Below are 57,671 nucleotides of genomic sequence, written 5' to 3' on the forward strand. Positions count from 1 at the left end.
CGACCGACTTAAACAACCAAGCACCCAGTACTAACGCAAGGGTAATCGCGTAAAGCACTAAAATTTCACCGTGACAAGCTTTATCTAAGATTTTGTACAGTAAAGGTCTTAGTAGTGGTAAAGCGAATAAACCAAGGGCATAGATTTCTGGCATTTTGCCACTAGAAATCGTAAGGAAGATAACGGCAAAGATATCCTGCATAACCAGAATACCGATAGACACAGTACCGTATTTGGCGTTTAGCTCGCCTTTTTCTTGTAATAGCTTGATAGCAAAAACAGTACTAGAAAAAGACAGCGCAAAACCAATAAGAATAAGTTGGCTAAAGTCCATGTCGCTAAACATGGTTAAGCCAAGTTGCTTTAATACTAATAAGCAAAGGGTGAATAAAGAAGTAGAAAGTAGGTTATGTAAGGTTGCACCGCCCCAGACTTCTTTTTTCAGTAGTGATTTAACATCTAATTTAAGGCCGATGGTAAACAGAAGTAGGGTGACACCTAAATCCGCGAGGGTGTCTAAAGCGGGTGTTGAGTTTAATCCAAAACTATTAAGGCTGAAACCTGCAACAAGAAATCCAACAAGAGGCGGAAGTTTGCAGCGTAATGCGATAAAACCAATGATAAAAGCCGTAATTATGTAGATAAATTCCATATCTTGTACAACATCCTTGCAAGATAGTGTGGTTGTCAATTGTCTATAGCCAATGACACAAAGGGGTGTATTAAACAATACACCCCTTTGTGTTGCTATGAACTTAATGTGGTGTTTAGTCTTCTAATAATCGCTGTAATAACACACCGTTAAGCATGGCACGCTTAATCATTGAAAACGCACCAATAGTTGGCTGGTTATAAAGCTCTGATGCCACAATTGGGAGCCCTTGGTTAAACTTAGATAATGATTGTGTTTCAACACAACGACGGATCGCAGGAAAAACAATGTCTTGCGCTTGAGTAATATTACCCGCCAGAATAATTTTCTGTGGGTTAAACAAGTTGATCGTCATTGCTAAGGCTTTACCAAGCTGATTACCCACTCTGATAAGTGCTTGAGTTGCCAGTGCATCCCCTTTAACAGCCGCATCGCAAATAGCTGGCATCGTTAGATCTTCTAACTCTTGTAGTGAGCTAGGGTAGCCTTGGTCAAGTAAGTGCTGTACGTGTTTAACCACTGCAGGATCAGCTGCGACGGTTTCTAAACAACCAAAGTTACCGCACTGGCATTTATCACCCAGTGGATCGATCTGAATATGACCTATTTCCCCAACGTTACGGTTGTATCCAAGGAATACTTGACCATTAACGATGATCCCAGCCCCTGTACCGTGATGCACACTGACTAAGATTGAATCTTTACAATCACGACTTGCGCCAAAGTAGTGCTCAGCCAATGCTAGACCACGAATGTCATTACCGACAAAACAAATAACACCAAACTGTTTGTTAATAATGTCTGCTAATGGGAAATCATGAACATCAATATGTGGCATATATTCAACAATACCATGCTCAGGGTTAACCAAACCTGGCAGCGCAATACCAAATGCAACTAATTCTTTCATTACATTTTGGTTATTGTTGATAAAGTTTTGGATATGTTCAATTAATCCATCAGTCAAAGCTTGTTGATCGGAATAAGAGAATGGGTGAGCAGTACCTGTGATATGGGTACCACTTAAATCATAAAGGGTGATTTCGATATAATTCCGACCAATTCGTACAGCAATAGAGTGGAATGCCGCTGATTCAGTCGTCAACGATATTGCTCGTCGTCCATCGGTTGATGCTTGTTGTGCGACTTCTTTGATTAGTCCACGTTCAAGTAACTGGCGGGTGATTTTCGTAACACTCGCAGGTGCAAGCTGACTAACATCTGCGACTTGAATACGTGAAATAGGGCCTTGTAAGTCGATCAATCGATATACAGCTGCACTATTGAGCTGTTTTACAAGATCAACATTACCAATTTGTCCGCCTGTCATAATTAGTTCTGCTCATTTTCACTGTTAATAATGTCGTTTGAATGAGGCAGTATACATCAGGTTCGTTACTACCTGATGTTCACTGCATTCAATACGTTCCCTAGTCATCAACACTGTCTCTATTCATTGTTATTAGTGTTGATGGGCTGTGTGTGTCTTTTTATGTATACAACAGCCTTCAAGGTAATATACCTGTGTTGTTGCAAAAAGAAAGTTATCGAGGATTACGCCTGCTTGAGCTGTGGCATTGGTCACTAAAACTAAGGGATTATGGTGTTAGTAGCGATTGGTCTTATAAATGTTCGGATTGTCAGTAGTTTTTAGTGCAGTTTATAAAAGAGTGAAGGTGATGGTTATCAAAATGGGCTTTTTTAGATAGAAATAAAAACGCCGTCAATATTGACGGCGTAATATTACCACTTTAATGGATGATTAAAGGTGGTTGATGTTCTCAGCTTCTAGCTCTTGGAAGTACTTAACTGTCTTCACTTTAAGCTCTTGCGTTGCTGGCTCATCACAAACAATCATTGATTTAGGGTGTAGCTGAAGTGCAGATACAGTCCATAGGTGGTTTACGCTACCTTCAACAGCTGCTTCTAGTGCTTGCGCTTTGTTGTGGACAGTGATCAGAATCATTACTTCTTCAGAATCAAGTAGTGTACCAACACCGATAGTTAGCGAGTACTTAGGTACTTGGTTGATATCGCCATCGAAGAAACGAGAGTTAGCAATACGCGTTTCGTGCGTTAGTGTTTTGATACGTGTACGAGAAGCAAGAGAAGATGCAGGCTCGTTAAATGCGATGTGACCGTCGTTACCTACGCCACCCATGAATAGGTTGATTTTACCGTAAGATTTGATCTTATCTTCGTAACGTTGGCACTCAGCAACGTGATCTTCTGCGTTACCGTCAAGAAGGTTGATGTTCTCTTCTTGGATGTCAACGTGGTTAAAGAAGTTGTTGTACATGAAGTTACGGTATGATTCTGGGTGATCTGCAGGCATGCCTACGTACTCATCCATGTTGAAAGTAACAACATGCTTAAAGCTTACTTCGCCAGCTTCGTATAGCTCAATAAGACGCTTGTAAGTTGCAAGTGGTGTACCACCAGTTGGCAGACCAAGAACGAATGGACGCTCAGCTGTAGGTTCAAACTTATTGATGCGATCTGCAATGTAGCGCGCTGACCATAAACCAACATCTTTAGCGTTATTAAGCGGGATTAGTCTCACGTTGATACCTCGTTGAAGAAAGTTAAAACAGGAAAAATCTTAGCGACATAGCGCCTTTGTTTCGAATGATAAAATAAGTTTTATGATCGAGCTAGCAAAATCACTCAGTTCTGACCTCCGTCGGTGATTGAGATCACAAATGGTGAGCTTTTAATTTGCGGGGCGAAATTAATTTCTTAAACTGCGAATAACTTAAACGGATAGCCATAAAACAGTTATTCAAATCGCATCTAAGAAAACCATAGGGGGAACTAAGGGTGAATATTCTTGGATATTTTCAAAAAGTAGGTAAGGCATTAATGGTGCCAGTTGCAGTACTTCCTGCAGCGGCAATCTTAATGGGTATCGGTTACTGGATTGACCCGAACGGCTGGGGTGCAAACTCTGCTCTAGCTGCGTTCTTAATCAAAGCAGGCGCCGCAATTATTGATAACATGTCTGTACTGTTTGCAGTAGGTGTTGCATACGGTATGTCTAAAGACAAAGATGGTGCAGCAGCACTTTCTGGTTTCGTTGGTTTCCTTGTGGTAACTACACTACTAGCACCGGGTGCTGTAGCGCAAATCCAAGGTATTGACCCAAGCGCAGTTCCAGCTGCATTTGGTAAAATCAATAACCAATTCGTAGGTATCCTAGTAGGTATCGTATCAGCTGAGTTGTACAACCGTTTCTCTAGCGTAGAACTACATAAAGCACTAGCTTTCTTTAGTGGTAAGCGTTTGGTACCAATTCTAACATCTGTTGCTGGTATTGTTATTGCTGGTATCTTGATGTTCATTTGGCCATCAATCTACGGCGGTCTAGTACATTTTGGTGAAAGCATCCAAGGTATGGGTTCTGTAGGTGCGGGTATCTACGCATTCTTCAACCGTCTACTAATTCCTGTGGGTCTACACCACGCACTAAACTCAGTATTCTGGTTTGACGTTGCAGGTATTAACGATATTCCTAACTTCCTAGGCGGTGCGAAATCTATTGCTGAAGGTACAGCAACTCCAGGTATCACTGGTATGTACCAAGCTGGTTTCTTCCCAATCATGATGTTTGGTCTACCAGGTGCAGCACTTGCGATGTACCACACAGCTAAAGCTAAGAACAAAGAGCGCGTAGCATCTCTACTACTAGCTGCTGGTTTCGCATCATTCTTCACAGGTGTTACTGAGCCGCTAGAATTCGCATTCATGTTCCTAGCACCAGTACTGTACGTGATTCACGCAGCACTAGCAGGTTTATCTGTATACATCGCAGCATCTATGCAGTGGATTGCAGGTTTCGGTTTCTCTGCAGGTCTAGTTGATATGTTCTTGTCATCACGCAACCCACTAGCTGTTCAGTGGTACATGCTGATTGTTCAAGGTATTGCATTCTTCTTCATCTACTACTTCGTATTCCGCTTCGCGATTGTTAAGTTCAACCTTAAAACGCCTGGCCGTGAAGACGACGAAGAAGAGACTTCTGCAGCTGCAGGTTCAGCAGAAACTGGTGAGCTAGCGAAACAGTACCTAAAAGCACTAGGTGGTCACGGTAACTTAGAAAACATCGATGCATGTATCACGCGCCTACGTTTAACGCTAAAAGACAGCAGTCTTGCTAACGAAAAAACGTTGAAAGCGCTAGGTGCAATGGGTGTAGTTAAACTAGGTTCAAATAACCTTCAGGTTATCCTAGGTCCTCTAGCTGAAATCGTTGCTGGCGAAATGAAGAAAATCCCAGCATCAGAAGACCTATCTTCTGTAAAACTTCCATAATTACCTGAACCCTCAAGTAATTAAGTAACACAGTAATACCTTTATAATTTAACCAGCCTTATTATTTTCACCAGTGAAAAAATAAGGCAAGCATTTTGAGTACCCAACGTTTGGGCTCGTATTGATTTTCTCTTCACTTTTTAGAAGAGATATCGGGAGAAAGGAATATATCATGACTATTAAACTTACGGCGTTAGCATCTTTTATTGCACTAGCGGTGACTGGTTGTGCAACTCAAGGAAATAATGATCAAACTGTTGTTAATAACCTAGCGTCAAACCTAGATGTTAACTACGAAGTGGCTATTCAGCATGGCGCTGAAGAAGGCTTACAATGTAAAACACTAGGTGCAGAATGGGCATCATGTGACCTAATTAATTTAACGTTGGAAAATAATGGTCCAGCGGTAACAAGCAAAGACTGGAAAATTTATTTCAGCAGCATTCGCCAGATCCTAGAAGTTCAAAACGATCAATTTAAAATTACTCACGTAACGGGCGATCTTCACACTATTGAACCAACGGATAAGTTCGACGGTTTTGCTGAAGGTGAGAAGGTTGTTATCCCTTACATCGGTGAATATTGGACGCTTTTTGAAAACGATTACATGCCACGTGCCTACGTAACAGCAGGTAACGCAGAGCCAAAAACAATCGTTAGCACAGACACAGCAAATCCAGCTGATTACCTAACACCATTAAAAGGTGATCAATTCAAGCGTGTTAAAGCTGACAACAACGTATTAGCAACTGCAGAAACACGTTTTGAGAAAAACAGTGACGTTAACCTAATCGCATCTGAAGAAGTGGCAGGTACAATTCTACCGACTCCACTAAGCACTAAGCTAACAGGCGACACGGTTTCGCTAGCGAACGGGATTAAGATCGACAACCTAACACTACCTGCTGACATGATGGCAGCAGTTGATGCGCGTTTAGCACAACTAGGTGTAAACGCGCAGGGTGAATACCCAGTGATAGTGACGATCCTACCGGGTTCATTTAAGAAAGATCAGCAAGTTGTTGGTGCTTACAAGCTAGACGTAACGAAGAAAGGCGCAACAGTTACTGGTTTTGATAACCAAGGTGCGTTCTACGGTATGCAGTCTCTTATCTCACTGATGTCGACAGGTGCAGAGAACAGCATTCCAACATTAAACGTATTGGATGCACCACGTTTTGATTACCGTGGTGTGATGGTCGATGTGGGTCGTAACTTCCACTCAAAAGAAGCGATCCTACGTACGCTAGATCAAATGGCAGCGTACAAGATGAACAAATTCCACTTCCACCTATCTGATGATGAAGGTTGGCGTATCGAAATTCCGGGTCTACCAGAATTAACAGAAATCGGTGGTAAGCGTTGTCACGATCTATCAGAAACAAGCTGTCTACTTCCTCAACTAGGTTCAGGCCCAACGTCTGATAACTTCGGTTCAGGTTTCTACAGCAAGCAAGATTACCTAGATATCTTAAAATATGCGAAAGCACGTGGTATCGAAGTGATCCCTGAAATTGATATGCCAGCTCACGCACGTGCAGCGGTTGTAGCAATGGAAGCGCGTTACAAGCGTCTTGCAGCTGAAGGTAAGATGGAAGAAGCGAACGAGTACCGCTTGATGGATCCACAAGATACATCAAACGTAACAACGGTTCAGTTCTACGACAAGCGTAGCTTCATCAACCCATGTATGGATTCATCAGTTAAGTTCGTTGATAAAGTGATTTCTGAAATCCAATCAATGCACAAAGAAGCAGGTATGCCGCTAAATACATGGCACTTCGGTGGTGATGAAGCGAAGAACATTAAGCTAAATGCAGGCTTCCAAGACATCAACGCGGCAGAGCAAACGGCGTGGACGGGTACGATTGATCAATCTAAGCAAGATAAGCCATATGCGAAATCACCAATGTGTCAGAAAGTGATTGCAGAAGGTAAGGTAAGTGATTTCGACCACCTACCAAGCTACTTTGCTGAGCGTGTAAGTGAAATCGTAAACGGTAAAGGCATTGAAAACTTCCAAGCATGGCAAGACGGCTTGAAGTACTCGAAAGATGCGAAAGCGTTTGACACTGATAACGTACGTGTAAACTTCTGGGACGTTCTATACTGGGGCGGTGGTGCATCAGCATACGAGTGGGCTAACAAGGGCTACGATGTTGTTGTTTCAAACCCTGACTACGTATACATGGACATGCCATACGAAGTAGATCCATCAGAGCGTGGTTACTACTGGGCAACACGTGCAACAGATACCCGTAAGATGTTTGGTTTCGCACCTGAAAACTTACCTCAAAATGCTGAAACATCACTAGATCGTGATGGCAATGGTTTTGCGAGTAAAGGTACTGTTGAATCAAAAGGCTTCCATGGTCTATCTGCGCAGCTTTGGAGTGAAACAGTAGGTAACGACGAGCAATACGAATACATGGTATTCCCTCGCGTACTAGCAGCTGCTGAGCGTGCATGGCACAAAGGTGAGTGGGAGAACGAGTACAAAGCAGGTGTTGAGTACTCACAAAAATCAGATCTAGTGAACAAGAAAGCCCTTCACAATGAGTGGGAGCGTTTCGCAAACGTTCTTGGTCAACGTGAATTAGCTAAACTAGATGCTGCTGGCGTTCAATACCGTGTACCAGTACCTGGTGCGAAAATTGAAAACGGTAAACTTGCAATGAACGTAAGTATGCCTGGCCTAACGCTACAATACTCAACAGATGCTGGTAAAACGTGGAACACTTACAATGCGAAAGCACAACCAAGTGTTTCGGGTAAAGTTGAAATCCGTGCAGTAAGCGCAGACGGTAAACGTTTCAGCCGTGTAACATCACTATAATTAATAGTATGTAATTACACTGTAAGCCTTTAAATATAAGTCGATGAGGGAGAGCCTCATACACTTTTTTCATTATGTTCGACCAAAATCATGGCTATCTTATTAATGGACATGTTTTTAATGCGCCAAATTAGTGCATTGATGTATAGTGTCGACATATAAACTCTGTGATAGCGGAGTTTTTTTATCCATATCGACAAACAATGCATACTATTTGTTGAGTCATGAGCCATATTTATGGATCATATACAGTTCTCAATCCTGTAAGCACACGAGGTGTAATTGATGAGTGAATCTGAAGCTCGTCCAACTAACTTTATCCGCCAAATCATTGATGCGGATTTAGCAAGTGGCAAACATACAAGCGTACATACCCGATTCCCGCCGGAGCCAAATGGTTACCTGCACATCGGTCATGCGAAATCTATTTGTTTGAACTTCGGTATTGCTCAGGACTATCAGGGCCAATGTAATCTTCGTTTTGATGATACAAACCCTGAGAAAGAAGACATCGAATACGTTGAGTCTATTAAGAACGATGTTAACTGGTTGGGCTTTGAGTGGAGCGGTGAGATTTGTTATTCATCAAACTACTTCGATAAGCTATACGGGTTCGCAATTGAATTAATTAATAAAGGCTTAGCGTATGTTGATGAGCTAAGTCCAGAGCAGATGCGTGAGTACCGTGGCACACTAACAGAGCCAGGTAAGCATAGCCCATACCGCGATCGTAGCGTTGAAGAAAACTTAGCCTTATTTGAAAAAATGAAGAATGGCGAAGTTGAAGAAGGCAAAATGTGTCTTCGTGCGAAGATCGACATGGCATCACCATTTATGGTTATGCGCGATCCAGTGATCTACCGTGTACGTTTTGCTACTCACCACCAAACAGGTGACAAGTGGTGCATTTACCCAATGTATGACTTCACGCACTGTATTTCTGATGCGTTAGAAGGCATTACGCACTCTATCTGTACACTTGAGTTCATGGACAACCGTCGTCTATACGATTGGGTTCTTGAAAACATCACTATCGATTGTACACCGCACCAGTACGAGTTTAGCCGTCTAAACCTTGAATACACTGTGATGTCTAAGCGTAAGCTAAACCAACTTGTAACTGAGAAATTGGTTGATGGTTGGGATGATCCACGTATGCCAACAATTTCTGGTTTACGTCGTCGTGGCTTTACACCAGCATCTATGCGTGAATTCTGTAAGCGTATCGGTGTGACTAAGCAAGATAACACTATCGAGATCAGCTCACTAGAATCTTGTATTCGTGATGATCTAAACGAAAACGCACCACGTGCAATGGCAGTGCTTGATCCTGTTAAAGTTGTGATTGAAAACTTTGACGGTGAGACAGAAATGCTAACTGTTGCAAATCACCCGAACAAACCAGAAATGGGTTCTCGTGAAGTGCCGTTTAGCCGTGAGCTATACATCGAGCGTGAAGATTTCCGTGAGGAAGGTAACAAGAAGTACAAGCGTCTAGTACTTGGTAAAGAAGTACGTCTACGCGGTGCTTACGTGATCAAAGCTGAACGTATCGAAAAAGATGCAGAAGGCAACATCACAACTATCTTCTGTACTTACGATAACGAAACGCTAGGTAAGAACCCAGCTGATGGCCGTAAAGTAAAAGGTGTTATCCACTGGGTATCAGCAGAAGCGGGTGTTGCTGCTGAAATTCGCCTATACGATCGCCTATTTACAGTGCCAAACCCAGGTGCAGCGGATGATTTCGTATCAGTAATCAACCCTGAATCACTAACAGTAGTGAACGGTTTTGTTGAGCCATCATTGGTTGCTGCTGAAGCTGAAAAAGCATTCCAGTTTGAGCGTATGGGTTACTTCTGTGCGGATAACAAAGACTCAAGCCCTGAGCATCTAGTCTTTAACCGTACTGTAGGTCTACGTGATACTTGGGCTAAAATTGGCGAATAATTATTATTGTTGATTTTATGCTAAGAAAAAGCCGCATCTTGTGATGCGGCTTTTTTATTGGTGTTTAGTGACTGGTTTCAGTATTAATACTACGACCGGAATCAATGACTTGCTGAGTAATATCTCCCATCAGATCTGAGCTGCTGATTTTAAAGAAGATCAGCTTATTTGATTGTTGGATCTGTTGAGTGTTGTACTTAAATTGTGTGTACACATCTCCCCACTGGTAGCGGATAAATGTCTCGCCAGATTGCAGATGGCGATTAACCGAGTATTCCGTTGCATAGCCTGCCATTTTGCCGTTTATAGGGCGGTTAGGGGCATCGTGAGGAATACGGAACATCGTAGAGTCTAGTTTCACAATGCCGTTAGTAATGCTGCTTGGTTCTGTTAAATGTTTCGAAAAGTAGGTGGCATGGATAAAGCGATCCTCTGGGTTGGTATTTCCCCCCGTCCCAAGATTGGTTTGGCTCCATTGCTCTTCTTGCTCACCCCAACCACGCGCAGAGCGTTCAACGTTAGCAAGATGCTGGGCATAACCTGGCTGATTGGTCATCACTGTGTATTGTTTACCATGCCAAATTTGTGGCTTACCATCACGCCATTCTAAAATAGCGCTATCACCAGAAGGATCTTGGAAAGAAATATGTAGGGCTATACGGATTGGGACCCCATCAATTAGCTCTTCATTGGGAGCCATAATCGCAGCCGCTTTTACGACTTCTTCAACCGTTTTATATTGAGAAAGTAGGTGGCGAAGGTAGGTAATTGCGCCATCAGTTTGCTTATTATTATCTTTGCCTAAATCCATATCAGCGTCGTATAGCACGTTACCAGAAAGTCCTTCTGAGTTAACGCCGTCAAGAATGACCCCATAAGCAGTAATACCTGTAACTGCGTACTTAGAGGCGACCATATTTTCGTGGCTTAAGTGCGTAGAATACTTTGTGCCTTGAGGAAAGCTTGCAAGATAAGGGTTTGTCGATTCAGACCAATCCATGGTGCGAGATACAAACGTACCATGATCTTTTGTTTCCCAAAGAACACGGGTACATGCATTAGCCGTTGAAATTAGACTTGATAAAGAAAAAGTGGTTATTAGTGCTAATGCGAGAGGTTTTACGTTCATCTATAACGTCCATATAAACAATGCGGACTGATAGATATAAGCGGAAAATAACAAAAGGGCTTGTTGTTAATTGTAACAATGTTTGAAAGGTGATTTATGTATCAATAAAAAAGCCAGTGAACAGTCACTGGCTTCTTCTAATTATTTATTTTGGATCGTGCAGCGTATCATCGGTATTACAATCGCCTTTCATACAGTGACCATATAGGTACAGGCTGTGGTTAGTTAGGCGAACATTAAAGCTTGCTGCAATCTGCTTTTGGCGTTCTTCAATGATGTCGTCTGAAAATTCGATCACTTTGCCACAATCTAAACAAACAAGGTGATCGTGGTGGTGTTGAGTTGCAAGTTCAAATACAGACTTACCACCTTCAAAGTGATGGCGCGTAACAATGCCAGCATCATCGAATTGGTTTAATACACGGTAAACTGTCGCAAGGCCAATTTCTTCGCCAATATCGATAAGTTTTTTGTACAAGTCTTCAGCACTGATATGTTGGCAATCAGGTTCTTGCAGTACTTCCAAAATTTTAAGGCGTGGAAGAGTAACTTTTAGGCCTGCTTGTTTTAGCGCATGATTATTATCTGACATCAAAATTTCCTATTGGCTATCCGCAAAAAAGTGTTGCAGTAGTCTTTCTCATTTCTATCCATTATAAGTGACGCAAGGATAACAATAAACCTTAAAAGTTCTGGAATCTAGGAGATATGTATAATTTCTAGTGTTTGAATATATGTAAAAAATATGTAAGCATAAACTCATCGTACCAGATGGGGGCTTTTACATTGTTTAACGTCTATAAGCCAAGTGTGGTCAAATATGCACTGAATTTATGGCCGCCGTTTTGGGGGGCTGGAATTAAAATTGTATCTATCAGTGATGATTTCCGAACTGTTAAAGTAAGGTTAAAATTACGCTGGTGGAATAAGAATGCTAACCGTACTCAATATGGCGGTAGTATCTTCTCGTTAACCGATCCGATGTACTCATTAATGCTAATGGGGATTTTAGGTCAGCAATATTTTATTTGGGATAAACAGGCGAGTATTAACTTTATTCAGCCTGGCGATAGCGATTTAACAGCCGACTTTGTGATTTCAGAACAATGCATTGAAGCGATTAAGCTGGCGACACAGCATGGCGATAAATATTTTCCTTCATTTACGGTCAATGTACTGAATAACAAAGGGGAGTTGGTATCACAAGTACAACGAACCTTGTATGTGAGAAAGAAACCAGAATATCGAAATCATCTGGATGTTGAAGAGCAAACAACAGAATAATGAGTGTTTATGAGATATAAAAAAACGCGCTAACAAGCGCGTTTTTTTGATGTATCTATGATTAGTCAGCAAGTTCTGCTAGACACATTTCATCATAAATTTGATCAACCCATTGCTTAACACGTTGTGCTGTTAGCTCTGGTTGGCGATCTTCATCAATACATAGACCTACGAAGTGGTTGTCATCAACAAGAGCTTTTGATGCTTCAAACTCAAAACCTTCTGTTGAGAAGTTACCAACGATAGTTGCACCGCGACCTTCAACGATATCACGTACAGTACCCATCGCATCACAGAAGTATTCTGCGTAATCTTCTTGGTCACCACAACCAAAGATAGCCACTAGCTTGGTTGAGAAATCAATTTGCTCAAGCTCTGGGAAGAAGTCATCCCAATCACATTGTGGTTCACCGTAGTACCAAGTAGGGATACCTAGTAGTAACAGATCAAAATTGTCGATATCTTCTTTGCTGCTTTTTGCGATATCTTTTACTTCAACTAGCTTGTCGCCAAGTTGTTTCTGGATCATTTTAGCGACAGCTTCGGTATTACCTGTGTCGCTACCAAAGAAGAGTCCAACGCTCGCCATAGTAGAGATTACCCGTATATAAAATAGTTAACTGCTGCGTTGCAGTTTACAGAAATCAGTAGAAACGGTGCAATGATAATTACTGTTTACTGACGTTTTGTCTGTTTTTTCGCCTAAACAGTTGCATTGTCCGCAAGAATCTAGTCTTAGGTGTTGAGATAAACAGCATAAATCACACAAAACTGCTGTGAGATCAAATACCCGTACCTTCCCAACTTAGCTGAATTATTCCTTTAGCAATAAAGCCAGCACAACCGAGAAATAATACAAGCCAGACAATCTTTTGTCCAAAAGGTGGAACATTACCTTGTTTTAAAACATCTTTTATTGCCATGCCAATAAAGAAAAAAATGGCGGCAAAAACAAGGTCTAACCCGATGGACTCAATTAAATCCATGTATTCATAAAGCATAACAAATCCTTTGCTATTGAGCTAAATGAGACTATAGCATAGTCGAAAAAGGGAATTAATAGATCAGAAGGGGAATATCCCATGGTTAGTGAGCAGGCTAACAATGGGATATAACATCGAAAAAGAGTTACTTTTCAAGGAAGTTGGTAATGATACGAGTCACGGCTTCTGGTTTTTCAGCATGCAACCAATGACCTGTATTTGCCACCATATGCGCTTTGGCTTGAGGGAATTGACGCATTATTTCATCACGGTATTCAGGAACAATATAGTCAGACTCTTGGCCTTTGATGAATAACGTTTTCCCCATAAACGGCTCTGCTGCTGGTTGCCAGCTCATAATGGTACTGTAGTTTGCAATAATTCCATCAACGTTAAAACGCCATTGATAAGCGTCATCTTGTTTCGCTAAAGACTTGAGTAAGAACAGTCTAACGCCAGCATCTTCGACATACTGAGCAAGGTAATGTTCTGCTTCACTACGTATACTAATGATATGCTTATTCACTTCTTGTAAGCCATTAAACACATTTTGATGACGATGGGCTTGATAACTCACTGGTGCCATATCAAGTACAACCAAATGTTCCATGCGATTTGGTGCTATTGCAGCCAATGCCATGGCTACTTTTCCACCCATTGAGTGACCAATCACTGAAAATTGATCAATATCTAAATGGTTGATCACATCCAGGACATCCTGTGCCATTTCTTGATATGTGAAATGATCCGAGTGTGGCGATAAACCGTGATTACGTAAATCGACACTAATCACTTTATATTTATTTTTCAATGATCTGGCGAGTAAGCCTAGATTTGCAGCGCTGCCGAATAAGCCATGGATCAAAATGATCGTTTTTCCATCGCCTTCGACCTGATAATGAAGATTCACTGACTATTTTCTCTATTTAGTTGTGGTATTTACCGTAGAGTATAACCTCGGATCAAGCTATAATCGTACCCAGATTTTTAAACGGAACGATAATGAATAATACGATGAAGACTATTGAGGTAGACGAAGAGCTATATCGTTATATTGCTAGCCAGACTCAGCATATTGGTGAAAGCGCTTCTGATATTTTGCGTCGGTTGCTTATGGTGCCTGAAGAGCAATTGCAGCAACCTGCTGTAGTAATGCCTGTTCGTCCTAAGGGAATTGTTGTGAGCAAAGATGCTGGCAACGAGCCAACAATGGATCGCGTGAAAGAGATGCGAACCGTGTTGATCTCTGATGAATTTGCGGCACAAGAAAAAGCAATTGGTCGTTTTATGATGATCTTGTCTTCTCTATACCGCATTGATGCAGAAAGCTTCTCTGAAGCTGCTGCGATTAAAGGTCGTACTCGCGTTTATTTTGCTCATGATGAAGATACATTGTTAGCAAGCGGTAAAACGACTAAGCCAAAGTCGATCCCTTCGACACCATTTTGGGTTATCACAAATACGAATACCGAGCGTAAGCGTCAGATGATTGACCAGTTAATGACAAAAATGGGATTTGGTTCTGACATCATCGATAAGGTATGTGGCGAGATCTAACCGCGACATATTGACGTCAAAATAACAAGGATAAAACTATGGCTATCCATCCTCGTGCTGGGCAACGTGCTCAGCAAGAAGATATGCATAATATTCCAGCGCTTATCGCCAATTACTTTTTAATTGAGCCAAGTGCTCAAGACGCATCACAACGCGTTGAGTTTGGTACTTCGGGTCACCGTGGAACGGCAGATAAAGGCACATTTAACCAGCACCACATTTGGGCTATTGCACAAGCAGTGGCTGAAGTGCGTGCAGCTAATGGAGTGACAGGGCCTCTTTTCCTTGGTAAAGATACCCATGCATTATCAGAGCCTGCTTTTACTTCTACATTGGAAGTGCTTGTTGCAAACAATGTAAAAGTCGTTATTCAAGAAGGTAAGGGATATACCCCAACACCTGGCATTTCTCATTCGATCCTTTGTTATAACAAAGCACACGAAGATAAAGCTGATGGTATTGTGATCACACCATCACATAATCCACCTCAAGATGGCGGTATTAAATATAACCCGGTTCATGGTGGTCCTGCTGAAAGTGAGTTAACGACAGCGATTGAGCGTCGTGCTAATGAAATCATTGCTAATGGTTTAGTCGATGTTAAGCGTGTTGCTATCACTGAAGCATTTGCATCAGATCTTGTGGTTGAGCAAGATCTGGTTGCACCATACGTTGCTGATCTTGTTAATGTTATTGACATGGAAGCAATTCAAAAAGCTGAGCTGAAATTAGGTGTTGATCCACTAGGTGGTTCGGGCATTGAATACTGGCGCCAAATCGCTGCTTATTATGCGCTTGATTTAACGTTAGTCGATGAATCTATCGATCCATCATTCCGCTTTATGTCATTAGATAAAGATGGCGTAGTACGTATGGACTGTTCATCACCCTACGCGATGGCTGGCTTATTAGCTTATAAAGACAATTACGATCTTGCGTTCGGTAATGACCCAGATTACGACCGTCACGGTATCGTAACGCCAGCGGGTTTAATGAATCCTAACCATTACTTAGCAGTATGTATTGATTATCTGTTCCGTCATCGTAGCGGTTGGTCAGATCAAGTTGCTGTAGGTAAAACATTAGTATCAAGTGCATTGATTGACCGTGTAGTTGCGTCACTTGGTCGCGAACTGGTTGAAGTGCCTGTTGGCTTCAAATGGTTTGTCGATGGTTTATACAGTGGTAAGTTGGGCTTTGGTGGTGAAGAAAGTGCAGGCGCATCTTTCTTACGTAAAGACGGTACACCATGGTCAACAGATAAAGACGGTATTTTACTGTGTTTGTTAGCTGCTGAAATTACAGCGGTAACAGGCAAAACACCGCAACAATACTACGATGAGTTGGCAGATAAGTTTGGTCATTCAGAGTATTCTCGTCTACAAGCGGTAGCGAACAAAGAGCAGAAAGCAGTATTAAGTAAGCTTTCGCCTGAGATGGTTTCTGCTGAAACCTTAGCTGGTGAGCCAATTACTGCACGTTTGACTCATGCACCAGGTAACGGTGCTTCTATTGGCGGCTTGAAAGTGACAACAGAGAACGGTTGGTTCGCTGCTCGTCCATCCGGTACTGAAGACATCTATAAGATTTACTGTGAAAGCTTCAAAGGTAGGGAACACCTAGCACTTATCGAACAAGAAGCACAGGAAATTGTAAGTAAAGTCTTTGCTGACGCTGGCTTATAATCACTTATAGTAAGAAAAACGCCCTATGTGGGCGTTTTTTTATATCTGATATTTATGGTTACAATTCACTGTTATGCTTAGGCCAGTGATTCGGCACAACAAACCACACCTTATTTTTGCTATCAATAGCTTGCGTTGGCACAGTTATTTGGCTTGGGTCGAGATATTCTTCAAGTTCAATAAATGCTGGTGGTGCTATCCATTGTTTTTTCGTCAACGTTTTTAAGAGCATATCTTCAGCTTCAGACTGATAACACCATAATCCAGTGTGAGCACTTGGATTGATATGAATGGTTGAACCTTGTTGTGGCTTTGGACAAGCATGAAATAATCGTCCTTGCATGATCAGTCGACGTTTAGCAGGTATAAAATCAAAAGTCTGTGTAAAGGCGCCATGTTCACTAAGTGTGAGTTGATGCTCAATCATTCTTGCCGTTTTCTTATCTAAATTATCTTTAGCATTAGGCCCAGGCCAGCGATTATCAAAAGCTAGATAAAATTTTATAGCGACTTCCCAGTGTTCAATTTCATCAGTTAGTAAGTTTTTAACTAGAAAATCAATCGAGCCTACGGTTTGTTTATTCCAATGGAGTTGGACTTCTTCTTCGATAAGCTCGTAATCTGGATGATGAATGATTAATTGTTGCCATAGCCATTGGTAATAGAAACCTAAACGGTGATTGCCTAAATATTCTCGTGGTGTAGGTAACTGGGCTTTTTTTCTAAATGTCTCTAACCAAGCATCATCGCATACATAATCATATGACGAGATCAAACTTGGCATATTGAGTACAGCGAGATAGTCCTTCGTTAATTGTATATCCATTTCTTTTTGTAACATTTCTACATAACTCGCTTGTATCGGAGGGTTTTACCCAATTTTGACGGAATTTCACCCGAAAATCTGTAGTAATATTTCATAAACTCAATTAGAGTAATAACAGATTTGATCAGAAAGAGGTTCTGCTATGTACACTCAGTATTCAAAGTTTAATATTACTTTTCGTCGTATTTTTGTGGTACTAGCAGGACTATTGTCGTTGCCTGTTTTATTGCTACTACCTGTCAATAAACGTACACGCTTAGGCAGTTTTTTACATCGTTACTGGACGCAAACCAGTGCTCAGCCAGTATGGCTTAAAAAAATAGAGCAAGGTTTTAAATAACGTTTTCTAACATTAAAAGCTGCATTGGCAGCTTTTTTTATATCATTTGTTTGCTGTTAATGCAGAGAAAACTTTTAATATACCCAAGCGACTTCAAGATGCCTGATTCAGAGCGAAGTCACTGAGTTGAATTCAAGGAAGACAACGAAGCGGAATAGCGAGCTCTTTCCAAGTTGTCTGATGCAAGAAGTCGGCTCAGTGATACGCTCCCAAAGGGCGAGCGTCCTTAGCTCTCAGACTTTGTTAACAATTCTCAATGTAGAACCACTATATCTACGAATCGTTGCCGCGCCTGAGAATTAAGGTCGTCTCGCTGAACACTGCATCTTGAGGTTGCTTGGGTATATAATGATAGCCTTAGTACACTAATGCCATAATATTAAAAAGACGTAAGTTAGAAGATTAAGGACAACATCAATGAATAATTTTGCCTTAGAAGCGGTACTGAATGAGTTGCTCTCTCCTCACTTGATCAAAGATTATTGTCCTAATGGGTTACAAGTTGAAGGTAAAACAGAAGTCAAAAAAATTATTACCGGAGTAACGGCTTGTCAGGCTCTCATCGATCGTGCAATTGAAGAAAAGGCTGATGCGTTATTAGTGCATCACGGCTTTTTCTGGAAAGGCGAGCCAGCTGAAATTCGCGGCATGAAATATCGTCGTATTAAGGCCTTAATTGAAAATGGTATTAATCTATATGCTTACCATTTACCGTTAGATGTGCATACTCAAGTGGGTAATAACGTCCAGTTAGCACAACGTTTAGGGTTAGACATTACTGGCGGTTTAGAGCTAGGTAACCCACGTTCAGTTGCGATTTATGGTGAGTTAGAACAAGCTATTTCAGGTGAAGATTTTGCTGCAAGAATTGCGATGGCGCTTCAGCGTGAGCCTTTACATATTGCACCAAATAGCCCAGATCTGATCAAGAAAGTCGGCTGGTGTACCGGTGGCGGTCAAGATTATATTGAGTTAGCGGCACAGCAAGGGTGTGACGCGTTTATTTCAGGTGAAGTTTCTGAAAGAACAACACATACCGCACGTGAATTAGGTATCCATTATTTTGCTGCAGGGCATCATGCAACAGAGCGTTATGGTGTTAAAGCATTAGGTGAGTGGTTAGCACAAGAACATGGATTTGATATCAACTTTATTGATATTGATAACCCAGTTTAATTTTTGATTATTAAACAAATGAAAAAGGTTGAGCGAAAGCTCAACCTTTTTGTTTATGAGTTTGTTCTAGCGATTATTCACGTTCGTGAAGAGGTTTAAATTCACGTTGTGATTCACCAGTGTATAGCTGGCGAGGACGACCAATACGGTTTGTTGGATCACTGTGCATCTCATTCCAGTGCGCAATCCAGCCGATAGTACGTGACATCGCAAAGATCACTGTAAACATAGATACAGGAATACCAATCGCTTTTAAGATGATACCGGAATAGAAGTCTACGTTCGGGTAAAGCTTCTTGCTAATAAAGTATTCATCAGAAAGTGCAATACGCTCAAGTTCCATTGCTACATCAAGTAGTGGATCTTTAATTTGTAGCTCTTCTAATACTTCATGGCACGCTTCACGCATAACGGTCGCACGAGGGTCATAGTTTTTGTAAACACGGTGACCAAAGCCCATTAAGCGGAATGGATCGTCTTTATCTTTTGCACGCTCAACGAATTCAGGAATGTTTTCAACACTACCGATTTCTTCAAGCATTTTCAGACAAGCTTCGTTTGCACCACCATGCGCAGGACCCCATAGCGAAGCAATACCTGCTGCAATACATGCAAATGGGTTAGCACCAGAAGAACCTGCAAGACGTACTGTTGACGTTGATGCATTTTGTTCATGATCAGCGTGCAGCGTGAAAATCTTATCCATTGCGCGAGCCACAACTGGGCTTACTTCATACTCTTCACAAGGTGTTGCGAACATCATATGAAGGAAGTTTTCAGCGTAATCAAGGTCGTTACGTGGATAGATAAACGGTTGACCAATGTTGTATTTATGGCACATCGCCGCAAGCGTTGGCATTTTAGACAAAAGTCTAAATGCTGCAATCTCACGGTGAGTATCATTGTTGATATCCAGAGAATCGTGATAGAACGCAGATAAAGCACCAACAACACCACACATTACAGCCATCGGGTGAGCATCTCGACGGAAACCGTGGAAGAAGCTTGCAATTTGCTCATGTACCATCGTATGACGTGTAACAGTTGTTCTAAACTGCTCATATTCAGCTCGGGTAGGGACCTCACCGTATAACAATACATAACAAACTTCTAAGTAGTCTGCGTGATTGGCTAATTGATCAATTGGGAAACCGCGATGAAGCAGAATTCCTTTCTCGCCATCAATGTATGTAATTTGAGATTCACACGAGGCTGTTGCGAGAAAACCTGGGTCAAATGTAAAAAAACCGTTTGCGCCAAGTTTACGCACATCAATTACATCTTGGCCTTCAGAGCCCCCGATAATCGGCAGTTCGATAGGTGCTTTCCCTTCAATATGAAGAGTAGCTTTCTTATCTGCCATAACAATCTCCTTTGCTATTTTTATAATCCTAATCCGATGCGGATGTGCATTTGTTGTACCGCTAGGCGCATCCTTTGTCAATTCTTGTGCTTCTTTGTGTGCGCTTGTTAATAAGTTTTATCGAAAAAGTGTTATTTTGTAAGAATCGTGTTTGACATCATGTTACTGGGTTTGTTTTTGAATGTTACGGGGCGTATAGTGATGCTAGGTCTCTGGTTATAGTACCGCCAGGATTTTTTAAGCAAGATGTCAGTCATTTATGAGAGTTAGGTAACGACGTGTACAAACGTTAGCTCAACATAATAATAACCTAATATTGAATTTTTGTTGCACTTGTTTACTGGCTTGTACGTATACCTCAGAGAATTTAATAAAAATAAATTGCTTCAATGGAGCTGAGTGGGCAAACCGTGAAAGTAAATAAGCCAAGACCTGTCAATCTCGATCTGCAAACGATACGCTTTCCGCTAACAGCGATAGCGTCAATCCTACACCGCGTTTCAGGCGTGATTACATTCGTATCCCTTGCCATCTTGCTATGGCTGCTAAACCTATCTTTATCTTCTCCTGACGGATTCGCAGCTGCTGCCAGTATTACTGATAGCTTTTTTGTGAAATTTGTTCTGTGGGGGGTGCTGACAGCATTGTTTTACCACATTGTATTAGGCGTCCGCCACTTGCTGATGGATTTAGGATATTTCGAAGAAATGGACACCAGCATTGCAAGTACCAAAGTGAGCTTTGCAATTGTCGCTGTACTAGCAGTATTTGCAGGAGGCTTAGTATGGTAACTAACGTATCTTCCGTCGGCCGTAATGGTATTCACGATTTTATACTGATCCGTGCAACAGCGATCATTCTTACCCTTTACACTGTATATATGGTCGGTTTCATTGCGTTTGGGCCTGAGTTAACGTTTGAAACCTGGAGTGCATTCTTTAGCCAAATCAGTACTAAAGTTTTTACCATGTTAGCGTTGGTTTCAATCCTCGTTCATGCATGGATTGGTTTATGGCAAGTGCTAACAGACTACATTAAACCTGCCGTTTTAAGAGTGGGATTGCAGTTTGTTGTTGTAGCCGTTCTTTTTGTCTACCTGTTTGCAGGTTTCTTTATTGTGTGGGGTGCGTAAGTGAGCATTGCAGTTCGTGAATTTGATGCCGTGGTTATCGGTGCTGGTGGTGCGGGTATGCGTGCCGCATTACAAATATCTGAGCAAGGTCTAAAGTGTGCTTTGTTATCAAAAGTCTTCCCTACGCGCTCACATACTGTATCTGCTCAAGGCGGTATTACTGTTGCACTAGGTAACTCTCATCCCGATAACTGGCAGTGGCATATGTACGATACAGTCAAAGGCTCTGATTACATTGGTGATCAGAATGCCATTGAATACATGTGTCAGAATGGCCCTAAGTCAGTTATTGAATTAGAAAAAATGGGCCTGCCGTTTTCGCGCTTTGACAACGGTACTATTTATCAACGCCCATTTGGTGGTCAGTCTAAAGAATTTGGTGGAGAGCAGGCTGCACGTACAGCGGCTGCTGCTGACCGAACTGGTCATGCCTTACTTCATACGCTTTACCAGCAAAATATTAAGCACCAAACAACGATTTTCTCAGAATGGTATGCGCTAGATTTAGTGAAAAACCAAGATGGTGCAATTTTAGGGTGTACTGCTCTGTGTATGGAAACAGGCGAGATTTGTTACTTCAAATCTAAAGCAACGATTCTTGCCACTGGTGGTGCAGGTCGTATTTACGCATCAACAACGAATGCACACATCAATACAGGTGATGGCGTTGGTATGGCACTTCGTGCTGGTGTACCAATGCAAGATATGGAAATGTGGCAGTTCCATCCAACAGGTATTGCTGGTGCAGGTGTACTGGTGACAGAAGGTTGTCGTGGTGAAGGTGGTTATCTTCTTAACAAAGATGGTGAACGCTTTATGGAGCGTTACGCGCCAAATGCTAAAGACTTAGCGGGTCGTGACGTTGTTGCACGTTCAATGATGGTTGAGATCCGCGAAGGACGTGGTTGTGATGGTCCATGGGGCCCACATATTAAGCTTAAACTTGATCACCTAGGTAAAGATGTTCTGGAATCACGTCTACCGGGTATTTGTGAGCTCTCTCGTACCTTTGCCCATATTGATCCAGTAAAAGAGCCAATCCCAGTTATTCCTACTTGTCACTACATGATGGGTGGTGTACCAACGCAGGTTTCAGGTCAAGCACTTAAACAAAATGCGTCTGGCGCTGATGAAGAAGTTCAAGGTCTATTTGCCTGTGGTGAGATTGCTTCTGTATCGGTGCATGGTGCAAACCGCTTAGGAGGTAACTCACTGCTTGATTTAGTGGTATTTGGTCGTGCTACGGGCTTACATCTAGGTGAAACTTTAGCGGCACAAGCTGAAGCACGTCCTGCAACGGACTCTGATATTGAAGCATCGCTTGCACGAGTAAACCGTTGGAATAGCACTCAGAAGGGTGAAGACCCAGTTCAAATTCGTAAAGATCTACAAACATGTATGCAAAACAACTTCTCGGTATTCCGTGAAGGTGATGCAATGGCTACAGGTTTGACAGAGCTGAAAGAAATTCGTGAGCGTTTGAAAACAGCACGTTTAGATGACACCTCTTCAGAATTTAATACCCAACGTATTGAATGTTTGGAGCTTGAAAACTTAATGGAAACAGCAATGGCAACGGCAGTCGCGGCAAATTACCGTACAGAAAGTCGTGGTGCTCATGCGCGTTTCGACTTCCCTGAGCGTGACGATGAAAATTGGCTATGTCACTCCATTTACAACCCTGAGACAGAAGCAATGTCAAAGCGTGATGTAAATATGACACCTGTTTATCGTGAAGCTTTCCCACCGAAAGCGCGTACATACTAAGGGGAGGTTATTAAGATGAAACTCAATTTCTCTATTTATCGCTATAACCCGGATGTGGACAATGCACCACATATGAAAGGTTATACGCTTGAAGTGCCAGAAGGCTCTGACATGATGGTGCTTGATGCTCTTATCTTGTTAAAAGAGCAAGATCCAACATTAGCTTTCCGTCGCTCATGCCGTGAAGGCGTATGTGGCTCTGATGGTATCAACATGAATGGTAAAAACGGCCTCGCTTGTATTACGCCATTATCAGCTTTAACGGGTAGCAGCACGATTGTTATTCGCCCACTACCGGGCTTGCCTGTGATCCGTGATTTGATCATCGATATGGAGCAGTTCTACAGCAATTACGCCAAAGTGAAACCTTTCTTAATCGATGATGGTGCAGTTCCGCCTGCGCGTGAAAACCTTCAGGCACCTGAAGATCGTGCACATTTAGACGGTTTATACGAATGTATTATGTGTGCATGTTGTTCAACGTCTTGTCCGTCATTCTGGTGGAATCCTGATAAATTTATTGGCCCTGCGGGTTTATTGGCAGCCTATCGTTGGTTAGTTGATAGTCGTGATACAGCAACAGATGAACGATTATCAAATCTTGATGATGCATTTAGTGTTTTTCGTTGCCATGGCATAATGAACTGTGTAAATGTTTGTCCTAAAGGACTAAATCCAACGAAAGCGATTGGTCACATTAAATCTATGCTGCTTAAACGCGCAGTCTAAAAATATAATATCGATATGCAGGTGATACTAACTCAATGATTGAGTATGGTCAGTCGGCCTTAATGCCCGAATGATACAATCGGTGCAAACGACGATAACTAGTGGTTAAGGGAAAATAATGCAGAACGGCGTTATGAAGGCATGGCTTGAGTCTTCACATTTAGCTGGCGCCAATGCGACTTACGTAGAAGATCTCTACGAGTTGTATCTTAGCGACCCAGAATTAGTTGACGAGCAATGGCGTGATATTTTCGTTGAGTTACCCGTAGTCAATGAGACTGCTGTAGAACAACCGCATTCACGTGTTCGTGATTATTTCCGACGTTTAGCGAAAGAAACCAACTTTTTAAGTGCTACCGTCAGTGATCCAGATGTAGATGCAAAACAAGTAAAGGTATTGCAGCTTATTAATGCATACCGTTTCCGTGGACATCAAAATGCAAGACTTGATCCGTTAGGGTTATGGCAGCGTGATTTAGTGCCGGATCTTGATCCTGCATTTCATAGTCTGACTGAAGAAGATTTTGATGAAACATTCAATGTAGGTTCATTCGCTGTTGGTCAAGAGACCATGAAGCTATCTGAAATCTACGCTGCACTGAAACGAACATATTGTGGTTCGATTGGTGCAGAATACATGCATATTACTGATACAGAAGAAAAGCGTTGGATTCAGCAACGCCTTGAATCAGTCATGGGGCATGGGTCTTTCTCTCAAGATGAACAACTGGCTTTTCTTGATGAATTAACGGCCGCAGAAGGTCTTGAGCGTTACTTAGGCGCTAAGTTCCCAGGTGCGAAGCGTTTCTCATTAGAAGGTGGTGATGCACTGATCCCGATGATGAAAGAGCTTATTCGTCATGCGGGTTCACAAGGTGTACGTGAAGTTGTTATCGGTATGGCTCACCGTGGTCGTCTTAACATGTTGGTTAACGTGTTAGGTAAAAAGCCACAAGATCTTTTTGATGAGTTTGCAGGTAAGCATGGCGAAAGCTGGGGTACGGGGGATGTTAAATATCACCAAGGTTTCTCTGCCGATTTTGCAACACCTGGCGGTGATGTTCACCTTGCTCTTGCCTTTAACCCATCTCACCTTGAAATTGTTAACCCAGTAGTCGTGGGTTCAGTTCGTGCTCGACAAGATCGCTTAGGTGATGAATCTGGTTCAAAAGTATTACCAATTACTATCCATGGTGACTCAGCGGTTGCAGGGCAAGGTGTTGTTGCTGAAACCTTTAACATGTCGCAAGCACGTGGTTACCGAGTTGGTGGTACGGTTCGTATCGTAGTGAATAACCAAGTTGGTTTTACCACATCGAATCCAAGTGATACTCGCTCTACAGAATACTGTACAGATATCGCTAAGATGGTGCAGGCTCCAATCTTCCACGTGAATGCTGATGATCCTGAAGCTGTGGCTTTTGTTACACGTCTTGCGTTTGACTTCCGTAATGAGTTCAAGCGCGATGTTGTCATTGACTTGGTTTGTTACCGTCGTCATGGTCACAACGAAGCTGATGAGCCAAATGCGACTCAGCCTTTGATGTATCAGAAAATCAAAAAGCATCCAACACCACGTAAGATCTATGCAGATTTCCTAACTGATGCTGGTGTGTTTGGTTTAGATACTGCTACTAGCCTTGTGAATGAATATCGCGATGCGCTTGATCGCGGCGAGTGTGTGGTAAAAGAATGGCGTCCAATGAATCTGCATACAGTCGACTGGACTCCATACTTAGGTCACGACTGGACAGTTGAATGGGATAGCAAATTTTCAGAAGAACGCCTTAAAGAGCTAGGATCTCGTCTTTGCCAATATCCTGAAAGCCATAAATTACAAAGCCGTGTACAAAAGCTGTATAACGATCGCTTAGCCATGATTGCAGGTGAAAAACTGTTTGATTGGGGCATGGCGGAAACGCTAGCTTACGCAACACTGGTTGATGAAGGCAGTCGTATTCGTATTACTGGTCAGGATTCTGGTCGTGGTACTTTCTTCCACCGTCACTCTGTACTTCATAATCAAGATGATGCGAGTACTTATGTACCTCTTGCTCATATTCATAATGGTCAAGGTCCATTCCAAGTCTTCGATTCCGTACTTTCGGAAGAAGCGGTATTGGCATTTGAATATGGTTATGCAACGGCAGAGCCAGGTGGTTTAACGATTTGGGAAGCGCAATTTGGTGATTTTGCCAACGGTGCTCAAGTTGTGATTGATCAGTTCATCAGTTCTGGTGAGCAAAAGTGGGGCCGTATGTGTGGTTTAACCATGCTGTTACCTCATGGTTATGAAGGTCAAGGCCCTGAGCACTCATCGGCACGTTTAGAACGTTACCTACAATTGTGTGCTGAGCAAAATATGCAAGTGGTTGTGCCATCAACACCTGCTCAGGTTTATCACATGATTCGCCGCCAGGTGGTTCGCCCAATGCGTCGTCCATTGATCGTAATGTCACCGAAATCGCTGCTTCGTCATCCTTTATGTACATCGACATTGGATGAATTAGCCAACGGTACTTTCTTACCAGCGATTGGTGAAGTTGATGATTTAGACCCTAGCAAAGTAAAACGTGTTGTGTTCTGTTCTGGTAAAGTTTACTACGACTTACTTGAGCAACGTCGTAAAGATGAACAAGATGATGTTGCCATTGTTCGTATTGAACAGCTGTACCCATTCCCTAAAGAGGATGTTGAAGCTGCAATTGCGCAATATCAACACGTTACTGATTTTGTATGGTGTCAAGAAGAGCCTCAAAACCAAGGTGCATGGTACTCAAGCCAACATAATTTCTATTCAGCATTGCCAGCAGGCGCGCGTTTAAGTTATGCCAGCCGCCCAGCATCAGCCTCACCTGCGGTGGGTTACATGTCGGTGCACTTGAAACAACAAAAAGCACTTGTAGAAGATGCTTTAACAATTGCTCCGAAAGAGCAAAATAATAATTAGAACTGGAACAAAAAGGACAAAACCGATATGACAATCGAAATTCTGGTTCCCGACCTCCCGGAATCTGTTGCTGACGCAACCGTTGCCACTTGGCACAAACAACCTGGCGATGCCGTATCTCGTGATGAGGTACTGGTTGATATCGAAACGGACAAAGTAGTATTAGAAGTTCCAGCTCCTGAAGATGGTATTTTAGAAGCTATCTTTGAAGATGAAGGTACAACTGTTCTTACTAAGCAGTTGATTGGTAAGATTAAAGCGGGTGCTGTGGCTGGTGAGCCTACGCAAGATGTACCAACTGAAGCAGAAGCGTCACCAAACAAACGAAATACAGCATCTCTAACTGAAGAAACTAGTGAGGCACTAAGCCCTGCTGTTCGTCGCCTTTTAAGTGAGCATGGCATTGAAGCAAGTGCAGTGAAAGGTTCAGGCGTTGGCGGCCGTATTACACGTGAAGATGTTGAAGCGTATTTGAAATCGCAATCAGCACCTGAATCTGTAAAAGCGCCAGTAGTAGAAGCACCATTAGCTCACCGCAGCGAAAAACGTGTGCCTATGACACGTCTACGTAAGCGTGTCGCTGAGCGTCTACTTGAAGCGAAAAACAGTACTACGATGCTAACTACGTTTAACGAAGTAAACATGAAGCCAATCATGGATCTGCGTAAGCAATACAAAGATATCTTCGAAGAGCGTCATGGTATTCGTCTTGGCTTTATGTCTTTCTACGTGAAAGCTGTGGTTGAAGCGCTGAAACGTTACCCTGAAGTGAATGCATCTATTGATGGTGACGACATTGTTTACCACAACTTCTTCGACGTCAGCATTGCTGTCTCAACGCCACGTGGTCTGGTAACACCTGTGCTACGTGATTGTGATAAGTTGAGCTTAGCTGAAATTGAGAAGGGTATTCGAGATCTCGCCATTAAAGGCCGTGATGGTAAGTTAACAGTTGATGATTTAACTGGTGGTAACTTTACGATCACTAATGGCGGTGTCTTTGGCTCACTGATGTCGACGCCAATTATCAACCCACCACAATCAGCAATTCTAGGTATGCACAAGATCCAAGACCGTCCAATGGCGGTAAATGGTCAAGTTGAAATTCTACCTATGATGTACCTTGCGTTGTCTTATGATCACCGTTTAGTCGATGGTCGTGAATCAGTGGGTTACTTGGTAACGATTAAAGAGTTGCTTGAAGATCCAACACGTCTACTTCTAGACGTATAATTTGGCATATAGAGGCTGAATAAATGCTCATTATTCAGCCTATTACTGACTTTTAGTCTAAAATTGCCAAGCATAATGACGAAGAGGTTCCCAAGAGTACCTCGTATGGATATAACAAGTCCCAAAGGGATAATAAAACGGATAGAACATCATGAATTTGCACGAATATCAGGCAAAACAGCTATTCGCTGAATATGGTTTACTGGTACCGGAAGGTTATGCATGTGATACGCCTCAGCAAGCAGCTGAAGCAGCAGGTAAAATTGGCGGTACTAAGTGGGTGGTGAAATGTCAGGTTCACGCTGGTGGTCGCGGTAAAGCGGGCGGTGTGGAATTACATGAGACCAAAGACGGCATTAAGCAATTTGCACAAAACTGGTTAGGTAAGAACCTTGTAACTTACCAAACAGATGCAAATGGTCAACCAGTCACTAAAATCCTTGTTGAAGAAGCATCAAATATTGCTAATGAACTGTACTTAGGTGCGGTTGTTGATCGCGGCTCTCGACGCATTGTTTTCATGGCATCAACTGAAGGTGGTATGGAAATTGAGAAGGTTGCAGAAGAAACGCCTGAATTAATTCATAAAGCAGCAATCGATCCACTAGTAGGTCCTCAGGCATATCAAGGTCGTGAGCTTGCATTCAAACTTGGTCTTAAAGGCGACCAAATCAAGCAATTTACTAAGATCTTTATGGGCTTAGGTAAAATGTTTGCTGATTACGATTTAGCACTGCTTGAAATCAACCCACTAGTTATCACGGGCGATAACAACCTTCTGTGTTTAGACGGTAAAATTAACATCGATTCAAATGCAATGTACCGTCAGCCAAAACTGCGTGAAATGCACGATCCATCACAAGAAGATGATCGTGAAGCGCATGCCGCACAGTGGGAGCTTAACTATGTTGCACTAGACGGAAACATTGGCTGTATGGTTAATGGTGCTGGTCTTGCAATGGGTACGATGGATATTGTTAACCTACACGGTGGTAAGCCAGCAAACTTCCTTGATGTAGGTGGCGGTGCAACCAAAGAGCGTGTAACTGAAGCGTTCAAAATTATCCTTTCTGATAGCAACGTGAAAGCCGTTCTAGTAAATATCTTCGGTGGTATCGTACGTTGTGATCTTATTGCAGATGGCATTATCGGTGCGATTGCAGAAGTTGGCGTTAAAGTACCTGTTGTTGTTCGTCTTGAAGGTAACAATGCAGAAGTAGGTGCGGCTAAGCTTGCAGATAGTGGTCTTAATATTATTGCTGCGACTTCGCTAACAGAAGCGGCGGAAAAAGTAGTTGCTGCAGCGGAGGGTAAATAATGTCAGTTTTAATTAATAAAGATACCAAAGTGATTTGTCAGGGTTTCACTGGCGGTCAAGGTACATTCCACTCTGAGCAGGCGATTGCTTACGGTACTCAAATGGTAGGCGGTGTATCTCCGGGTAAAGGTGGTACAACACACCTAGGTCTTCCTGTATTTAACACGGTACGTGAAGCGGTTGAAGTAACAGGTGCTACAGCGACAGTTATTTATGTACCTGCGCCATTCTGTAAAGATGCAATCTTAGAAGCGATTGATGCTGGTATTGAGCTTATCGTAACTATTACAGAAGGCATTCCAACGCTGGATATGTTGGATGTGAAAGTACGTCTTGATGAAGCTGGCGTTCGTATGATCGGCCCTAACTGTCCGGGTGTTATCACACCTGATGAGTGTAAGATCGGTATCATGCCTGGTCATATTCACAAAGCGGGTAAAGTAGGCATTGTATCACGCTCAGGTACATTGACTTACGAAGCGGTTAAGCAAACCACTGACGAAGGCTTTGGTCAGTCAACGTGTGTCGGTATCGGTGGTGATCCAATTCCAGGTTCTAACTTCATCGATATTCTTGAGATGTTTGAAAAAGATCCAGCGACAGAAGCAATCGTAATGATTGGTGAAATCGGTGGTACTGCTGAAGAAGAAGCGGCAGCTTACATCAAAGAGAACGTGACGAAACCTGTTGTTTCTTACATTGCAGGTGTTACGGCGCCTCCTGGTAAGCGTATGGGTCACGCTGGTGCGATTATTTCTGGCGGTAAAGGTACGGCTGAAGATAAATTTGCAGCACTTGAAGAAGCGGGCGTTAAAACAGTGAAAAGCTTAGCCGATATAGGTAAAGCGTTACGTGAAGTAACAAACTGGTAATTATTACTTATCGATGATAAATGAAAGCCCTGCTATTTTAGCAGGGCTTTTTTGTTATAGCTTAATATTGAAAATCAAACACCAATTTCACCGCCATCTTCACGGCGAATTACAACAGTTGATGAACGTGGACGTACTTCTGTACCGTTAGGCGCAGCTTCAGCAGCATTATCACTATACGGCCAATTGCTAGGGTGTTGGATATTTACAAATAATGATGTGTAGTCCGGGCTAATAGTAAAACCTGTCACTTCACAGCCATTTGGACCAACAAAGAAACGCTTTAGGTCTGCTTGATTCGCACTAGAAACGACAGTTTGGTTATCATCGCTATCTAGTAGTTGAGATGGAACAACCGCAAGCATCTGATCATTGGTGTACTCTTCAACTTCATCAGCGCCATTATCGGTTTGAATCCACATAATACCTCGTTGATCAAACGCTAAACCATCAGGGCTAGCAAACTGATTTAAGTCAGTTAAACCTGAGCGGTTTGTCTTTTCATCACTATTACTTGGTGAGCCGAAAACGAAAATATCCCAGTCAAACTCTGTTGGCTTTTCACCTTCATCCCAGCGAATGATATGGTCAAATTTATTGTTTAGGCGAGGGTTGGCAGGGTTAGTACTGTCTTTACGTTTCGTGTTATTGGTGAGAGTGAGGTAAACAGAACCCGTGTATGGATCTACTGCAGCCCATTCAGGACGATCCATCGGTGTTGCTCCAACTAAATCTGCTGCACCTGCAGTATTAACAATAATTTCTGCCAAAGAGTTAAAGTGTGAAGCCAGTGTATCACCAGATCTTGTAATACTATCAAGTGTTAATGGCAGCCAGGTTCCGGTGCTGTCTTCATTGAATCGAGCCACATACAGAGTACCTTCATCCATATACTTATCACAGGTTAATAAGCGGTTTGAAGGTGATGCATCAGCTGGATCCCATAGTGCTTTTGACTCAAATTTGTACAGATACTCAAAGCGTGAGTCATGGCCTGAATAAAACACGACAGGCTTGCCTTCTTCTAACTTGCCAAAGGTACAGCCTTCGTGACGGAAGCGTCCTAATGCCGTACGTTTTTTAGCGCGGGAGTTTTTGGTATATGGGTCAATTTCAACAATGTAGCCATGACCATTGGCTTCATTTCGATAATCATCAAGTGATGAACTGCCAGTTGGTGCCAAATTAAAGCGCGCAAACTCATCAAGACGCTCTTCATCATGGCCTGCTAACGTTTCCCACTTGTAGCGCCCTTGTAGATATTTACCTGCACCCGAAATACCAATACGATCTTGCTCTTCGGTACGTGTACCTGTGTTTGTAAAGTAGCCCGGCCAGTTTTCTTCACAAGTTAGGTAAGTACCCCAAGGCGTATAACCGTTACCACAGTTGTTAAGTGTTCCGCGAGCTTGGCTACCGTCTGGTGAGAAGCGTGTTACTGTTAATTCTGAGTGTGCGATAGGACCAGATAAATCCATTACAGTCGCTCCGGTGTAGCGACGGTTAAGTGGGTCGTTGTCGATTAACTTCCATTGATTATTTTCAAGTTGGATACGAACAACAGAAATACCATGAGCGTTTATCTCTTTGCGGATTTCATCAATATCAGTACGTACTTCTTTGGCTCTTTCAGTGTCTTTGTCCCAGTTAGGGTGTAGGGCTTGCTGATCGATGTATTCGTGGTTGATACACAGTAAGCCATCGGTAGAAGCTTCATTTAACGGGAAGAAGTGCATGCCATCATGATGCATACCTAATGCGTTTAATTGATCAGTGCTGTCGTTAGTACCGTCATTTTTCCACACATTACCGTTGGCGTTTAGCGGTGTACCCCAAGGAACTAACACTTGTGCAGTGTAGCCTGAAGGAATTGATACGGCATCAGTTAATGAGCCGGGAATAGAATCGAAATTTAAAACAGCTTGAGAACGATCTGCGACCTTTGCCGTAGTTCCTTCAGTAGAACTGGAAGAGTTACACCCCGCAAGACCAAAAGCGCCGAGTGCTGTCATGGCACTTACACCTAAACCACCTTTCAGAATGCTTCGGCGTTGTAAGTTTGCTTGAAGAACATCTTCAAATGTTTTGTTATTACTGGTGTTATAGCGGGTAGGGTCGAACGTTTCCTTACTCATAACTTTGCTTTCCTGTGTCTTATTAACTATTGGTTTAATAATTTGAGCAGGAGAGAGAGTAAGAATGGGTAGTGACAGTATTTGTCTTTTATTATTAAACTTATGTTTAAATAATATTGTCAGCTACCCATAAGCTGATGGGATTAACGCTCAGTGCGTTTTAATTGGCTTAGCATGAACATTGCAGCTGCGGAGACAACCACAGAAGGGCCTGCTGGTGTATCGTAATGCCATGACATCGCAAGGCCTAAGCATACTGCAATAGCGCCGAGTATAGAGGCAAGTACTGCCATTGACTCAGGACTACGTGCAAAACGACGCGCAGTCGCTGCTGGGATGATCAGTAATGACGTGATGATCAAGGCGCCAACAAATTTCATCGCAACAGCGATAACCATACCCACCATTAGCATCAGTATTAAACGCATTAAATCAACGTTAACGCCTTCAACTTGTGCCATTTCTTCACTGATAGTCATCGATAGTAATGGACGCCATAGGAAGATAAGTAATCCTAGAACAACGGCACCACCGCAATAAATCCAAAGAATATCTGTGGTTGTTACAGCGAGTAAGTCGCCAAATAAGTACGCCATTAAATCAATGCGTACATTATCTAAAAAGCTAACAGCCACTAAGCCGAGTGAAAGGGCACTATGGGCTAAAATACCTAATAAAGTATCCGTGGCGACATAACGCTGTTTTTGCAGTGTTACTAAGATCACAGCAAGTACTAAACAGCAGATCACTAGAGCTAGGTTCAAGTTGATATTAAATAGGAAACCTAGTGCGATACCTAATAATGAAGCATGCGACAGGGTATCACCAAAATAGGCCATTTTTCGCCATACAACGAATGAGCCCAATGGACCTGCTAAAATAGCAATACCAATTCCAGCAATAAGGGCAGGCAGAAGAAACTCAATCATGCTTTTGTATCCTGATGGTTGTTACAGCAGCCTTGAGGTTTGCCTGAGGCATCGTGCTGGTGGTTATGTTGGTGTTCATAGAGAGCCAATTGTTCAGTCGAGGTATGACCGAATAACGCAATATATTTTGGATGGTTTGTTACGCTTAATGGGCTACCTGAACAACAGATGTGATGCTGCAGACAAATCACTTTATCTGTTTTTGCCATCACAAGGTGCAGATCGTGAGAAACCATTAAAATCGCACAGTTAAGCATATCACGTAATTGTTGAATTAAACGGTAAAGCTCAAGTTGGCCTGTCACATCAACACCTTGAACAGGTTCATCAAGTACTAATAAATCAGGTTTTTGTAGTAGTGCACGTGCAAGTAGGACACGTTGCATTTCACCACCAGATAAACCGTGCATATCGCTATTTAGCAAGCGACTACCGTTTACCATTTCAAGGGCTTCAATACGCTGTTCTTTACTATAACGCCCAGCTAAGCGCATGAAACGATCAACAGACAATGGCAGTGTATCATTTAAACGTAGCTTTTGAGGTACGTAGCCAATACGGATCCCTTTTTTACGAACCACTTTTCCTTTTGTTGGTTTGCTAAGTCCCGTAATAACTTTTACAAGGGTGGATTTACCTGCGCCATTTGGGCCAATTAAGGTAGTAATTTCACCACGTTCCAATTTAAGCGAAATGTTATCTAAAACATCACGTTCACCAAATGAAACAGTGACTGATTGTAGTTCGACTAGGGTTGTCATAAAGGGAGTTGTCTTAAATAGGCTTTGCAAAAGATGTAATGTTATAATATAACATTGTTTGATTTGTTATATTGTAACATTATCCAACTTGTTAGGGAATATACCGTTAAGGCGTAAAAGTGCATTGACGGTATCATAGTGCAATTAAAATAATTAGGACAAAACATGCAGCGTATTACATCATTAGCTTGTGCAGCAGCATTAATGCTATCAAGTTCAGCTATGGCAAAAGAATTCAATGTAGTCACCACTATAAAGCCACTTAATTTGATTGTAAGTGAGTTAGTTCAAGGTGCTGCAACCAGTGAGGCGATTTTGCCGCCTGGTGTTTCTCCGCATGATTATGCGTTGCGTCCGTCTGATGTGAAAAAATTGAATAATGCAGATCTTGTGATTTGGGTAGGGCCACAGTTAGAAACCTTCTTAACCAAACTTATGGCGGATAACCCAAATAGTTTTGCATTAACTCAGCAAGCAGGCATTCATTTCTTAAATTATGCTAGTGAAGAGAAAGATGAAGCTCATCATGATGACCATGACCATGACCATGACCATGACCATGACCATGACCATGAGGGACATGAGGGACATGAGGGACATGATGAACATGCAGGACATCATCATAACCATTCAGGTCTAAATCCACACTTCTGGATGGGGCCAAAACAGACAATTGAAGCTGCAAATGTGATCACAGAGGCACTGATTAAACATGATCCATTGCATAAAAACGTATATCTCGCTAACCTTTCAACGTTTACCTCAGAAGTTAACCAGGCCGTAAATGAGCTGAATACGGAATTAAAACCACTTTCAGGTAAAGGTTACTATGTTTTTCATGATGGTTATGGTTATTTTGAACACCAATTTGGTTTGAATAACCTTGGACATTTCACGGTTGAACCTGACCGTCGACCTGGCGCAAAAACCTTAATTACAATCCGTAAATCGTTACAGGATAAGCAAGCCTACTGTGTGTTTAGTGAGCCACAATTCTCACCAGCAGTGGTTGATAGCGTAACAGAAGGGACTGGGGTAAACATAGGGACTCTTGACCCGATGGCTACCAACGTCAAAGAGGGCAAGGGAGGATACGTCCGATTTATTAAGGAACTCGGACAAAGTTTTGCCAAGTGTTTAAAGTAAATAATGAAATTATATAAAGCGGTAGCGACTTCTATTAGAGGGTTACCGCGTCAGCACAAAATTGCGTTAGTTTCCACTTCTGTGCTTATGATGGCTGCCATAATGTGGCAGCCATCTAAGCAATCAGTTACTTTTTCAACATCAACACCTAAGCGTGTTGATGTTGAATTACCTGCTAAATTGGATTTGCTATCTGAACAAGATAGCGAACCATTAGGCGTTTCTCTCGATCAGAACGATCCTGAATTCCAAGCTCCTAAAGATGAAATTGAACAACAGCTTGTAGAAGCAAAAGCGGAGGTTGAGCATAAACACCGTGTTGCTTCTGGTGAAACGCTAGGGATCATTTTCTCTCAATATGGTTTACCTATTTCTGATATGTACCGCCTAATTGATGCGAATAAATCTGTTCAGCATCTACGTGTTGGGCAAACATTGGAATGGGAAGTCGATGATGACGGTAAGTTAACCGAACTAAAAATTATTCGAAGTAAGAAAGAAACCGATACTTTCACTTTGTCGAAGAAAGGCTACGTGTATAAAGAAATCATCCTAAAGGGTGATATTAAGCCTGTCATGTTAACAGGTCGTGTTGATGGTAGCTTTTATAATTCAGCTCGTGCCGCTGGATTGACGCCGACTCAAATTCAAACCTTGGTTAAGGCACTGCAATGGAAATTTAACCTTGGCCGAGAAGCCCATAAAGGCGATCGCTTTGCTGTTGGACTTGATCGTGAGTTCATTGATGGTAAAGCTGTGAGCAAAGGGGAAGTCAATGCGTTTTATTACAAGTCAGGCAATGGCAAAAATAACTTCTTTATCGTTCGTGGCGATGACGATCAATTCTATGATGATGATGCGCACAGTTTAAACCGTTCATTCCGTCGTATTCCAACGGCGAAGCGCTACCGTATTAGTTCACCTTTTAATCCTAACCGTTTGCATCCAGTTACAGGACGTCGTTCACCACATAATGGTACCGATTTTGCGGTTCCGATTGGCACATCTGTTTTGGCTGCAGGTGATGGCGTAGTCGTAAAATCTCGTTACCACCCATTAGCGGGTAACTATATCGTGGTGAAACACGGTCGTGAATATATGACACGATACCTTCACCTAAGTAAGCGTGAAGTGAAAGTCGGCGATAAAGTGAAAATGGGTCAACGTATTGCGAAAAGTGGTAATACAGGTCGTTCAACAGGCCCTCACTTACACTACGAATTACTGAAAAATGGTCGTCCGGTAAATGCGATGAAAGTACCACTGCCGCAGGCCGATCCTTTATACGGTAAAGAGCGAAGCAACTTTATGAAGCAAGTCAGCTTCTATAAGAAGAAATTTAAAGATGCTATGGCTAGCTAATCGTTATTAATTATAAAAAGCGCACTTTGGTGCGCTTTTTTTATGTGACTTTTTCATAGGAAGAGAAAAGAGAGCTACAAGCTCATGGTAGGTGACTTGCTTATGCATTGGAAAGTAAAATATCAAATAAGAATTAGGGCGTAGTTACTTATCTTTTGACTGTATTTAATTCTGGTTGGTGAGCATTTTTCGCTCTAAAGAGATAAAAAAATATTTTTTTTGATTTAAGACAAGACAGAAATTGTATCAAGCGGTAAACTCCCAATCACAAATGCTAATAATTCGTATTAAGGTAGCGATTGACTATGAAGCTGTCAGAGATGTCATGCGGAAACTGCGGGACGGTCATTAATATGTCTGCGTTACCAGCAGCAACACGAAAAAAATTAATGGTTATGGGGTTACTTCCTCGAACTGAGATCACCGTCGTTCGTTTGGCTCCTTTAGGCGATCCGCTTCAAGTACGCGTTCGCGGTGTTGATATCGCTTTACGTAAGCAAATTGCAGAAAATATCGAGGTTGAGGCGCTGTAATGCAATACAATATTCTGACTGTTGGTAATCCTAATAGTGGTAAAACGACCCTATTTAATGGCTTAACAGGCGCTAAACAGCAAGTTGGTAACTGGGCTGGTGTAACGGTTGAGAAGAAAACAGGTCGATACCAACATAATGGTGATGATTTCTCCCTGACCGATCTTCCTGGTATCTACAACCTTGATAGTGCAAATGATGCTAACAGCCTTGATGAGGCCATTGCTTCACGTGCGATTTTAACTACACCTGCGGATGTGATTATCAATGTTGTTGATGCATCGAGCTTAGAGCGTAGCTTATACATGACGCTACAGCTGCGTGAGCTAGGTCGTCCAATGGTTGTCGTGCTTAATAAAATGGACGTACTTAAACGTCAGCGTCAGGTGTTAGATATTAAGGCACTTGAAAAAGCACTAGGTTGTCCGGTATTAGCATTATCTGCTAACAACATGGAACGTATTGCAGAGTTCAAAACTAAGCTACACAAGATGTTAACGCAAGGTGTTGTGGTTAACGAGTTTGAGCTCGATTATGGTCAAGATTTTGAGCAAGCAGTGAGTCAATTAGCACCGTTGTTCAAACATAACGATAAGCTAAATGCTCGTGCACAAGGTATCCGTGTATTAGAAAACGATACTTTAGTGATCAACACACTATCTGATGAAGATAAAGCGACAGCATGTGGTTTACGTGCGAATTTATTGAATACTGTTGATCCTGATATTCAAGTGGCTGATGTACGTTACACCTTCTTACATCAGTTATGTCAAAAAGTGCGTCGTCAAGAAGGTCGTTTAAGTAATAGCCTGACAGATAAAATTGACCGTGTATTACTGAACCGCTTTGTTGGTATCCCATTTTTCTTCTTAGTAATGTACGTGATGTTTATGTTTGCGATAAACATTGGTAGTGCATTTATTGATTTCTTTGATATTAGCTTTGGTGCGTTATTAGTCGATGGTGGTCATCACCTATTAGATGATCACTTGCCTGTATGGTTAGTCACAATCATTGCCAACGGTATCGGTGGTGGTATCCAAACAGTTGCAACCTTTATTCCTGTGATTGCGTGTTTGTACTTATTCCTTGCGGTACTTGAAAGCTCAGGTTACATGGCACGTGCTGCGTTTGTTCTTGATAAAGTGATGCAAAAAGTAGGTTTACCGGGTAAAGCATTTGTTCCCCTAGTGCTTGGTTTTGGTTGTAACGTACCAGCGATCATGGCTACACGTACTCTAGAGCAAGAGCGTGAGCGTAAACTTGCTGCGGCAATGGCACCGTTTATGTCATGTGGCGCACGTTTACCTATATATGCATTATTTGCAGCAGCATTCTTCCCTGAAAATGGTCAGAACGTGGTATTTGCACTGTACTTATTAGGTATTGTGGCAGCTGTGATGACGGGTCTTATTTTACGTTCAACGCTTTACCCAGGTTCTAGTGATAGCTTTATCATGGAAATGCCAAACTACGAGTTACCAACTATTCGTAACGTTGTGATCAAAACTTGGCAAAAGCTAAAGCGCTTTGTATTTGGTGCTGGTAAAACCATCGTTGTCGTTGTGGCGGTATTAAGCTTCTTTAACTCATTAGGTACTGATGGTTCATTTGGTAACGAAGATACGTCTAACTCTGTGCTATCTAAAGCATCACAAGTGGTAACGCCTGTGCTTGAGCCTATTGGCGTGAAAGCGGATAACTGGCCTGCAACTGTTGGTATCATTACGGGAATTTTCGCAAAAGAAGCCGTTGTAGGTACGCTAAACAGCTTATACGCACCAGCAACAGATGATGGTAATGAAGAATACAACCTTGTTGCTAGCTTAAAAGAAGCGGTTCAATCAGTTGGTGATAACTTAGCAGCATTAAGCTTTAGTGATCCACTTGGTATCGAAGTTGGTGATTTAGAAAACAAACAAGCTGTTGCTGAAGAGCAGGGTGTTAACGAATCTGTGTATGGTAACATTCAAGCGCACTTCGTAAGTGGTGCGGCAGCAATGGCATACTTGATTTTCATTCTGCTGTACACACCATGTGCCGCTGCAATGGGTGCTTACGTACGTGAGTTTGGTCAGAAGTTTGCTCTGTTTATTGCAGGTTGGACTATGTTAATGGCTTATTCGTTTGCTACTTGGTTCTACCAAATTGCTCACTTTGTTGATCATCCTGCAACGAGTGCATTTTGGATTGGCTTCTTCGTCTTGATTAATGGCGGTATCTTCTTGTTATTGAAACGAGAAGGGAAAAAGCAAACTAACCTTGAAGGCTTGTTAGTAGAATGATCTTACAGCAGCTAAAACAATATATTGAACAGCATGGACGTGTGAGTCGTAAACAGCTTTCGCAACACTTCGGAATGTCGGAAGACGGGGTTGAAGCTATGCTTGAGGTTTGGATCCGCAAAGGCTCTGTTGGACGAGAATTGGTTGGCTGCGATAGTACTGATTGCTGCCAAACCGCCAAAGAGGTTTGGTATCGTTGTCTTGCTGATAACGAGCTTTCCATCACGGTGATGCGATAATCACACTATGAGATAAAACAAAGGCAGCTTACGAGCCTGTCTCTTGATCACAAGTCATTGTGTTCAAGAGACTTAGCTAGTTCATATCCTTCAAGGATGGTTTGTAACCTAAACCATCCTTGCCATAATGTCTTTACAGAAGCGCGACCCGTCCGCTTGGTATCTTTCCAACCACCTAACCGTGCAATACTTTTGTAAGCCCACGATATATTTGGTGCTTCTTTGGGCAGCTTTTTCTTCTCCAATTTTAACCACATAAGCTTCCACGCTTTACCTTTTAACACCCGTTCACAACAGCTACTAGATAACTCTTTAGATTCGTTCATAAATCTTAACTGGAGTAAACGAGTAGCAATAAATGCCAAAATAACACTGAGCCTTTCTAAGTTATCTTTACTTTGCATTCTCAGTTGTTCAACTTGCGTGCCTTCACTTTTCCAAACCTTGTGAAAATCTTCTATCAGCCAACGACGCTCATAATAACTGACGATGTTAAGTGCTTCCTCTTTGTTCGTTACAGGCTCTGATGTCAGTAAATGCCATGCGAGCTTGTCGTCACTCTCACCTTGCTCTATACATCCAACATAGTAGAGAGAGATATTATCGAACTCTTTTTTATTAGCGGGAGACTTAAGTGTCACGGGAGCATATTTGATGTCTAGATGAGCCGTGCGGGACTTACGACCGCCTTTTTGCGGTATTTTTAGCTCTTTGCTTCCTGCTGATAACAACTTGGAAGCGTAGTCATAAAGACGATTATCATGCTCCTCGATACAGCGACTTTGCATTGAGCGAACGATAAATCGTTGTTGTTGCTCGTGCTTGTAAGTGAGGTACTCGAATAAATCGGCTTCTCTATCACATACAGAAATAACCTCTGACATTTTCTCGCCTAGTCGCTCTGCAACATGGCGAGATGCTTGTTCCCATTTATAACTTTCTTTTTCTTTGTATGGTCGAGTTGCATGCTGGTGTCTTTGACCACGTTTTTCAATATCTCGGGTCCAGCGTTGTTGTTCGATTAAACCAACTACAGTGTGAGTTTCGGGAGCAAAAAGCAACGTTGAATGAACGAACATTGCTCGGTGTCGATTACCTTGATTGGAATGCCCGAGTGTATCTTGTATGCTGTGATGTGAGTAACTTAGAGAAGTGGTATCTTCCAATGCAAGCAGTGTTTGTTGTTCAAAAGCTTCTTGTGCTGTGACATAGAATCCAGCTTCTGCAATATCTTCTGCTTTGATTTGGTCATTACGAATAAAGCGATAAGCCCCTTCCATATCGGCTGGGGAGATGATGAGTTTTGAGATAGGGATACCAGGTTGTTCAGCCAGAGAGGTAGCTAGAGCAACGAGTCTTTGAGTGCGTCTTGGGTCATTAAGATCGGCTTGACCGAATTGTTTTTGAGCCCAAAGAGTTGGTTCTATATAGGTCATCATAATCATCCTTATCATTGCTTAGATGATCAGATCATGAAACATAAAATTAGTTCAAAAAAATCCCCAAGCATTGGCTTAGGGATTTGTGTATAAGAGACAGGCTTACGAGCTGCCTTTTTGTTTATCTATGCTTTTAGTTATTAACTGATAGCGCTAAAGCCTTCAATTTGACTTAGTTCTGCACGTAACTCTTCTGCTAATGCCGCTTGTAATTCATCACTACGTTGGGTGCCATCAGTGTTACCCCAAATTGGACCAGGCCATGCGATATCATTACTAAAGCGTGCAATGTGGTGTAAATGCAGCTGTGGGACTAAATTACCTAATGCACCAACATTAATTTTTTCGGCTTGGTAATCATTTTCTAGCAAAGTTGCAACTGCACTGGATTCGCGCATTAATTGAAATTGATCTTGTTCTGGTAGGTGGTGGATCTCACGCAGTTCGTCAACACGAGGAACGAGGATAATCCACGGACCTAAAGCTTCTTTTGATAGTAAAACACGAGAAAGAGGAAAGTCACCAAGCACTGTAGTATCTGATTCTAGACGAGGATGAAGAGTGAAATGCATGTAATTATTCCTTAATGGTACATTATGGCTCACAAGCCAGAGCAATAGTTATCATAGTATGCCTAATTCCAGCTTATTGGTATTATCCTTAACGTATTCTCTAACATTTTGTTAATTACACGAATTTATTGTGAGGCTATGTATGGCAAGCGAATATCAGTTTGTACTCGATTATTGGTTTGGCGAACTCGATGGTGAAGTGACAAAAGAAAATAAACACTCACTTTGGTTTCTAGGCGGCGATGAGGTTGATGCTTATATTAAAACTCACTTTCAATCGTGGGTAAGTAAAGCAGGTAAAGGTGAATTGAATCATTGGTGTGAAACAGCGAAAGGGCGTTTAGCATTAATCATCTTATTAGATCAATTTAGCCGTAATATTTACCGAGGCTTAAGTGCCGCGTTTCGTTACGATTCATTAGCTTTAGCACTATGTAAACGTGGCTTAGCGTTAAATCAAGATATGGAATTAACGGCAATTGAGCGTGTGTTCTTCTATTTACCATTAGAGCACGCTGAAGATTTAGAAGATCAAGAAGAGAGTGTGTTCCGTTTTAAACAATTAACAGAATGTACTTCAGCTGAAAATAGTGAGCTTTTCGACGGCTTTTATAACTATGCCAAAAGCCATTTTGAGGTGATCAAACAGTTTGGTCGTTTTCCTTACCGCAATGCAGTACAAGGACGCTTATCAACTCAAGGCGAACTTGCTTGGCTCAACGACGGTGGTCAGCGATTCGGGCAATAACTTTAGTTGTGTTACTTATTCGTCAGATATAAAAAAGCCTTCCAGATGGACTGTCTCTTGATCACAAGTCATTGTGTTCAAGAGACTTAGCTAGTTCATATCCTTCAAGGATGGTTTGTAACCTAAACCATCCTTGCCATAATGTCTTTACAGAAGCGCGACCCGTCCGCTTGGTATCTTTCCAACCACCTAACCGTGCAATACTTTTGTAAGCCCACGATATATTTGGTGCTTCTTTGGGCAGCTTTTTCTTCTCCAATTTTAACCACATAAGCTTCCACGCTTTACCTTTTAACACCCGTTCACAACAGCTACTAGATAACTCTTTAGATTCGTTCATAAATCTTAACTGGAGTAAACGAGTAGCAATAAATGCCAAAATAACACTGAGCCTTTCTAAGTTATCTTTACTTTGCATTCTCAGTTGTTCAACTTGCGTGCCTTCACTTTTCCAAACCTTGTGAAAATCTTCTATCAGCCAACGACGCTCATAATAACTGACGATGTTAAGTGCTTCCTCTTTGTTCGTTACAGGCTCTGATGTCAGTAAATGCCATGCGAGCTTGTCGTCACTCTCACCTTGCTCTATACATCCAACATAGTAGAGAGAGATATTATCGAACTCTTTTTTATTAGCGGGAGACTTAAGTGTCACGGGAGCATATTTGATGTCTAGATGAGCCGTGCGGGACTTACGACCGCCTTTTTTGCGGTATTTTTAGCTCTTTGCTTCCTGCTGATAACAACTTGGAAGCGTAGTCATAAAGACGATTATCATGCTCCTCGATACAGCGACTTTGCATTGAGCGAACGATAAATCGTTGTTGTTGCTCGTGCTTGTAAGTGAGGTACTCGAATAAATCGGCTTCTCTATCACATACAGAAATAACCTCTGACATTTTCTCGCCTAGTCGCTCTGCAACATGGCGAGATGCTTGTTCCCATTTATAACTTTCTTTTTCTTTGTATGGTCGAGTTGCATGCTGGTGTCTTTGACCACGTTTTTCAATATCTCGGGTCCAGCGTTGTTGTTCGATTAAACCAACTACAGTGTGAGTTTCGGGAGCAAAAAGCAACGTTGAATGAACGAACATTGCTCGGTGTCGATTACCTTGATTGGAATGCCCGAGTGTATCTTGTATGCTGTGATGTGAGTAACTTAGAGAAGTGGTATCTTCCAATGCAAGCAGTGTTTGTTGTTCAAAAGCTTCTTGTGCTGTGACATAGAATCCAGCTTCTGCAATATCTTCTGCTTTGATTTGGTCATTACGAATAAAGCGATAAGCCCCTTCCATATCGGCTGGGGAGATGATGAGTTTTGAGATAGGGATACCAGGTTGTTCAGCCAGAGAGGTAGCTAGAGCAACGAGTCTTTGAGTGCGTCTTGGGTCATTAAGATCGGCTTGACCGAATTGTTTTTGAGCCCAAAGAGTTGGTTCTATATAGGTCATCATAATCATCCTTATCATTGCTTAGATGATCAGATCATGAAACATAAAATTAGTTCAAAAAAATCCCCAAGCATTGGCTTAGGGATTTGTGTATAAGAGACAGTCCAGATGGAAGGCTTTTTAATGTAAAGAGGAATGTGAATTACATACGCTCTAGTGTTTCGATACCAAGCAGATCTAGACCTTGCTTGATAGTCTTCGCTGTTAGCATTGCAAGCTTCAAGCGGCTTTGCTTGGTTGCTTCGTCAGCGTTAAGAATTGGGCATGCTTCGTAGAAGCTAGAGAACATACCAGCAAGTTCGAATAGGTAAGTACACATTAGGTGTGGCTGACCTTCACGCGCTACAGATTGAACAGCTTCTTCGAATTGAAGCAGTTTAGACAGTAGTGCTTGCTCTTTCTCGTCAGTGATAACGATAGGTTGAGTAAGATCTGCTAGTTCAACGTTCGCACGTTTGAAGATAGATGCTACACGAGTGTATGCGTACTGCATGTATGGTGCAGTGTTACCTTCGAATGCCAACATGTTGTCCCAATCGAAGATGTAGTCTGTCGTACGGTGCTTAGAAAGATCAGAGTACTTAACTGCAGCCATAGCAACAGTTTGTGCAATGTTTGCTTTTTCTTCAGCACTTAGTTCAGGGTTCTTCTCTTCGATTAGCTTGTTAGCACGCTCTTCTGCTTCATCAAGTAGATCTGCTAGACGAACTGTACCACAAGCACGCGTCTTAAATGGACGACCGTCTTTGCCTAGCATCATACCGAATGCGTGGTGCTCTAGAGATACACTCTCTGGCACGTAACCCGCTTTACGTACGATTTCCCAAGCCATCATTAGGTGTTGGTGCTGACGTGAGTCGATGAAGTAAAGCACGCGATCCGCATGTAGTTGCTCGTAACGGTACTTAGCACAAGCGATGTCGGTAGTTGTGTATAGGTAACCGCCGTCACGCTTCTGGATGATCACACCCATAGGCTCGCCGTCTTTGTTTTTGTACTCGTCTAGGTAAACAACCGTTGCACCGTCGCTTTCTACTGCTAGACCTTTTTCTTTAAGATCTGCAACAACGCCAGGTAGCATGTCGTTGTACATAGATTCGCCCATTACGTTGTCATCAGTTAGCGACACGTTTAGACGATCGTAGTTACGTTGGTTCTGCTTTAGTGTGATCTCAACAAGTTGCTTCCACTTCTCTAGGCAGTACTCGTCACCGCTTTGTAGGCGAACAACGAAGTTACGCGCAGTTTCACCGAACTCTGCGTCTTCATCGTAAAGTACTTTAGATTCACGGTAAAAGCCTTCAAGATCGCTGATGTTCATCGATACGTCAGCGCCTTCTTTCTCTTTACGCTGCATGTTAGCGATAAGCATACCGAACTGAGTACCCCAGTCACCAAGGTGGTTAGCACGGATAACATTGTGACCTAGGAATTCAAGCGTACGAACAACTGCATCACCGATGATAGTTGAACGTAGGTGACCTACGTGCATTTCTTTAGCAACGTTTGGTGCTGAGTAGTCAACAACGATGTTTTGTGCAGTTTCAGTGTTAACAGCTAGACGCTCGTCTTTAAGCGCTTCTTCACCACGCTCTGCTAACCATGCTTTGTTTAAGAAAATGTTGATGAAGCCTGGGCCTGCGATTTCAACTTTCTCTGCAATACCGTCAAGGTCTAAGCAGTCGATAACTTTTTGTGCGAATTCGCGTGGATTAGTACCTAGCTTCTTTGCTACGCCCATAACACCGTTCGCTTGGTAATCACCAAACTGAGCTTTAGCTGATTGGCGAACTGCTGCAGGACTGCCTGCAGGTGCGCCAGCGGCTTCTAGAGCCTGAGATACTTTATCGTTAATAAGTGCTTGAATGTTCACACGCTGATCCTTACATCATTTGTAAAGCCAATTATTAATAAGAGGCAAAAATGCCTACGTATCGCAAGATCACCGTCAAAAATAATCACGAAATAAAACAAGTTGATCACAAAAGGTAATCAAGTAATTAACGTGAGTATTTTTGACGGGGTCGCGAATATCTAAATATGCACCGAAGTCTTGAATACGCAGCAGGTATTGTCCTAATAATACCCACACATAGAGGTACTTTGGCAACTGGAAAAACCTATTGTTTACGTTTTTTTTTAAACTTTTTTTGTTATGGGTAAATAATGTGTAACGCGTTATTGTATTGGGAATGGAGTGCGTTAAATTCCTGTTTCAATAAATCATTAAAAATGGATAATTATTCACTTCACCTAATTATAGTTTCAGTCGTCAATAATGGGATTAATTCATGAACACGTTAGAACAACATCATCTTCATCCAACGCAAATGCTTGCGCAATTACCAGACTTCATGAAAGCCATTACCGCATTAATCGATGATTTAGGTATTTCGCTAAAAGGCTTTCAAGCCGATCACATTGCTTTGCGTGTTAACGATCAAACGTTGGCAGAAGCATTACATCAAGCATGGCTAAGTTATGGTCAAGAATGGTCGAATAATATGATCAATGGACGCCCAATTGTGATTATTGGTTTTGAGCAACCATTACAAGCTGGCGATTGGTCATTTGAAGCCTTAGAACTGCCTTACCCAAGTGATAAGGCTTACCCGAAGCAAGGGTGGGAGCATATTGAGTTTGTTGTGCCATCAACCGCACGAACAACCGATGAATTAAAACAAGATTTGCAAAAGCAATTACCGACCTTGGATTGGGATGGTTTAGCAGCGAAAGGCATTAAGGTAAAAGCAAGTTCACCAGCAGGTGATAATGAACGCTTACCAAACCCAACTTTTGCTTTTAAACGTGATGGTGTGTGTATCAAATTACATGGGCACTCGTTAAAAGCGGTACTGGAAAGTGAACAAGCTTAACGTCGAATAAAGTTGAGATAATAAAAAGCGCAGCTTACGACTTTTTTTGAGCGGTAATGACTGCGCTTTTTTAATTGTGTATTTAGTTATTAAAGAATAACGGTGCGGTTGCCGTGAACAAACACGCGATCGTCTACCACTAATCCTAATGCTTTACTGAGCACTGATTTTTCAACATCACGACCTGATTTTGCCATCTCTGCGGCGCTGAAGCTGTGATCCACGGGGATCACGTTTTGGGTAATGATTGGCCCTTCATCAAGATCATTGGTTACAAAGTGTGCTGTTGCACCAATGATTTTCACACCACGTTCAAAAGCTTGCTGATAAGGTTTGGCACCAATAAATGCAGGTAAGAAACTGTGGTGAATATTAATGATTTTATTTGGGAATTGAGCAACAAAATTTGGCGTTAAGATACGCATGTATTTTGCTAGCACCACATAGTTAGGTTGGTATTGTTGTACCGCTTCTAATAGCTTTTGTTCGTGCTCTTCACGGCTCAAACCTTCATGGCACACATGATGGAATGGAATATCAAATTTTTCTGTTAGGCCTTGTAGCGTGTTGTAGTTACCCACAACTGCTGCAATTTCAATATCTAGCGAGCCATCAAATGCTTTAACTAGAATGTCACCTAAACAGTGAGCCTCTTTGGTTACCATGATCACGACTTTTTTTCGATCAGAGCTAATTAAGCGACGCTTGCTGCCTTGTGGCAATGCATGATCTAAATCGGCAAGGAAGGTGGTGTCATTAAAATAGCCTTCCAGCTCGGTACGCATGAAAAATTGATCATGTGTATTATCAACATATTCTTTATTGTTGATGATGTTCAGTTGGTGTTTGTGACAAATATTGGTGATTTTCGCGATAAGCCCCATATCATCTGGGCATTCCGTGAGAAGTGTTTTCTTTTCCATGTCGATTCCTGACTACGATTCACGCCTGTCTATATACTGCGTGTTACAAAGATCTTAATTAACTATTACCTAGATTTAACCTTATGGTCAAAGCATTTATGTCTTTGCTTCTCTGATTAATGAGAAATGAAGGGTGATAATTGCTGTTCTGTGAAAGGAGAGTGCTGGTCGGTTGAGGAGATAATTGGCATAATGACAATATAGATACTGTATATATGACCAATAGTGCGAAGTAGATGATAACGAAGTTTTTTGCCTCTGGCGGTGCGTTAGACAAAGCGATTCCGGGTTTTCAGGCTCGCCAACCCCAAATTGATATGGCGAATGCAGTAGCAGACGCAATCAAACATGAGTCTCAGCTGGTGGTTGAAGCCGGAACGGGTACAGGCAAAACCTTTGCTTATGTAATTCCTGCTTTGCTTAGTGGTAAGAAAACTATTATCAGTACTGGTTCTAAAAACCTTCAAGAGCAGCTATTCCACCGTGATTTACCATTAATGGCGGATGCGATTGGCTTTACAGGGCGAGTGGCATTGCTAAAAGGGCGCTCAAATTACCTATGCATTGATCGCTTAAATCGCCAAGTATTAGAAAGTCATGATGTTGAATCGGATCCTACACTGCTTACTCAATTGGTTAAAATTCGCCAATGGTCTTCATCATCAAAATCGGGCGATTTTGGTGAGTGTGATGATGTCGCAGAAGATAGCCCCGTTATTCCGTTGATCACCTCTACTAATGACAACTGCTTAGGTCGTGAATGTCCGTCTTATGATGAATGCTTTGTGGTTAAAGCGCGTCGAAAAGCGATGGAAGCGGATGTGGTAGTGGTAAACCATCACTTATTCTTGGCTGATTTAGCGATTAAGGAAACAGGCTTTGGTGAGTTAATTCCAGAAGCTGAAGTGTTTATTTTCGATGAAGCACATCAAATGCCAGATATCGCCAGCCAGTATTTTGGTCAAAGCCTGACCAGTCGCCAGCTGGTTGAATTGGCAAAAGATATTGATATCGGCTATCGCACTGAAGCGCGTGATATGCGTCAGTTACAGAAAACAGCGGATCGTTTGCAACAAGCCGCGTTTGAAATGCGGATTATTTTAGGTGATCCCGGATTTCGTGGAAACTGGCGAGAAGCCTCACAAACACCAGCGGTTCAGCGTGAGTTAACACGATTATCTGATGCGCTCGATCTTACCTATGATGTACTGAAATTAGCATTAGGACGTAGCCAGCTTTTAGATACCGCCTTTGAACGAGCTGCGACGTTAAAAGCTAAATTAAAGCGTATGGCAGATACGTCTATTACGGGTTACTCCTATTGGTACGAATGTACGCCAAGACAGTTCAGTCTAAACATTACGCCGCTAACAGTGGCTGATAAATTTAAAGATCAAATGGCAGAGCAAAAAGGGGCGTGGATATTTACTTCAGCGACACTTGCCGTCGATGAAAACTTCACCCACTTTAGCCATCGTCTTGGGTTAGAGCCGAAAAAGCAGTTTTCATTAGAAAGCCCGTTTGATTACAACCAACAAGCCTTATTGTGTGTGCCTCGTCATTTGCCAGAGCCTAATAGCTATGGTTTAGCAAACAAGCTGGTGGCGTTATTATCGCCTGTGATTGAAGCTAATAACGGGCGTTGTTTCTTTCTATGTACCTCTCATCAAATGGTGCGAGAGCTTGCCGAAGGGTTTCGAGAAAAGCTCAATTTGCCAGTGTTGGCACAGGGCGAGACAACAAAGCAAAAACTGCTGAATGAATACCTCGCTCACGGAAATGCGTTATTAGTGGCAACGGGGGCATTTTGGGAAGGGATTGATGTTAGAGGCCAAGCCCTTAGCTGTGTTATCATTGATAAATTGCCGTTTACAGCGCCAGATGATCCGTTATTAAAAGCACGTATCGAAGATTGTCGTATGCGTGGGGGCGATCCGTTTGCTGAAGTGCAAATTCCAGATGCCGTAATCACCTTAAAGCAAGGTGTTGGGCGTTTGATCCGTGATACCAAAGATAAAGGCGCACTGATCATTTGTGATAATCGATTAGTGACAAGGCATTACGGCGCTGTATTTTTACGAAGTTTACCGCCAATTCCTCGCACTCGAAGTGTTGAAGGAGTTAGTGACTTTTTGTCTACTATTAATAACATCACTGTTATTGAAGATGACAACCAACATTCAGAGGCTTGAATGAGCACCAAAATTTTGGCAGTAGATACTGCAACTGAAAACTGTTCTGTTGCCCTTTTAGTGGGTGATGAAGTTATTTCTCGTTGTGAATATGCACCACGTGAGCACACAACAAAAATTTTGCCAATGGTTGATACTGTACTTGCAGAAGCAGGTCTTAAATTAAATCAACTTGATGCATTAGCTTATGGTCAAGGCCCTGGTAGCTTTACTGGTGTGCGCATTGGCATCGGTATCGCGCAAGGCTTAGCATTTGGTGCTGATTTACCTATGGTTGGTGTTTCTACGCTGGCTGCAATGGCGCAAGGTACTTACCGTGTTCATCAAGCTGAGAACGTATTATCAGCGATTGATGCACGTATGGGCGAACTATATTGGGGTCAATACCAACGTAAAGCGGATGGTGATTGGCAAGTCGTCGGTGCAGAACAAGTGATTGCACCTGAAGCGTTAGTTGAATCTATGCAAACAGAATCTGGCATTTGGTTAACGGCAGGTACAGGTTGGGAAGCGTATGCTGAAACCCTAAGCAAATTACCTGTAGCAATGCAGCAAGGCACATTGCTATACCCTGATTCACAAGATATGGTGCAGCTTGCGAAATTTGCATTTGCTCGTGGTGAAGTAGTACTTGCAGAAGAAGCAAGCCCTGTGTATTTACGTGATACCGTGACGTGGAAAAAGCTACCAGGTCGCGAGTGATCGTATCAAAAGTGAGAGTGGTAGCTATGTCTACTACTCTCGTTATAGATGAATCTTGGGTTTATTGGATGATGAGAGGGGATTATGGTAACTATTAATCATGGTGTTATTTCTTTACCATCAAAGCCACTCAATTCAACTAATAAAACAGAAAGTGCAAAACAAACAGCGTCAGCGAGTGAGGCTGTTTCTCCTGTTTCCTCTTCATTATCGTCAGTGGCTCAATCGCCCGAGTTGGCGAATCAAGAATACCGTCAACTTCAATATGATCGTCCTGATGGTAAGCATCAAAAAGCACTGACTGCTTATATGGATGTGATGCTTCATAGCCGTAAAGAACAACTCTCAAATCTTATCGGTATTGATATGGTTGTTTAAAACCATTCCCACTTACTATATTCTCCTCGCTATTAACACTTTAATATAAGGTGCCAGCAGACTGTGCATTGATGAGTATTTCTGCTGTTAAATTGAACAGTTATGGTGAGGTTTTATATGTTTCGTAAGCTATTTCTTGGGCTGATATTGATCTTTATGGTAGGCTGCGCCAGCGTTCCAGCCAGCTTGCAGACTAAAACGAAAAATCCTATCACAGATTTACACGTTATCACCGAGCATCCTACTGTAATGCAACATCAGGAAGTAAGGTTAGGTGGGATCATTGCTTCGATTAAAAATGAAGCAAAGCAAACACGGATTGAAATTGTCGCATTGCCGTTAACCTCTGACGGTCGACCACTCTTACACAGTAAACCTCAAGGTAGATTTATTGCGAATGTACCTGGCTTTCTCGATCCTATTGAGTATGCCAAAGGGCGTTTATTAACTGTGGTGGGACAATATACTGGAACGGAAAAAGGTAAAGTAGGTCAATACGATTACACCTTCCCTGTTGTTACAGTGACAGGTGAGCAAATTTGGCAGGTTCAGCAACAAATCCAAATGGAAACACCAATGCGATTTAACCGTTGTATTGGCTTTAATTGTGGGTTCTGGGGCGATGATTACTTTATGCCGCCGTTTGGTATTGAAGGCCGTGTCGTAGACAGAGTGGTAATGTAATTGATGGAAGCGATAACCTTTCGCCTTGCAGAAATTGAGTTAGCTGGATTGGCGAATTTTTCGCTCTCTGCTCCGATTAAAAATAACAAGTCTGTGTTGTTGTTTCTCCATGGTTGGCAAGATAATGCAGCAACGTTTTCAACGCTTTGGCAACGATTAGACGCTGACTTTAATCTTGTCGCGATTGATTTGCCGGGGCATGGATTATCGCAATCTCGAAGTGAAGATAACTATTATCATTTCTTCGATTATATTGATGATTTACACCAAGTGATTTTACAGCTACCTGTTAAGTCAGTGTGTTTAGTTGGACATTCACTGGGTGCCATTATTTCAAGCTGTTACAGTGCCGCTTATCCTGAACATGTTGAGCAGTTGATCTTAATTGAAGGACTAGCGCCTGTAGTTGAAGAGCCTGCTTTAGCGGTACAGCGATTAAAGCAAGGATTGAAAAGTCGTCAGCAATATCGCAAACAGCGTGGACGCCGTAAAGCACGGGTAATGGTGTCGTTTGATGAAGCATTGCAACTGCGGGCTAATGTGAATGGCTTGCCGACGGCATGTTTAGTACCAGTTGTAGAGCGGGCTACTGTTGAGCATGATGGAAAATGGTATTGGCGACATGATCATCGTTTACGTTGTGATTCGTTGTATCGCATGACGTTATCACAAGCGCAGGCCATTATGTCGTCTATTGAAGTGCCTATTTACTCTATTGTCGGCAGTCATGGTTTTCCTATCTTGCGAGATAATCCGCAACAGAAATACGGCATTAAACAGTTTTCTCAGGTAGTGGTTGCAGGGGGGCACCATTGTCACTTAGAGCAGCCTGATGTGGTATCTGATTGTATTCAAGGCTTTATTTCCCCTCAAAGAGATTAATCTTTGCTTTTCAATGAGTGACTTCAAAGTTTCAAACTCAGTAAATTTAGCAAGATGTTAATTATAAGTTAATTGTGCTGTAATGCAGGCAAATAAACGCTTGTTTGATTTTTTCATTGCAGCCTTTACCTATATTGCTATAGGTAGCAACGCAGTCTAATAATAAGGAGAGTGCAAGTGGATAAAGTTTGGCTTAGCCGCTATCCGAAAGATGTACCAGCAGAAATTAATCCGGATGCATATTCATCATTAGTTGATATGTTTGAGCAATCAGTACGTAAATACGCTGATCAAACCGCATTTATTAACATGGGTCAGGTGATGACCTTCCGTAAATTGGAAGAGCGTAGCCGTGCTTTCGCCGCGTACCTGCAAAATGAATTGAAGTTGCAAAAAGGCGATCGTGTTGCGGTAATGATGCCAAACTTGCTGCAATATCCTATCGCACTGTTCGGTATTTTGCGTGCAGGCTGTGTTGTTGTAAACGTTAACCCGTTATACACACCACGTGAGTTAGAGCACCAGTTAAATGACTCTGGCGCGAAAGCGATCGTTATCGTTTCTAACTTCGCTCATACGCTAGAAGCTGTTGTTAAAAATACCTGTGTTAAGAACGTTATTCTAACTAGCCTTGGTGATCAGTTATCACGTCCTAAAGGTACATTAGTTAACTTCGTTGTTAAGTACATTAAGAAAATGGTGCCGAAGTACCATTTACCTCATGCAACATCCATGCGTATGGCGCTGCGTAAAGGTCGTCGTATGCAATATGTTAAGCCGTTTATTACTGGCGATGATATGGCATTTCTGCAATACACGGGCGGCACTACAGGTGTAGCGAAAGGTGCGATCTTGACTCACCATAATATGGTGTCAAACGTGATGCAGGCGAAAGGCGCTTATGGCCCTGTATTAACGGAAGGTCGTGAGCTTATTGTTACTGCCTTACCGCTATATCACGTATTCGCATTAACGGTTAACTGTTTACTGCTAATGGAAATGGGCGGTCAAAACCTATTGATCACTAACCCTCGTGATATTCCAACGTTTGTGAAAGAGCTACAGCGTTACCAATTTACGGCCATTACTGGTGTAAATACGCTATTTAATGCGTTGATCAATAACGAAGATTTCCAAGAGCTAGATTTTAGCCATCTGCGTCTATCTGTTGGTGGTGGTATGTCTGTACAGCGTGCTGTTGCGGAAAAATGGCAAAAGATCACTGGTAATTACTTACTTGAAGGTTACGGCTTAACGGAGTGTTCACCACTGGTTGCAGCGTACCCGTACGATTTAACCAAATACAATGGCTCTATCGGTCTGCCTGTTCCTTCAACTGAAATTCGTATGGTTGATGATGAAGGTAATGTAGTTGGTATTGAGGAAGTGGGTGAGCTACAAGTTCGTGGTCCTCAAGTGATGAAAGGTTACTGGCAACGTCCTGAAGCAACCAAAGAAGTGTTAACTGAAGATGGTTGGTTATCAACGGGTGATATTGTTAAATTCGATGACGAAGGTTTCCTACATATCGTTGATCGTAAGAAAGACATGATCTTAGTATCAGGCTTTAACGTTTATCCTAATGAAATCGAAGACGTTGTTGCGCTACATGACAAAGTGCTTGAAGTAGCTGCGATCGGTCAGGCACATGAAGTGTCTGGTGAAGTGGTGAAGCTTTGTGTGGTAAAACGCGACCCAAGTCTAACCAAAGACGAGCTGATTGCACACTGTCGCCAACACTTAACGGGTTACAAGATCCCTAAAGTGGTTGAGTTTATGGATGATTTACCAAAAACCAACGTAGGTAAGATCCTACGTCGTGTATTGCGTGAAGAGTCTGACAAAAAAGCACAACAGCAATAAGTATCGCTAGCTAAGTACGTAAAAATACTCGTCAGTTTTTGATGAGATATGTAATTACGTACCATTGCACGATACTATAGATGCCGACGTTAATACGTCGGCATTTTTCTTAATATAATTTACTAAAAGGTTAATGATTTAGCCCTGCACCGAAAAGGTATCATGTGAACTTCGACATAATTACAACAACCGAGCAATTACAACAGCGTTGTGACTCAGCCAAAACGCAGGCTGCCGTTATGCTGGATACAGAGTTTGTCCGTACGCGCACGCTATATCCGCGTTTAGGTTTGATTCAATTATTCGATGGTGAGCATTTATCGTTAATTGATCCGTTAGAGATTGATGATATGGAGCCGCTATGGGCACTATTGCGTGATCAATCTGTAATTAAAGTCCTTCATGCTTGTGGTGAAGATTTAGAAGTATTCCAACACCACGCAGGTTGCCTACCAACGCCAATGCTTGATACTCAGCTAATGGCGGCATTTTTGGGTCATGGTATCTCAACGGGCTTTGGTGCATTAGTTAAAGAATATGTGGGTGTGGAGCTTGATAAAGGTGAAGCGCGTACTAACTGGCTAGCTCGCCCATTAACGGCGAAGCAATTAGATTATGCTGCGGCAGATGTTCACTACTTAAAGCCATTGTATGAAACCCTACTCGCAAAAGTCGAAGCGACAGGGTACATGGAAGCGCTACAGCAAGAATGTAATTCTGTCATGTTACGCCGTATTAAACCTATTGATCCTGAGAAAGCATATTTAGATATTAAAAATGCATGGCAGTTATATCCGTCGCAATTAGCGGTATTACAAAAGGTAGCAGCATGGCGAGTTCGCGAAGCGCAAAAGCGTGATATTGCCTTAAACTTCATTGTTAAAGAGTTGCACCTATGGAAACTAGCTCGCTTTAATATCAAGTCACGAGCAGGGCTTGAGAAAGAAGGCTTCGAGCCAATGGAGATCCAGCGTCACGGTAATCGCTTACTAAAGATGGTGCATGATTGTGAGCATATTGCAGCGCAAGACTACCCAGCTAAAATTGAGCGTTTAGTGGATTTCCCTGGCTATAAGCAAATGGTGAAATACATTAAAGACGTGGTGACTGAAGTAGAGAAAGAGACGGGGTTAGCCCCTGAGTTTTTAGCATCGAAAAAGCAAATACACCAAGTGCTTTCTTGGGCATGGAAACATGATCGTAAAGAAGAGAAACGCCCTGAAATGCTGAAAAACTGGCGTCGTGATCTGTTTGAACAGCGTGTATTAACGATTTTGGATGAGAAAGCTTAAGCGAACTTTACTTAAGCTTTAGATAAGAAAAAACCCGCTATCTGCGGGTTTTTCCGTATTAACGTTCTTCGTCAGGTAACGTTACGTTAAGTTCGAGTACGGATAAATCTTCCTCTTTATGATCAAGGTTCACAGACACTTGATTTGGGTCGATTTGTACGTACTTACTGATCACATCTAAAATATCTTGTTTTAGCTGAGGTAGGTAGGCTGGAGTCGATTGTCCAGCACTACGACGTTCAGCGACGATAATTTGTAGTCTTTCCTTCGCTACGTTCGCTGTTTTCGTCTTTTTCGGGCGGAAAAACTCGAGCAGTGCCATATAAAGTTAGCCTCCAAATAAGCGTTTTAGGAAGCCTTTCTTCTCTTCCTCTAAGAATTTAAACGGGCGTTCCTCACCCAATAAGCGTGCTACTGTATCTTCATAAGCAATACCAGCATCAGATTCTTTATCGAAAATAACTGGTTCACCCTTGTTAGACGCGTTTAGCACTGCTTGGCTTTCAGGAATAACACCTAAAAGAGGAATATGCAAAATTTCTTCAACATCTTGAACGCTTAGCATTTCACCTTGCGTTACACGTGTCGGGTTGTAGCGTGTTAGTAGCAGGTGTTGTTTAACTGCATCTTTACCTTGTTCTGCACGGCGTGACTTAGAATCTAGAATACCTAGGATACGGTCAGAGTCACGAACAGAAGAAACTTCAGGGTTGGTTGTTACAATCGCTTCATCTGCGAAGTAAAGTGCCATTAATGCACCTGTTTCAATACCTGCAGGTGAGTCACAGATAATGAATTCAAAGCCCATTTTATCCAAGTCATTTAAAACGCGCTCAACACCTTCACGAGAAAGTGCATCTTTATCACGAGTCTGAGATGCAGGAAGAACAAACAAGTTGTCAACGCGCTTATCTTTGATTAGTGCTTGGTTTAAATTTGCTTCGCCGTTAATAACATTAACGAAGTCATAAACGACACGGCGTTCACAACCCATAATGAGATCTAGGTTACGCAGACCGATATCAAAATCGATAACTGCAGTTTTTTTACCGCATAATGCTAGGCCAGATGCAATGGCAGCGCTTGAAGTTGTTTTACCAACGCCACCTTTACCTGAAGTAACAACGATAATTCGTGCCATTTACTCAATTCCTTATTAAAACTTTTATAAAGCCAGGTGCTCGATGCTGAGTGTATTATTAGCAATAGAGATAACTACACCTTTGCCCCAGAACTCTTCCTGAATGTTATCACTTAGCCAGTAGTTTCCTGCAACTGAAATCAATTCAGATTGCAAGTTCTGACAGAAAATTGTTGCTTCTTGGTCTCCATTGGCACCTGCAATAGCGCGACCACGTAGTGTTCCGTAAATATGAATACAACCATCAGCAAGAATTTCAGCGCCAGCACTCACATGATTGAGAATGACAAGGTCACGATTTTTTGCGTAAATCTGCTGACCTGAACGAACAGGGGTGCGAATAATAAGTGCTGACTCTCGGCCTTTTTCTTCTGGCTGAGGAGATGGTTCTACTTCAGTAGATTCTGCTGTTGATTGCTCTTTTACTGAACGAGCGGCATTCATAATAGCAAAACCAGCAGATTTTGCTTGTTTTTGTAACTCAGGCTCTTTGCAACCACTAATACCCACAGGGATCATACCTGCGTCAACAATTCCGGCTTTTAACTGCTTAAAGTTAATATCTTTGCCTGCATTAGATATATCGATAACAACAGGTGCAGAGGCGAAGAAATTAGGTGCGAGTTCAACTTTTTCTTTAAGGTGATCAGTTGCTTTTTTAATATCACCATCGATTAAATGAAGTGCAGAGAGCGTGAACGAGCTCCCTTTAAGTTCAGCTGTCTTGGTCATGGGCGTTATTATGGTTAGTGATTAAATTAACCACTCTTGTTGATTATCACAAAGGTAGTAGCATGGTATATTCCCTAGCAGTTAGGGGCAAGTTATCCTTGCTTTGACGTTGGAATTTCAGACAAAAGTCTCATCCTTTATGGTGAAAAATAAACCAATAGGGAATGATGCGTTAAAATTGTGGTCTGAAAGAGGAAGCTTTAACAAATAGGCGAATTGAGATGTTGTGTGCAATCTATAAAAGCTTAAAAAAAGATAACACTTATTTATATATTAATAAGAAAGATGATTTCTCAGATGTACCTGAAGCATT

51 protein-coding genes and 1 pseudogene (2 of these 52 only partly in view) are annotated in these 57,671 nt (G+C 42.1%); 31 read left to right on the forward strand and 21 right to left on the reverse strand.

The window, feature by feature from the left end; all coding sequences use genetic code 11:
* The 3 genes from Q7674_RS11770 to nagB form a co-directional block, all read right to left on the reverse strand.
* Positions 1-652 carry the 5' portion of a cation:proton antiporter domain-containing protein gene (locus tag Q7674_RS11770; RefSeq protein WP_305423823.1) on the reverse strand. 941 nt of this gene lie to the left of the window's left edge, so 652 of the gene's 1,593 nt are visible here — the first part of the coding sequence; the start codon lies at positions 650-652; the stop codon falls past the left edge of the window.
* Between the two features lie 115 nt (positions 653-767).
* Entirely contained in the window at positions 768-1,982 is a 1,215-nt protein-coding gene (nagC, locus tag Q7674_RS11775) for a DNA-binding transcriptional regulator NagC (protein ID WP_305423824.1), read from the reverse strand.
* A gap of 432 nt (positions 1,983-2,414) precedes the next feature.
* Entirely contained in the window at positions 2,415-3,215 is an 801-nt protein-coding gene (gene nagB / locus Q7674_RS11780) for a glucosamine-6-phosphate deaminase (protein ID WP_305423826.1), read from the reverse strand.
* A gap of 257 nt (positions 3,216-3,472) precedes the next feature.
* On the opposite strand from nagB, the gene nagE reads away from it, so the two are divergent.
* The 3 genes from nagE to glnS all read left to right on the forward strand — a co-directional run bounded on the left by nagE (position 3,473) and on the right by glnS (position 9,749).
* A complete protein-coding gene (gene nagE, locus Q7674_RS11785; protein WP_008986529.1) occupies positions 3,473-4,963 on the forward strand; it encodes an N-acetylglucosamine-specific PTS transporter subunit IIBC in 1,491 nt (496 codons plus the stop codon).
* A 172-nt stretch (positions 4,964-5,135) separates the two neighbouring features.
* A complete protein-coding gene (locus Q7674_RS11790; protein WP_045065386.1) occupies positions 5,136-7,799 on the forward strand; it encodes a beta-N-acetylhexosaminidase in 2,664 nt (887 codons plus the stop codon).
* Positions 7,800-8,084: 285 nt separating this feature from the next.
* Positions 8,085-9,749, forward strand: a complete 1,665-nt coding sequence (gene glnS, locus Q7674_RS11795) for a glutamine--tRNA ligase (RefSeq protein ID WP_008986531.1) — start codon at positions 8,085-8,087, stop codon at positions 9,747-9,749.
* A 64-nt stretch (positions 9,750-9,813) separates the two neighbouring features.
* Here the strand turns inward: glnS and Q7674_RS11800 are convergent, their stop codons facing one another.
* Entirely contained in the window at positions 9,814-10,878 is a 1,065-nt protein-coding gene (locus Q7674_RS11800) for a linear amide C-N hydrolase (RefSeq protein WP_045065384.1), read from the reverse strand.
* 145 nt (positions 10,879-11,023) lie between these two features.
* Positions 11,024-11,470, reverse strand: coding sequence for a ferric iron uptake transcriptional regulator (gene fur, locus Q7674_RS11805; RefSeq protein ID WP_008986533.1), 447 nt, complete (start codon positions 11,468-11,470; stop codon positions 11,024-11,026).
* A gap of 194 nt (positions 11,471-11,664) precedes the next feature.
* On the opposite strand from fur, the gene Q7674_RS11810 reads away from it, so the two are divergent.
* Positions 11,665-12,162: a DUF4442 domain-containing protein gene (locus Q7674_RS11810; protein ID WP_008986534.1), complete on the forward strand. Its 498-nt coding sequence runs from the start codon at positions 11,665-11,667 to the stop codon at positions 12,160-12,162.
* A gap of 61 nt (positions 12,163-12,223) precedes the next feature.
* On the opposite strand, the gene fldA is transcribed toward Q7674_RS11810, so the two are convergent.
* From fldA to Q7674_RS11825, 3 genes are all read right to left on the reverse strand, one after another.
* Entirely contained in the window at positions 12,224-12,751 is a 528-nt protein-coding gene (gene fldA / locus Q7674_RS11815) for a flavodoxin FldA (protein ID WP_008986535.1), read from the reverse strand.
* Between the two features lie 193 nt (positions 12,752-12,944).
* Entirely contained in the window at positions 12,945-13,163 is a 219-nt protein-coding gene (locus tag Q7674_RS11820) for a DUF2788 domain-containing protein (protein WP_008986536.1), read from the reverse strand.
* Positions 13,164-13,290: 127 nt separating this feature from the next.
* On the reverse strand, positions 13,291-14,055 hold the full coding sequence (locus Q7674_RS11825) for an alpha/beta fold hydrolase (protein WP_045065382.1): 765 nt from the start codon (positions 14,053-14,055) through the stop codon (positions 13,291-13,293).
* Between the two features lie 104 nt (positions 14,056-14,159).
* Here Q7674_RS11825 and seqA point away from each other — a divergent pair, with 104 nt between their 5' ends.
* Positions 14,160-14,702 carry a replication initiation negative regulator SeqA gene (gene seqA, locus Q7674_RS11830; protein WP_008986538.1) on the forward strand — a complete coding sequence of 181 codons (543 nt, stop codon included), beginning with the start codon at positions 14,160-14,162 and terminating at the stop codon, positions 14,700-14,702.
* A gap of 38 nt (positions 14,703-14,740) precedes the next feature.
* The gene (pgm, locus tag Q7674_RS11835) at positions 14,741-16,387 is read left to right on the forward strand and encodes a phosphoglucomutase (alpha-D-glucose-1,6-bisphosphate-dependent) (RefSeq protein WP_045065381.1); all 1,647 of its coding nucleotides are present in this window, start codon (positions 14,741-14,743) and stop codon (positions 16,385-16,387) included.
* A gap of 58 nt (positions 16,388-16,445) precedes the next feature.
* On the opposite strand, the gene Q7674_RS11840 is transcribed toward pgm, so the two are convergent.
* Complete coding sequence (locus Q7674_RS11840) at positions 16,446-17,213, reverse strand: DUF1853 family protein (RefSeq protein ID WP_369526319.1); 768 nt, start codon at positions 17,211-17,213, stop codon at positions 16,446-16,448.
* 142 nt (positions 17,214-17,355) lie between these two features.
* On the opposite strand from Q7674_RS11840, the gene Q7674_RS11845 reads away from it, so the two are divergent.
* Both Q7674_RS11845 and Q7674_RS11850 read left to right on the forward strand, forming a co-directional pair.
* Positions 17,356-17,553 (forward strand): DUF2517 family protein, encoded by a 198-nt coding sequence (locus Q7674_RS11845; protein WP_008986541.1) that lies wholly within the window; start codon positions 17,356-17,358, stop codon positions 17,551-17,553.
* A gap of 417 nt (positions 17,554-17,970) precedes the next feature.
* Positions 17,971-18,729, forward strand: a complete 759-nt coding sequence (locus tag Q7674_RS11850) for a Nif3-like dinuclear metal center hexameric protein (protein WP_045065379.1) — start codon at positions 17,971-17,973, stop codon at positions 18,727-18,729.
* A 73-nt stretch (positions 18,730-18,802) separates the two neighbouring features.
* Here Q7674_RS11850 and Q7674_RS11855 read toward each other — a convergent pair whose 3' ends face one another.
* Complete coding sequence (locus Q7674_RS11855; protein WP_008986543.1) at positions 18,803-20,092, reverse strand: citrate synthase; 1,290 nt, start codon at positions 20,090-20,092, stop codon at positions 18,803-18,805.
* 389 nt (positions 20,093-20,481) lie between these two features.
* On the opposite strand from Q7674_RS11855, the gene sdhC reads away from it, so the two are divergent.
* The 8 genes from sdhC (at position 20,482) to sucD (ending at position 30,093) form a co-directional block, all read left to right on the forward strand.
* On the forward strand, positions 20,482-20,883 hold the full coding sequence (gene sdhC, locus Q7674_RS11860) for a succinate dehydrogenase cytochrome b556 subunit (protein ID WP_305423831.1): 402 nt from the start codon (positions 20,482-20,484) through the stop codon (positions 20,881-20,883).
* Complete coding sequence (gene sdhD, locus Q7674_RS11865) at positions 20,877-21,224, forward strand: succinate dehydrogenase, hydrophobic membrane anchor protein (RefSeq protein ID WP_045065378.1); 348 nt, start codon at positions 20,877-20,879, stop codon at positions 21,222-21,224. Before sdhC ends, sdhD begins: the two co-directional genes overlap by 7 nt.
* A complete protein-coding gene (gene sdhA, locus Q7674_RS11870; RefSeq protein ID WP_023933004.1) occupies positions 21,225-22,991 on the forward strand; it encodes a succinate dehydrogenase flavoprotein subunit in 1,767 nt (588 codons plus the stop codon).
* Positions 22,992-23,006: 15 nt separating this feature from the next.
* On the forward strand, positions 23,007-23,720 hold the full coding sequence (locus tag Q7674_RS11875; protein WP_045065376.1) for a succinate dehydrogenase iron-sulfur subunit: 714 nt from the start codon (positions 23,007-23,009) through the stop codon (positions 23,718-23,720).
* A 118-nt stretch (positions 23,721-23,838) separates the two neighbouring features.
* Positions 23,839-26,670, forward strand: coding sequence for a 2-oxoglutarate dehydrogenase E1 component (gene sucA / locus Q7674_RS11880; protein ID WP_305423834.1), 2,832 nt, complete (start codon positions 23,839-23,841; stop codon positions 26,668-26,670).
* Between the two features lie 27 nt (positions 26,671-26,697).
* On the forward strand, positions 26,698-27,903 hold the full coding sequence (odhB, locus tag Q7674_RS11885; RefSeq protein ID WP_305423836.1) for a 2-oxoglutarate dehydrogenase complex dihydrolipoyllysine-residue succinyltransferase: 1,206 nt from the start codon (positions 26,698-26,700) through the stop codon (positions 27,901-27,903).
* Positions 27,904-28,054: 151 nt separating this feature from the next.
* A complete protein-coding gene (sucC, locus tag Q7674_RS11890; protein WP_305423838.1) occupies positions 28,055-29,221 on the forward strand; it encodes an ADP-forming succinate--CoA ligase subunit beta in 1,167 nt (388 codons plus the stop codon).
* Positions 29,221-30,093: a succinate--CoA ligase subunit alpha gene (gene sucD / locus Q7674_RS11895; RefSeq protein WP_023933002.1), complete on the forward strand. Its 873-nt coding sequence runs from the start codon at positions 29,221-29,223 to the stop codon at positions 30,091-30,093. The genes sucC and sucD overlap by 1 nt, the downstream gene beginning before the upstream one ends.
* Before the next feature lie 74 nt (positions 30,094-30,167).
* On the opposite strand, the gene Q7674_RS11900 is transcribed toward sucD, so the two are convergent.
* The 3 genes from Q7674_RS11900 to znuC form a co-directional block, all read right to left on the reverse strand.
* Complete coding sequence (locus Q7674_RS11900) at positions 30,168-32,228, reverse strand: PhoX family protein (RefSeq protein ID WP_305423840.1); 2,061 nt, start codon at positions 32,226-32,228, stop codon at positions 30,168-30,170.
* Positions 32,229-32,371: 143 nt separating this feature from the next.
* Entirely contained in the window at positions 32,372-33,157 is a 786-nt protein-coding gene (znuB, locus tag Q7674_RS11905; RefSeq protein WP_045065369.1) for a zinc ABC transporter permease subunit ZnuB, read from the reverse strand.
* Positions 33,154-33,918, reverse strand: a complete 765-nt coding sequence (gene znuC, locus Q7674_RS11910) for a zinc ABC transporter ATP-binding protein ZnuC (RefSeq protein WP_045065367.1) — start codon at positions 33,916-33,918, stop codon at positions 33,154-33,156. Before znuC ends, znuB begins: the two co-directional genes overlap by 4 nt.
* A gap of 165 nt (positions 33,919-34,083) precedes the next feature.
* Between znuC and znuA the strand changes: the two genes are divergently transcribed.
* The 5 genes from znuA to Q7674_RS11935 all read left to right on the forward strand — a co-directional run bounded on the left by znuA (position 34,084) and on the right by Q7674_RS11935 (position 39,483).
* Complete coding sequence (gene znuA, locus Q7674_RS11915; protein WP_045065365.1) at positions 34,084-35,064, forward strand: zinc ABC transporter substrate-binding protein ZnuA; 981 nt, start codon at positions 34,084-34,086, stop codon at positions 35,062-35,064.
* 3 nt (positions 35,065-35,067) lie between these two features.
* Positions 35,068-36,426, forward strand: a complete 1,359-nt coding sequence (mepM, locus tag Q7674_RS11920) for a murein DD-endopeptidase MepM (RefSeq protein WP_045065364.1) — start codon at positions 35,068-35,070, stop codon at positions 36,424-36,426.
* 305 nt (positions 36,427-36,731) lie between these two features.
* The gene (locus Q7674_RS11925) at positions 36,732-36,959 is read left to right on the forward strand and encodes a FeoA family protein (protein ID WP_042116797.1); all 228 of its coding nucleotides are present in this window, start codon (positions 36,732-36,734) and stop codon (positions 36,957-36,959) included.
* The gene (gene feoB / locus Q7674_RS11930) at positions 36,959-39,244 is read left to right on the forward strand and encodes a Fe(2+) transporter permease subunit FeoB (protein WP_305423843.1); all 2,286 of its coding nucleotides are present in this window, start codon (positions 36,959-36,961) and stop codon (positions 39,242-39,244) included. Before Q7674_RS11925 ends, feoB begins: the two co-directional genes overlap by 1 nt.
* The gene (locus tag Q7674_RS11935) at positions 39,241-39,483 is read left to right on the forward strand and encodes a FeoC-like transcriptional regulator (RefSeq protein ID WP_008986559.1); all 243 of its coding nucleotides are present in this window, start codon (positions 39,241-39,243) and stop codon (positions 39,481-39,483) included. Before feoB ends, Q7674_RS11935 begins: the two co-directional genes overlap by 4 nt.
* Before the next feature lie 47 nt (positions 39,484-39,530).
* Here the strand turns inward: Q7674_RS11935 and Q7674_RS11940 are convergent, their stop codons facing one another.
* Entirely contained in the window at positions 39,531-40,919 is a 1,389-nt protein-coding gene (locus tag Q7674_RS11940; protein ID WP_305422587.1) for an IS4 family transposase, read from the reverse strand.
* A 143-nt stretch (positions 40,920-41,062) separates the two neighbouring features.
* Entirely contained in the window at positions 41,063-41,494 is a 432-nt protein-coding gene (locus tag Q7674_RS11945; protein WP_045066495.1) for an HIT domain-containing protein, read from the reverse strand.
* Between the two features lie 142 nt (positions 41,495-41,636).
* On the opposite strand from Q7674_RS11945, the gene Q7674_RS11950 reads away from it, so the two are divergent.
* Positions 41,637-42,242: a DUF924 family protein gene (locus tag Q7674_RS11950; RefSeq protein ID WP_045066494.1), complete on the forward strand. Its 606-nt coding sequence runs from the start codon at positions 41,637-41,639 to the stop codon at positions 42,240-42,242.
* Between the two features lie 61 nt (positions 42,243-42,303).
* Here Q7674_RS11950 and Q7674_RS11955 read toward each other — a convergent pair.
* Positions 42,304-43,693 (reverse strand): annotated as a pseudogene (locus Q7674_RS11955) (IS4 family transposase).
* 142 nt (positions 43,694-43,835) lie between these two features.
* Positions 43,836-45,566, reverse strand: coding sequence for an arginine--tRNA ligase (argS, locus tag Q7674_RS11960; RefSeq protein WP_305423844.1), 1,731 nt, complete (start codon positions 45,564-45,566; stop codon positions 43,836-43,838).
* 418 nt (positions 45,567-45,984) lie between these two features.
* On the opposite strand from argS, the gene Q7674_RS11965 reads away from it, so the two are divergent.
* On the forward strand, positions 45,985-46,569 hold the full coding sequence (locus Q7674_RS11965; RefSeq protein ID WP_008986564.1) for a VOC family protein: 585 nt from the start codon (positions 45,985-45,987) through the stop codon (positions 46,567-46,569).
* Between the two features lie 89 nt (positions 46,570-46,658).
* Here the strand turns inward: Q7674_RS11965 and purU are convergent, their stop codons facing one another.
* Entirely contained in the window at positions 46,659-47,492 is an 834-nt protein-coding gene (gene purU / locus Q7674_RS11970; protein ID WP_008986565.1) for a formyltetrahydrofolate deformylase, read from the reverse strand.
* A 236-nt stretch (positions 47,493-47,728) separates the two neighbouring features.
* Between purU and yoaA the strand changes: the two genes are divergently transcribed.
* The 7 genes from yoaA to rnd all read left to right on the forward strand — a co-directional run bounded on the left by yoaA (position 47,729) and on the right by rnd (position 55,485).
* Positions 47,729-49,684 (forward strand): DNA repair helicase YoaA, encoded by a 1,956-nt coding sequence (yoaA, locus tag Q7674_RS11975; protein ID WP_023932982.1) that lies wholly within the window; start codon positions 47,729-47,731, stop codon positions 49,682-49,684.
* A complete protein-coding gene (tsaB, locus tag Q7674_RS11980) occupies positions 49,685-50,386 on the forward strand; it encodes a tRNA (adenosine(37)-N6)-threonylcarbamoyltransferase complex dimerization subunit type 1 TsaB (RefSeq protein ID WP_023932980.1) in 702 nt (233 codons plus the stop codon).
* Positions 50,387-50,470: 84 nt separating this feature from the next.
* Complete coding sequence (locus Q7674_RS11985) at positions 50,471-50,764, forward strand: hypothetical protein (RefSeq protein ID WP_023932979.1); 294 nt, start codon at positions 50,471-50,473, stop codon at positions 50,762-50,764.
* A 117-nt stretch (positions 50,765-50,881) separates the two neighbouring features.
* A complete protein-coding gene (locus Q7674_RS11990; RefSeq protein ID WP_107229731.1) occupies positions 50,882-51,448 on the forward strand; it encodes a Slp family lipoprotein in 567 nt (188 codons plus the stop codon).
* Positions 51,449-51,451: 3 nt separating this feature from the next.
* Positions 51,452-52,330, forward strand: coding sequence for an alpha/beta fold hydrolase (locus tag Q7674_RS11995; RefSeq protein ID WP_045066163.1), 879 nt, complete (start codon positions 51,452-51,454; stop codon positions 52,328-52,330).
* 177 nt (positions 52,331-52,507) lie between these two features.
* Positions 52,508-54,193, forward strand: a complete 1,686-nt coding sequence (gene fadD / locus Q7674_RS12000) for a long-chain-fatty-acid--CoA ligase FadD (protein WP_008986571.1) — start codon at positions 52,508-52,510, stop codon at positions 54,191-54,193.
* Between the two features lie 164 nt (positions 54,194-54,357).
* Complete coding sequence (gene rnd, locus Q7674_RS12005) at positions 54,358-55,485, forward strand: ribonuclease D (protein ID WP_305423848.1); 1,128 nt, start codon at positions 54,358-54,360, stop codon at positions 55,483-55,485.
* Between the two features lie 58 nt (positions 55,486-55,543).
* Here the strand turns inward: rnd and minE are convergent, their stop codons facing one another.
* Genes minE through minC form a run of 3 tightly spaced genes read right to left on the reverse strand, consistent with a single transcriptional unit; the run spans position 55,544 to position 57,358 of the window.
* Positions 55,544-55,807: a cell division topological specificity factor MinE gene (minE, locus tag Q7674_RS12010; RefSeq protein ID WP_305423849.1), complete on the reverse strand. Its 264-nt coding sequence runs from the start codon at positions 55,805-55,807 to the stop codon at positions 55,544-55,546.
* A 6-nt stretch (positions 55,808-55,813) separates the two neighbouring features.
* On the reverse strand, positions 55,814-56,626 hold the full coding sequence (minD, locus tag Q7674_RS12015) for a septum site-determining protein MinD (RefSeq protein WP_008986573.1): 813 nt from the start codon (positions 56,624-56,626) through the stop codon (positions 55,814-55,816).
* A 24-nt stretch (positions 56,627-56,650) separates the two neighbouring features.
* On the reverse strand, positions 56,651-57,358 hold the full coding sequence (gene minC, locus Q7674_RS12020; RefSeq protein ID WP_008986574.1) for a septum site-determining protein MinC: 708 nt from the start codon (positions 57,356-57,358) through the stop codon (positions 56,651-56,653).
* A 221-nt stretch (positions 57,359-57,579) separates the two neighbouring features.
* Between minC and Q7674_RS12025 the strand changes: the two genes are divergently transcribed.
* Positions 57,580-57,671, forward strand: the beginning of a protein-coding gene (locus Q7674_RS12025; RefSeq protein ID WP_305423851.1) for a YcgL domain-containing protein. 187 nt of this gene lie beyond the right edge of the window; 92 of the gene's 279 nt are visible here — the first part of the coding sequence; it begins with the start codon at positions 57,580-57,582; the stop codon falls past the right edge of the window.

Origin of the sequence: Photobacterium leiognathi, from assembly GCF_030685535.1 — a bacterium.
Classification (GTDB): domain Bacteria; phylum Pseudomonadota; class Gammaproteobacteria; order Enterobacterales; family Vibrionaceae; genus Photobacterium; species Photobacterium leiognathi.

Excerpts from the sequence above, each read along its gene's own strand:
- nagC (WP_305423824.1), bottom strand. The coding sequence starts at position 1,982 with ATGACAGGCGGACAAATTGGTAATGTTGATCTTGTAAAACAGCTCAAT.
- pgm (WP_045065381.1), top strand. The coding sequence starts at position 14,741 with ATGGCTATCCATCCTCGTGCTGGGCAACGTGCTCAGCAAGAAGATATG.
- Q7674_RS11940 (WP_305422587.1), bottom strand. The coding sequence starts at position 40,919 with ATGACCTATATAGAACCAACTCTTTGGGCTCAAAAACAATTCGGTCAA.
- purU (WP_008986565.1), bottom strand. The coding sequence starts at position 47,492 with ATGGAAAAGAAAACACTTCTCACGGAATGCCCAGATGATATGGGGCTT.
- yoaA (WP_023932982.1), top strand. The coding sequence starts at position 47,729 with ATGATAACGAAGTTTTTTGCCTCTGGCGGTGCGTTAGACAAAGCGATT.
- sucC (WP_305423838.1), top strand. The coding sequence starts at position 28,055 with ATGAATTTGCACGAATATCAGGCAAAACAGCTATTCGCTGAATATGGT.
- minE (WP_305423849.1), bottom strand. The coding sequence starts at position 55,807 with ATGGCACTGCTCGAGTTTTTCCGCCCGAAAAAGACGAAAACAGCGAAC.
- Q7674_RS11900 (WP_305423840.1), bottom strand. The coding sequence starts at position 32,228 with ATGAGTAAGGAAACGTTCGACCCTACCCGCTATAACACCAGTAATAAC.
- Q7674_RS11790 (WP_045065386.1), top strand. The coding sequence starts at position 5,136 with ATGACTATTAAACTTACGGCGTTAGCATCTTTTATTGCACTAGCGGTG.
- tsaB (WP_023932980.1), top strand. The coding sequence starts at position 49,685 with ATGAGCACCAAAATTTTGGCAGTAGATACTGCAACTGAAAACTGTTCT.
- sucD (WP_023933002.1), top strand. The coding sequence starts at position 29,221 with ATGTCAGTTTTAATTAATAAAGATACCAAAGTGATTTGTCAGGGTTTC.
- znuC (WP_045065367.1), bottom strand. The coding sequence starts at position 33,918 with ATGACAACCCTAGTCGAACTACAATCAGTCACTGTTTCATTTGGTGAA.
- minC (WP_008986574.1), bottom strand. The coding sequence starts at position 57,358 with ATGACCAAGACAGCTGAACTTAAAGGGAGCTCGTTCACGCTCTCTGCA.
- Q7674_RS11935 (WP_008986559.1), top strand. The coding sequence starts at position 39,241 with ATGATCTTACAGCAGCTAAAACAATATATTGAACAGCATGGACGTGTG.
- Q7674_RS11950 (WP_045066494.1), top strand. The coding sequence starts at position 41,637 with ATGGCAAGCGAATATCAGTTTGTACTCGATTATTGGTTTGGCGAACTC.
- mepM (WP_045065364.1), top strand. The coding sequence starts at position 35,068 with ATGAAATTATATAAAGCGGTAGCGACTTCTATTAGAGGGTTACCGCGT.
- Q7674_RS11850 (WP_045065379.1), top strand. The coding sequence starts at position 17,971 with ATGAATAATTTTGCCTTAGAAGCGGTACTGAATGAGTTGCTCTCTCCT.
- Q7674_RS11945 (WP_045066495.1), bottom strand. The coding sequence starts at position 41,494 with ATGCATTTCACTCTTCATCCTCGTCTAGAATCAGATACTACAGTGCTT.
- sucA (WP_305423834.1), top strand. The coding sequence starts at position 23,839 with ATGCAGAACGGCGTTATGAAGGCATGGCTTGAGTCTTCACATTTAGCT.
- sdhC (WP_305423831.1), top strand. The coding sequence starts at position 20,482 with ATGGAGCTGAGTGGGCAAACCGTGAAAGTAAATAAGCCAAGACCTGTC.
- fur (WP_008986533.1), bottom strand. The coding sequence starts at position 11,470 with ATGTCAGATAATAATCATGCGCTAAAACAAGCAGGCCTAAAAGTTACT.
- Q7674_RS11995 (WP_045066163.1), top strand. The coding sequence starts at position 51,452 with ATGGAAGCGATAACCTTTCGCCTTGCAGAAATTGAGTTAGCTGGATTG.
- glnS (WP_008986531.1), top strand. The coding sequence starts at position 8,085 with ATGAGTGAATCTGAAGCTCGTCCAACTAACTTTATCCGCCAAATCATT.
- sdhD (WP_045065378.1), top strand. The coding sequence starts at position 20,877 with ATGGTAACTAACGTATCTTCCGTCGGCCGTAATGGTATTCACGATTTT.
- Q7674_RS11820 (WP_008986536.1), bottom strand. The coding sequence starts at position 13,163 with ATGCTTTATGAATACATGGATTTAATTGAGTCCATCGGGTTAGACCTT.
- odhB (WP_305423836.1), top strand. The coding sequence starts at position 26,698 with ATGACAATCGAAATTCTGGTTCCCGACCTCCCGGAATCTGTTGCTGAC.
- Q7674_RS11800 (WP_045065384.1), bottom strand. The coding sequence starts at position 10,878 with ATGAACGTAAAACCTCTCGCATTAGCACTAATAACCACTTTTTCTTTA.
- minD (WP_008986573.1), bottom strand. The coding sequence starts at position 56,626 with ATGGCACGAATTATCGTTGTTACTTCAGGTAAAGGTGGCGTTGGTAAA.
- fldA (WP_008986535.1), bottom strand. The coding sequence starts at position 12,751 with ATGGCGAGCGTTGGACTCTTCTTTGGTAGCGACACAGGTAATACCGAA.
- Q7674_RS11965 (WP_008986564.1), top strand. The coding sequence starts at position 45,985 with ATGAACACGTTAGAACAACATCATCTTCATCCAACGCAAATGCTTGCG.
- Q7674_RS11990 (WP_107229731.1), top strand. The coding sequence starts at position 50,882 with ATGTTTCGTAAGCTATTTCTTGGGCTGATATTGATCTTTATGGTAGGC.
- Q7674_RS11875 (WP_045065376.1), top strand. The coding sequence starts at position 23,007 with ATGAAACTCAATTTCTCTATTTATCGCTATAACCCGGATGTGGACAAT.
- Q7674_RS11840 (WP_369526319.1), bottom strand. The coding sequence starts at position 17,213 with ATGGATATACAATTAACGAAGGACTATCTCGCTGTACTCAATATGCCA.
- seqA (WP_008986538.1), top strand. The coding sequence starts at position 14,160 with ATGAAGACTATTGAGGTAGACGAAGAGCTATATCGTTATATTGCTAGC.
- znuA (WP_045065365.1), top strand. The coding sequence starts at position 34,084 with ATGCAGCGTATTACATCATTAGCTTGTGCAGCAGCATTAATGCTATCA.
- Q7674_RS11855 (WP_008986543.1), bottom strand. The coding sequence starts at position 20,092 with ATGGCAGATAAGAAAGCTACTCTTCATATTGAAGGGAAAGCACCTATC.
- Q7674_RS11925 (WP_042116797.1), top strand. The coding sequence starts at position 36,732 with ATGAAGCTGTCAGAGATGTCATGCGGAAACTGCGGGACGGTCATTAAT.
- feoB (WP_305423843.1), top strand. The coding sequence starts at position 36,959 with ATGCAATACAATATTCTGACTGTTGGTAATCCTAATAGTGGTAAAACG.
- Q7674_RS11985 (WP_023932979.1), top strand. The coding sequence starts at position 50,471 with ATGGTAACTATTAATCATGGTGTTATTTCTTTACCATCAAAGCCACTC.
- Q7674_RS11845 (WP_008986541.1), top strand. The coding sequence starts at position 17,356 with ATGTACACTCAGTATTCAAAGTTTAATATTACTTTTCGTCGTATTTTT.
- znuB (WP_045065369.1), bottom strand. The coding sequence starts at position 33,157 with ATGATTGAGTTTCTTCTGCCTGCCCTTATTGCTGGAATTGGTATTGCT.